Consider the following 56,751-nt stretch of genomic DNA (forward strand, 5'->3'; position numbering starts at 1 on the left):
AGAAGTAGCTGAAGGCGCGCACGACCTGGATCGTCTGGTCGCGCGACAGCGCATCGAGGATGTCCTCGAGCTCGCGCCGGGCCGCAATGTCGTCGTCGCGGCGGAAGCGCACCGAGTTCTGGCGGATGCGCTCGATCAGCTCGAAGGCGGCTGCACCCTGCTGGTCGCGCACGGTGTCACCGAGCAGGCGCCCGAGCAGGCGGATGTCTTCACGCAGCGGGGCGTCCTTGTCCTGGGTCATGTGTCTTGGTCTTCCTGGTTGTCGTCTAGGGGCCCTGCACCTGCCGTTGATCGTCCATGCTCACGTCAGGGCGTCCCGGCGTTGTGCATCGTCCCGGCGTCGCAGAGAGATGTGCTGCGTGCCAGGCAAGGCGGTCGGTGGGGAAAAGAGTGCGATCGGCACGCATGCTAGAATCCCGGCCTGTCCGCGCACCATTGGTGCGAACCCTGATGCTGCAGTGCGGCGAAATCTGGCCGTACCCGGCACCTTCCTACTTGTTACGTGAGTTATCCATCGTGAGCCAAGCGACCCCCGAGCGCATCGTCATCGCTACCCGTGAAAGCCGTCTCGCCCTGTGGCAGGCCGAGCACATCAAGGCCCGGCTCGAGGGATTGTATCCCGGCTGCAATGTCGAGCTTCTGGGCATGACCACGCGCGGTGACCAGATCCTCGACCGCCCGCTCGCGAAGGTTGGCGGCAAGGGCCTGTTCGTGAAGGAGCTGGAAACAGCCCTGCTCGATGGGCGCGCCGACATCGCCGTGCATTCGATGAAGGACGTGCCGATGGTGATGGGCGATGAGTTCGTGCTGCCCTGCATCACGGAGCGCGAGGTTCCGCTCGACGCCTTCGTCTCCAATCGCTACGACAGCCTGGCGGACATGCCCCCTGGGGCTGTGGTGGGGACGTCCTCGCTGCGCCGCGAATCGCAGATCCATGCGCAGTATCCCTTCCTTGCCGTGACCAGCTTGCGCGGCAACCTCGACACCCGTCTGCGCAAGCTCGACGAAGGCCAGTACGACGCAATCATCCTCGCCGCGGCCGGGCTGACCCGGCTCGGACTGGGCGAGCGCATCCGCTCGGTGATGCCGGCCGAGGTGTCGCTGCCGGCCGCCGGACAGGGCGCGCTCGGTATCGAATGCCTGGCGGCGCGGCCCGATGTCATTGCCTGGCTGCAACCCCTGGTCGATGCCGATACTGCCGCCTGCGTGCTCGCCGAGCGTGCAGTCGCACGCGCACTGGCCGGCAGCTGCGAGGTGCCGCTGGGTGCCTACGCGGTGATCCGCGGAGGGCAGTTGTGGCTGCGAGGTTTCGTCGCCCGCCCCGATGGCAGCGAGATCGTCCGTGCCGAACGCGAGGGCGCGCCCGCCGATGCCGACGCGCTTGGCCGCGCACTGGCCGAAGATCTGCGCGCGCAGGGCGCCGAGGCGATCCTGGCCGATATCGGCTGACGGCGAACACAGCTGATGGCGACTGCCCCCGCTCTCCCGTCCGCGCCCGGTCCGGGCGCCGGCCCTCTCGCAGGGCGCTGCCTGGTCGTGATGCGCCCGCAGGAGCAGGCCGACAACCTGTGCCGGCGCATCGAGGCCGCAGGTGGCCGCGCCCTGCGCTTTCCGGTGATTGCGATCGGTGCGGCGCCCGATCCTGCCCAGCTCGAGGCCGTGGTACCCCGCCTCGACGAGTTCCAGCTGGCGTTCTTCGTCAGCCCCAATGCCGCCAACTACGCGATGCAGTACATCCTGCCGCGGCGCGCCTGGCCGGCCGGCCTGCGCGTGTCGACCGTGGGCAAGGGCAGCGAGCGGGTGCTGCGCGACTATGGCTTTGAGGCGGTCATTGCGCCGCAGGTCGGGTTCGACAGCGAGGCTGTGATTGCGCTTCCCGAGTTTGCCGCAGAGGCTGTGGCCGGCTGCAAGGTGCTGATCTTCCGCGGTGACGGCGGTCGCGAGTTGCTTGCCGATACCTTGCGCGAGCGCGGCGCCAGTGTTGAATATGTCACGTGCTATCGGCGCTACTGTCCGGAGCTTGATCCTGCGCTGTTGTTGCAGCCGGTGGGGCGCGGTGAGGTCGACGCACTGCTGCTGACCAGCAGTGAAGGCGTCCGCAACCTGGCGCAGATGCTCGGCGCTGAAGGGCTTGCGGCACTGCGCCAGGTAAAGGTGTTCGCCACTCATCCACGCATCGTCGAGCAGGCCCGCGAGGCCGGTTTCGCTGACGTGATCGAGGCGCCCGCCGGTGATGACGGCCTGATGCAGGCACTTGAGGACCACTTTGGTTACACTGAAGCCATGAAAGAAGAGACTCCCGCCCTCACGCAGCCGCCGGCGAGCGCCCATCCCGATCGTAAGGACGATGCCCTCGACGCGGCGCGCGGCGAGCAGGCCGCTGCAAGCACGAGTGCCGATACGGTGGAGCGCGGCGAAGCCGCCTCGTCGGCCGAGACTTCAACCGATGTGGTCCAGCCTGCGGGCGGAGCCGAGCAGGGGGTGGTGGCCGCGCCGCGCCGCAGCGCTGCCGCGTGGTGGGCACTGTTGCTGGCCTTGGTGGCGATCGGCATTGCCGGCTGGGCAGTGTGGCAGGCACGCGACACGCGGGTCGGCGCGACCGTTCTGCGCGAGGAACTGGCGCAACGCCTGTCCGAGGGCGAGCGGGTGGCGAGCGAGGCGCGCGGCATCGTGCGCCAGCAACAGGAAGTGATCGCCGCGCTTCAGGGCCGCCTGGGTGCGTTGAGCGCCAAGGTCGAGGAGACCGAAGGCCAGGCCGCTGCGCTCGAAGCCCTTTATCAGGAGTTCTCGCGTACGCGTGAAGACGGCGTGATTGCCGAGGTCGAGCAGGCGGTGGTGCTCGCCGCACAGCAGTTGCAGATTGCCGGCAACGTCGAGGCTGCGCTGATTGCGCTGCAGGAGGCCGAATCCCGCCTCGCGCTGCATGATCGGGGGCAGCTTGCCGGGCTGCGGCGTGCGTTGGCAAACGACATCGACGCGCTCAAGTTGCAGCCGGTACTCGACGTCTCGGGCCTGAGCCTGCGCCTTGAGCGCCTGCTCGAGCGCGCCGACGCTCTGCCGCTCGCCTTCGAGGGGCAGTTGCCGGTGGAGGCTGCGGTTGGCCGCGATCTGGCACCGGGCGAAAGCACCGGGCTGGCAGGCTGGATGGCCAGCGCGTGGCGCCTTGGCGAAGCGCTGGCGGCAGACGTCTGGCACGAAGTGCGCACCCTTATCCGGGTCGAGCGTCTCGACCAGGCAGAGCCGGTGTTGCTGGCGCCGGCGCAGAACGCTTTCCTGCGCGAGAACCTCAAGATCCGCCTGCTCACCGCGCGTCTCGCGCTGCTGGCCCGCGATGGCCGCACCTACGAGGCCGACCTGGCGCAGGCTCGCGCCTGGGTGGAGCGTTTCTTCGACCCGCGTGACGCTCGCGTGCAGGCTGCGCTGACTGAACTCAAGACCCTGGAGGCAGTGCGGGTGCGCTATGAGCCACACAACCTGTCCGAGACCTTCAATGCGCTGCGCCTTGCGCAAGCGCGCAGCGGTCGGCCGCAAGTGCCCACTACGCCGGCACAGGACGTCCCTGCGGCCGCACCGGCTGCGCCGACTGCTGCGCCCGCTGCGGGCACGACGGTGGAGGCCGCCGAGGTTGCCGCCGAAGCCCAGGAGGCCGACGCTGGAGAGGGCACGGAAGGTGGCGATTCGGCAGGCGCGGCGCAGGCCGTGAGCGAGTGAGGGCCAGTCGATGCGCGCACTGATCTGGTTGATCGGCATCTTCGCCCTCGCTGTCGGCGTGGCGATGGTTGCCGGTGTGAATGACGGCTATGTCTTGGTTGTGCTGTCGCCCTGGCGGGCGCAGATCTCGCTGAACCTGTTCATCGTCCTGCTCGTCGTCGGCGTGCTGCTCGTCCACCTGCTGCTCAAGGTCATCGGTCGCACGCTGGGTCTGCCTGCCCGGGTTGCCAGCTGGCGTGAGCGCCGACGCCGGCAAAAGGCCGATCGCGCGCTGCATGGCGCGATCAATGCCCTGTTCGAAGGCCGTTTCTCGCAATCGCTCAAGTCGGCCTCGACTGCATACACTGCGAGCGCGGGCTCGTCCATGGCTGCACTGGTGGCTGCGCGCGCGGCGCACGGCCTGCAGGACGAGGCCCGTTACCAGGAGTGGCTGGGGCATGCCGCAGAAGAGAAGGGCAGTGAAGTAGCTCGCCTGATGACCGAGGCCGAGCTCGCCATCGAAAGCCGTCAGTTCGACGTTGCCGCGAGCCGCCTGCAGACCTTGCGCGATGCCGGGCACAAGCACATCGCCATGCTGCGGCTGGAGTCACGTGTGGCGCTGGCATTGGGGCGCTGGGACGAGTTGGTGCATCACGTACGCCAGCTGCGCAAGCACAAGGCCCTCAGCGATGAGCAGGCCGCGCCCAAGCTGAGGCGGGCACACATCGAGCGCATGAAGCAGCTGGCGGGCGACGCTGGGGCGCTTGCGCAGTACTGGAAGGAGATCCCCGAGGACGAGTTGCAGGATCGGGGTCTGGTGGAGCGCGCACTGCCGCTGATGGCGCGCGCCGGCCATGGTGTGACGGTCCGGCGCCAGGTCGAGCGTCTGCTCGACGAACGCTGGGATACGGCGCTGGCGCGCCTGTACGCCTACTGCGCGGCGTCGAACGAGGATGCGCGCAGCTGCCTGCAGAAGGCCGAAGGCTGGCTCGAGGCGCATCCTCAGGACAGCGGCCTGCTGTTTGCCCTTGGCCAGCTGTGCCGGCGCAGTGAACTGTGGGGCAAGGCGCAGAGCTACCTCGAAGCCTCGCTCAAGCAGTCGCCGGCGGTGGATACGCACCTTGCGCTGGCACACCTGTTCGACACGCTCGAGCGTCCGGCAGACGCCCAGCGCCATTACCGTGCCGCGGCGGAGAAGGTGGGCTCGGCCGCAGCGGCCTGAAGGCAGCGCAGCGCAGGGCAGGGCACAGAGGGGGCCGCAGGCGTAGTGTTTGCGGCCCTCTGCGCTTTCTAGGGCCAGGGATGGCAGGTGTGCTTGGAGGAAGAAAATCTCGCGGCTGGCGCCGCGCCTACAGCAAACCCAACGCGCGTCGCCCCCTGTAGGAGCGGCGCGAGCCGCGAGGGGTTGAAGGCGACGGAGGTGGGTGGGCAGCCGATGAAAAGCTCGCGGCTGGCGCCGCGCCTACAGCAAACCCAACGCGCGTCGCCCCCTGTAGGAGCGGCGCGAGCCGCGAGGGGTTGAAGGCCTTTGCGCCTGCGTCGAGCCCAAAGCGCTAGGCTCAGGCCCAGTCCCGCGGCTTGAGAAAGATGTCGTAGAGCTGCGACTCGGGGCTGCCGGGCTCGGGGTGCCAGTCGTAGCGCCACTTCACGATCGGCGGCATCGACATCAGGATCGATTCGGTCCGACCGCCGGACTGCAGGCCGAACAGCGTGCCGCGGTCGAACACCAGGTTGAACTCCACGTAGCGGCCGCGCCGGTAGGCCTGGAAGTCGCGCTCGCGTTCGCCGTAGGCAATGTCCTTGCGGCGCTCGATGATCGGCAGGTAGGCGTCGAGGAAGGCTTCGCCGACCGAGCGTGTCAGCCCGAAGGCGGTATCGAAATCGGTCTGGCCGTCGGCGCCGAGATCGTCGAAGAACAGCCCGCCCACGCCGCGTGGCTCGTTACGGTGCTTGAGAAAGAAGTAACGATCGCACCAGTCCTTGAGGCGGCGGTGTTCCGCCTCGCCGCCCCAGGGCAGCACGGCTGCCTTGCAGGTGGCGTGGAAGTGGCGGACGTCGTCCTCGAAGCCGTAATACGGCGTCAGGTCCATGCCGCCGCCGAACCACCACACCGGGGCCTTGCCCTCGGCCATGGCGATGAAGCAGCGCACGTTCATGTGCACCGTGGGGCACCAGGGGTTGTGCGGGTGCAGCACGAGCGACACGCCCATGGCCTCGAAGCGCCGGCCGGCGAGTTCGGGGCGGTGGGCAGTGGCCGAGGCCGGCATGGCGTCGCCGGTGACGTGGGAAAAGTTGACCCCGCCGCGCTCGAAGAAGTTACCGTCCTCGATCACTCGCGTCAGCCCGCCACCGCCGCCCGGGCGCTCCCAGCCGTCGGCACGGAAGGCGACGCCATCGAAGGCTTCGAGGCGGTCGACGATGCGCGACTGCAGCCCCGTGAACCAGGGCTTTACGATCTCGGCCTGCATCGTCATCAGAGCTTGCGGCCGATGGCGCGGTGGCCGATGTCGCGGCGGTACTGGCGGCCCTCGAATTGGATCATGTCGGCGATCTCGTAGGCGCGCTTCTGCGCCGTGCGCACGTTGTCGCCGAGCGCAGTCACGCACAGCACGCGGCCGCCGGCGGTGACGACTTGGCCGTCCTCGTCGGCGGTGCCGGCATGGAACACATGCACGTCCTCGAGCTCGTTGGCGGGCAGGCCGGTGATGGCGTCGCCCTTGCGCGGGCTGTCCGGGTAGCCGGCGGCAGCCAGCACAACACCCAGCGCAAAGCGGCGATCCCACTCGGCTTCGGTGTGGTCGAGCTTGCCGGCGATGGCCGCTTCGATGAGGTCTGCGAGGTCCGTCTTGAGCCGCATCATGATCGGTTGCGTTTCCGGATCGCCCATGCGGCAGTTGAACTCGACCACGCGCGGACGGCCGTCGCCGTCGATCATCAGCCCGGCATAGAGGAAACCGGTGTAAGGCACGCCGTCGGCCGTCATGCCGGCCAGCGTCGGGTTGATGATCTCGCGCATCACGCGCGCATGCACGTCGGGGGTCACCACCGGAGCGGGCGAATACGCGCCCATGCCGCCGGTATTGGGGCCCTGGTCGCCGTCCTTGAGGCGCTTGTGGTCCTGGCTGGTGGCGAGCGCGAGCGCGTTCCTGCCGTCGGCCATGACGATGAAGCTGGCTTCCTCGCCCTCCATGAATTCCTCGATGACCACGCGCGCGCCGGCATCGCCCATCTTGTTGTCGAGCAGCATCATGTCGATCGCGGCATGGGCCTCGTCTGCCGTCATCGCCACCACGACGCCCTTGCCCGCAGCCAGGCCGTCGGCCTTGATCACGATCGGCGCGCCCTCGGTGTCGATGTAGGCGTGCGCCTCGGCAGCGTCCGAGAAGGTCTGGTACTTCGCGGTCGGGATGTTGTGGCGGACGAGGAACTGCTTGGCGAAGTCCTTCGAGCTCTCGAGCTGCGCAGCCGCCTTGGTGGGGCCGAAGATCGGCAGGCCGGCGGCGCGGAAGGCGTCCACAACGCCGGCCGCGAGCGGGGCTTCGGGGCCGACCACGGTGAAGGCGACCTGCTCGCGCTTGGCGAGTTCGACCAGCACCTTGATATCGGTGACCGGTACGTTCTGCAGCAGCTTCTCGGCAGCGGTGCCGGGGTTGCCCGGCGCCACCAGCACGCGGGTGACCTTGGGCGACTGGGCGAGCTTCCAGGCCAGCGCGTGTTCGCGACCGCCTGAACCGATGACGAGGACTTTCATGAGCTGCTCCGGATCTCTGCGGGGAGGATGTCGTTATTAGTGGCGGAAGTGGCGGAAGCCGGTGAACACCATGGCGATGTTCTGCTCGTTGGCGGCGGCGATGACCTCTTCGTCGCGCATCGAGCCGCCCGGCTGGATCACCGCCGTGGCGCCAGCCTGGGCGAGCACGTCGAGGCCATCACGGAAGGGGAAGAAGGCGTCGGAGGCGACCACGCAGCCGGCGATCTGCAGACCGGCGTTCTCGGCCTTGATCTTGGCAATGCGGGCGGAGTCGACGCGGCTCATCTGGCCGGCGCCGACGCCGATGGTCATGCCGTCCTTGCAGTACACGATGGCGTTGGACTTGACGTACTTGGCCACGCGCCAGGCGAACAGCATGTCGCGCATCTCGGCGTCAGTCGGTGCGCGCTGGGTGACGACCTTGAGGTCGGCGACCTGGATGCGAGCCTCGTCGGCGCTCTGCACGAGCAGGCCGCCACCGACACGCTTGTAGTCGAAGGCGCCTGCGGGCTGGCCGAGCGGGCAGGTGAGCACGCGCACGTTCTTCTTGCCGGCGAGCAGTTCGAGCGCGTCGGCAGTGTAGGACGGCGCAATCAGCACCTCCAGGAACTGCGCCGACACCGCTTCCGCGGCGGCACGGTCAACCTCGCCGTTGAAGGCGATGATGCCGCCGAAGGCAGAGGTCGGGTCGGTGGCGAAGGCTTTCTTGTAGGCTTCGAGCGGGTTGGCGGCGACGGCCACGCCGCAGGGGTTGGCGTGCTTGACGATGACACAGGCGGCGGCCGGGCCGTCGAAGGCCTTGACGCATTCCCAGGCTGCGTCGGCGTCGTCGATGTTGTTGTACGACAGCTCCTTGCCCTGCAGCTGGGTGTAGCCGGCAACGCCACCCTCGGCTGCGCCCGGTTGGCGGTAGAAGGCCGCTGTCTGGTGCGGGTTCTCGCCGTAGCGCAGGTCCTGCACCTTGTCGAAGGCGAGCTGCAGGCGCTCGGGGTAGGTCTGCAGCGACACGTCGCCGGCCTCGTTGGTGACCAGCGCGGTGAGGTAGTTGGAGATCGCCGAGTCGTAGCGCGCAGTGTGGGTGAAGGCCTTCACCGCGAGCGCGAAGCGGGTCTTGTGGCTGAGCTTGCCGGCGTTGGACTTGAGCTCGGCGACGATGCCGGCGTAGTCCTCGGGGTCGGTGACGATGCCGACACCGCCGTCTTCGTTGCCGTGGTTCTTGGCCGCGGCGCGCACCATGGTGGGGCCGCCGATGTCGATGTTCTCGATCGCATCTTCCAGCGAGCAGTCGGGCTTGGCCACGGTCTGCTGGAAGGGGTAGAGGTTCACCACCACGAGGTCGATGCGGCCGATGTCGTGTGCAGCGATCGTGTCCATGTGCTCGGCGAGATCACGACGGGCGAGGATGCCGCCATGCACCTTGGGGTGCAGGGTCTTGACGCGGCCGTCGAGCATCTCCGGGAAGCCGGTGTGCTCGGAAACGTCTGTCACCTCGAGGCCGGCTTCGCGCAACAGGCTGGCGGTGCCGCCGGTCGACAGCAGCTTGACGCCGAGCGCGGAGAGCTCGCGGGCGAATTCGAGCACGCCGCGTTTGTCGGAAACACTGATCAGGGCTTGGGTGACGTTCATCGTGGTGACTGGGCTGAGGATTGAGAAAAACGGAGGGTCGAGGTGCGCGCCGCGCCTTCCGGTTCGAGCCGAAGGGCGCGCGGTGGCGGCTTACAGCAGTTCGTAGTCGGTGAGCTTGCGGCGCAGCGTGTTGCGGTTGATGCCCAGCATCTCGGCGGCGACCGTCTGGTTGCCCTTGGCCTGCTCGAGAACGAACTGCAGCATCGGGCGTTCGACGTTACGGATCACCATGTCATGGATGGCGCCCGGTTTCTCGCCGTCGAGGTCGCGGAAATACTGATCCAGGGTGCGAACGACGGCGTCCGCGATCTCGTTGTTGCGGCTCATGCGGCGAGTTCCTGCAGGTTTTCGTCGGCTTCGTAGCTCAGGCGCGCATCGGCCTCGGCTAGCTGGCCGAAGAAGTCGTCAACGGCGGCGAGCTGGGCGGGAATGTCGGGGATCTGGTTCATCGCCCGGCGGAACGCCGCCGAGCCGACCAGGCCCTTGGTGTACCAGGAGATGTGCTTGCGCGCGATCTTGACGCCGCGCTCGTCGCCGTAGAAGCCGTACAGGTCGGCGAGGTGTTCGCGGCAGACCTGATGGATCTCGCTCACCAGCGGCGGCGGCATCAGCTCGCCGGTGGCGAGGTAGTGCTCGATCTCGCGGAAGATCCACGGCCGGCCCTGTGCGGCGCGCCCGATCATGACGCCATCGGCGCCGGTGTAGTCAAGGACGTGCTTCGCTTTTTGGGGGCTGGTGATGTCGCCGTTGGCGATCACCGGGATGCTCACCAGCGTCTTGACGTGGGCGATGGTGTCGTACTCGGCCTCGCCCATGTACTGGTCGGCGCGGGTGCGGCCGTGGATGGCGATGGCGCGGATGCCGGACGCCTCGGCGATGCGGGCTATCGTCGGCGCGTTCTTGTTGGCACGGTTCCAGCCGGTGCGGAACTTGAGCGTGACCGGGGTATCGGGCACGGCCTTGACCACCGCTTCGAGGATGCGCGCCACCAGCGGTTCGTCCTGCATCAGCGCCGAGCCAGCCATCACGTTGCACACCTTCTTGGCCGGGCAACCCATGTTGATGTCGATGATCTGCGCGCCATTGTCGGCGTTGTACTTTGCGGCCTCGGCCATCATTGCCGGGTCGGCGCCGGCAATCTGCACCGAGATCGGGTCGACCTCGCCGGTGTGATCTGCACGGCGACGGGTCTTTTCGCTGCCATAGAGCAGGGAGTTGGACGTCACCATCTCGGACACGGCCACGCCTGCGCCCAGTTTCTTGCACAACTGGCGGAAAGGACGATCCGTCACCCCGGCCATCGGAGCGACGAAGAGATTGTTGCGCAAGGTGAAGCCGGCGAACTGCATGGGCGGGAGCGAGCGATGAAAGCCCGGCATTTTACCCCATCGTTCAAACCCTTGGCGTGTCGGCTGTCGCAGTGCAGCGTAATGACAACGCTGCATTGGTACATGCGGCAAGCGCTCAGGTGCTCGGTTGCGCGCCGGCGGGGCAGCAAGCCAGTGCCTGCTCCAGATCGGCAACGAGGTCCTCGGTGTCCTCGATGCCCACCGACAGGCGCAGCAGGTCGTCGGGGCAGCGCGTGCCCGGTCCTTCGACCATGGCGCGGTGCTCGATGAGGCTTTCCACCGAGCCGAGCGAGGTTGCGCGCCGGAAGATGCGCACCCGGGCGGCCACCTCGTGCGCCGCCGCGGCGCCACCGCGCACCCGCAGCGACAACATGGCCCCGAAGCCGCCGATCATCTGCCTGCAGGCGATAGCATGGCCGGGGTGGCTGGGGAGGCCGGGGTAGCGCACTTCGAGCACGGCGGGATGGTGTTCGAAGTGCTGTGCGATGTGCAGCGCCGACGCTGCCGCCGTGCGTACGCGCGGAAACAGCGTGCGCAGGCCGCGGTTGAGCAGCCAGGCCTCAAAGGGGCCGAGGACGGCGCCGCCGGCTGCACGTGCGGTCTTTATGCGACTCCAGAAATCGTCGGCGGCGGCGGTGACGAGCACGCCCGCGACGACGTCGGAATGACCGTTGAGGTACTTGGTCGCCGAGTGCATGACGATATCTGCACCGAGCGCCAGCGGGCGGGTGAAGACCGGGGTCGGTACCGTGGAGTCCACCACCAGACGGGCGCCGGCGGCGTGGGCGAGCCTGGCCGCGCGGGCGATATCGATGATGTCCCAGGTCGGGTTGGCGGGGGTCTCGGCCCATACCAGATCGGCCGGCGCCTGCAGCAATCCGGCGAGTTCGTCGATGTCGGCATAGAAATCGAGGTCGATCTGCCAGTTGGCGGAGAAGCCGATCAACCAGTTGCGCAGCGACCAGTACATGTCGTGGGGAGCGACGATGCGTGCGCCCGGCTTGAGTGCCAGCAGCACAGCCGATGCGGCGGCCATGCCGGAGGCGAACAATGCCGCCGCCGCGCCGCCTTCGAGCTCGCACAGCAGGGCTTCGGCAGGGTCGTAGGCCGGGCTGGCGTCGCGGGCGTAGATGCGGCCGCCCGGCAGGCTGCCATCCTCGGCACGCTCGAAGGTGCTCGCCATATGGATCGGCGGCACGATGTCGCGGTGCGGCATCGTGCTCGCGCCGAGGCCCTGGGCGGCGAGGGTGGCGGGGGCGAAGTTGGCGCCAGGCCTGCGGTGGTCGTCGTGCTGCATGGTGTGCGTTCCTTGATGAATGCGGGGGCGCGCAACGGGGCGCACAATAGAGCGGATGCTTGCCAGGGTGGCGGCGAGCCTACAAGTTCGGCGTGGTGGTGTCGAGTCTGAGCTAGGGGTAAGATCGCAGGTTTTTTCCTGCCCGGGCGCTCACCGTGATCCGCATCGAGAACCTGCACAAGACCTATCGCGCTGCCGACGGCCGCGACGTCTCCGCGCTCGCCGACGTCAGCCTGGAGATCGGCGCCGGCGAGGTGTTCGGCATCATCGGCCGTTCGGGCGCAGGCAAGAGTACGCTGATCCGCACCCTCAACCTGCTCGAGCGCCCCTCGGCCGGGCGCGTGCTGATTGACGGCGAAGACATCACCTCGCTCGACAGCGAAGGCCTGTACGCGCTGCGCCGGCGTGTCGGCATGATCTTCCAGCACTTCAATCTGCTCAACGCCAAGACGGTGGCCGATAACATCGACTGGCCGCTGAAGGCGACCGGCCACACCGACGCCACCGCGCGCGCCGCGCGCGTGAAGGAGTTGCTGGCGCTGGTGGGGCTTTCCGAGCATGGCCACAAGTACCCCTCGCAGCTCTCAGGCGGCCAGAAGCAGCGCGTGGGCATCGCACGTGCGCTCGCCAACCGGCCGCAGCTGTTGCTGTGCGACGAGGCGACCTCGGCGCTCGACCCCGAGACCACGCAGTCCATCCTGCGCCTGCTGCTCGACATCAACCGCCAGCTCGGCCTCACCATCGTACTGATCACCCACGAGATGCAGGTCATCCGCACGATCTGCGACCGCGTCGCGGTGATCGACGGTGGGCGCATCGTCGAAGCGGGCAGGGTGGCCGACGTGTTCCTGCATCCGCAGCATCCGGTGACACGCAGCATGGTGGCGCAGAGCGACGCGCTCGCCGCGGCCAGTTACGATCCGGCACATGCTTACATGAGCGACAAGCTGCGCGGCACCCTGGTACGTCTGACCTACATCGGCGACGTCACCTACCAGCCCATCCTCAGTCGCATCATGGCCGGCGCCAAGGTGCAAATCACGATCCTGCAGGGGGAGGTGTCGAGCATCAAGGACGTACCTTTCGGTCAGCTGCTGCTCGAACTCGAGGGTAGCGAGGATGATATCGGTGCCGTGTTCGCCGAGCTCGACCGCCACCAGATCCACCACGAGGTGCTGCAGTAATGGACCTGTCCGTCATCGACTGGAGCGACATCGGCGTCGCCACCTGGGAGACCCTGGTGATGACCGGCGTGTCGCTGTTCTTCACCATCCTGCTCGGCCTGCCGCTGGGCATCCTGCTGTTCGTCACCGCCAGGCGGCAGCTGCTGGAGCAGGGCTTCGTCTATGCAGTGCTGTCCTTCGTGGTCAATGTGCTGCGCTCGGTGCCCTTCCTGATCCTGCTGATCGTGATGATCCCGGTGACGGTGATCCTGATCGGCACCTCGCTCGGCGTCGAAGGCGCGATCCCGCCGCTGGTGGTGGGCACGGCGCCTTTCTTTGCCCGCCTGGTCGAGAACGTGCTGCGCGAAGTCGATCGCGGCGTCATCGAGGCCTGCCAGGCGATGGGTATCCGCACCTGGCGCATCATCTTCGGCGCCCTGTTGCCCGAGGCCCTGCCGGGCCTGATCGCCGCAGTGACGGTAACCGCGATCACGCTGATGTCCTATGCCGCAATGTCGGGCGTGATCGGCGGCGGCGGCCTCGGCGACCTCGCCATCCGTTTCGGCTATCAGCGCTTCCAGACCGAGGTGATGGTGATCACCGTCGCTCTGCTGGTGGTGCTGGTGCAGATCATCCAGTACTCGGGCGACCGCCTGGTGCTGTATTTCACCCGCAAGTGATCCTCACAAAGGAGCTGTCCATGTCGCATACCCTGCGCAAACTCTTCATCGCCAGTCTTGGCGCCCTTACCCTGGGCGCCGCTGCCAACGCGTCCGCAGCCGACCGCCTGGTCATCGCCGCCACCCCGGTGCCGCATGCCGAGATCCTCGAATTCGTCAAGCCGTTGCTGGCCAAGGACGGCGTGGAACTGGAGGTGAAGGTATTCACCGACTACGTCCAGCCCTCGATGCAGACCAACGAGAAGCGCGTCGACGGCAACTTCTTCCTGCATCAACCCTATCTGGACGCCTTCAAGCAGAAGCAGAAGAACGACATCCAGGTCGTGGTGACCAAGGTGCACGTCGAGCCGCTCGGTGCCTATTCCGCCAAGCACAAGGCCGCAACCGATATCCCGGACGGCGCCACCGTGGCGATTCCCAACGACCCCTCAAACTCCGGCCGCGCACTGCTGCTGATGGCCAAGAACGGCCTGATCACGCTGAAGGACATCAACAGTGTGTCGGCGACGCAGAAGGACATCGCGGCCAATCCCAAGAAGCTGCGCATCCGCGAGCTTGAGGCGGCGACCCTGCCGCGCATCCTCAACCAGGTCGACCTGGCGGTGATCAACACCAACTACGCGATCGAGGCCAGGCTGAATCCGCTGCAGGACTCGCTGTTCATCGAGGACGCCAGCTCGCCGTACGCCAACCTGCTGGTGGCGCGCGAGGACAACGCCGACAGCGCGGCGATGAAGAAGCTGGCTGCGGCGCTCAACTCTGAAGAAGTGCGGCAGTTCATCGCCGACAAGTACCAGGGCGCGGTGGTGCCGGCTTTCTGACCCGCGCGGCGCCCGATCTCGGGCGCCGTTCATGAGCGCTCGCGGCGTGTGCCGTGGAGCAAGTGCGGCCGGGAACCCCCTGTAGGAGCGGCGCCAGCCGCGAGGGTTTGATGGGTGCCCGCCCCGGTCAGGGCCAGGCGCGGGCGCCGAACATCATGCGGCGGGCGACGAAATGGCGTAGTGGCGGCAGCAGGTCGAGCGCGACCAGCGCTGCGCCGCGAGCGTGGCGCAGCGGCGCGAAGTCGTTGCTGAACACCCGCACCAGGGTGTCGGTGAAGCGGATCGTGCCCAGGCGGTCCAGGCCGCGCGCGCGCGCATAGGCCGCGAGGACTTCGGCACGGCCGATATCCTCGCGGACGCACGTTTTTTCGCCGTGCGCGCCAAGCGCGTGCGAATCCACCTTACGCAGCAGTGTCTCGGCGAGTGCCCAGACGTCGCGCAGCGCCAGGTTGAAACCCTGGCCGGCGACCGGGTGCAGGGTCTGCGCGGCATTGCCGAGCCACACCGTGCGCTCGGCAATCGTCGAGCGCCGGTAGCGCAGTACCAACGGGTAGCGCAGGCGTGGGCCGACGCTGGTGAGGCGGGCGCGGCCACCGATGTGGGTCTGCAGGCGGGCGAGGTAGGCGGCATCGTCGAGCGCGAGCAGTTCGTCGGCGGTCTCGGGGCGGGCGACATGCACCAGCGCGTAGCCTTCGCCCTTGGGCAGCAGCGCCACCGGGCCTTGCGAGGTGAAGCGCTCGAATGCGGTGGCGCGGTGACCGCCGGCGACCTGCACGTCGGCGATGAGCGCGTGCTGGCCGTAGTCGTGCTCGATCACGTTGCCGTCGTCGGCGCGCAGGCCTCCCTCGGCGCAGGCCGCGAGCCGCGAGCGCAGGGTTGCGGCGGGCCTGCCCGGACCAGAGAGGCTGGCGATGACGTCGTCGGCGCCGGGGGCGAGCTGGCTCACTTCGGTTTCGTCAAACACCGGGATGCCTGCGGCGTCCACCCGGGCACGCAGGGCTGCGGCGAGGGCGCCCGCCGGGACGACGTAGCCGAGCGCGGGCAGGTCGTGCTCGCTGGCATCGATCAGAGTGCGGCCGAGGCCGCCCTGGTGCGAGATGTGGATGTGTGCGATCGCGGTCTTGGGAAGTGCATCCCAGACACCGAGGCCTTGCAACGTGAGCCCGGTGCCGTGCGCAAGCGCCAGGTCGCGCGGGTCTCGGGTGACGGCCTCGCGTGGGCGGGTGTCGGCGAGCACGATATCGAGACCGGCGTCCTTGAGCGTCAGTGCAAGCGCCAGGCCGACCGGCCCGGCGCCGACGATGAGCAGGTCATGCACGTGGCTGGCCGCCGTTTCAGCCATGGCGCGCCTCGCGCATCAGCGCCTCGATCTCGGCGACCGCCTTGGGCACGCCTTCGGTGATCAGCTCGCAGCCGTCAGCGGTGACGATGGCGTCGTCCTCGATGCGGATGCCGATGTTCCAGAAGGCCTCCGGCACGTCGTCGGCCGGGCGGATGTACATGCCCGGCTCGATGGTCAGCACCATGCCCTCGACCAGCGCTCGCCACTCGCCGCCGAGCTTGTACTCGCCGGCATCGTGCACGTCCATGCCCAGCCAGTGGCCGGTGCGGTGCATGTAGAAGCGACGGTAGTCGCCGTTTTCGAGCACGGTGTCGAGGCTGCCCTTGAGCAGGCCGAGGTCGAGCATGCCCTGGGCGAGCACCTTCACCGCGGCGTCGTGCGGCTCGTTCCAGTGCGCGCCCGGGCGGGTGGCGTCGCGCGCTGCCGCCTGGGCCGCGAGCACGATTTCGTAGGTATCACGCTGGGGGGCGGAGAAGCGCCCATTGATCGGAAAGGTCCGGGTGATGTCCGAGGCGTAGCCGTCGAGCTCGCAGCCGGCGTCGATCAGCAGCAGTGCGCCGTCGGCCAGGGGCTGGTCGTTGTCGACGTAGTGCAGCACGCAGGCGTTGGCGCCGCCGGCCACGATCGAGGTATAGGCCGGCGCCTGGCTGCCGGCGGCGCGGAAGGCGTGCAGCAGCTCGGCCTCGATCTCGTATTCGAAGCGCCCCGGGCGGGTGGCGCGCATCGCGCGGCAGTGCGCGGCGGCGGAGATCTGCGCCGCGCGGCGCATGGTGGCGAGCTCGGCAGCGTCCTTGACCAGGCGCATCTCATCGAGTTCGGCGCGCAGGTCGCGCACCGAGTGCGGTGGGGTGAGGCCGCTGCGGGCCTTGTCGCGCACGGCGTTGAGCGCGCCCAGTACCTTGGCGTCCCAGTCGTTGTCGTAGCCGAGGCTGGTCCACAGCAGGGGCTGGTCAGCGAGGTAGTCGGGCAGGCGCTTCTCGAGGTCGCCGATGGTCCACGCCTCGTCGAAGCCGAAGGCCTCGCGTGCGGCGTCCGGGCCCCAGCGGTAGCCGTCCCAGATCTCGCGCTCCTCGTTCTTCTCGCGGCAGAACAGGATCTGCTTGGTGTCCTTGCCGGCCACCAGCACGACCACCGCCTCGGGTTCTCGAAAGGCGGTGAGGTAGTAGAAGTAGCTGTCGTGGCGGTAGGCGTAGTGGGCGTCGCGGGTGCGCACGCGCTCGGGGGCGGTGGGCAGGATGGCGACGCCGCCGCCCGCGGCCTGCATGCGCGCGAGCAGGCGAGCGCGGCGGGCGCGGAAGGGGGTGGGGTCCAGGGATGCGGCGAGGCTGGGGGTAGTGAGGGCGTTCATGGCCGGGATTATGGCACCGCGTTCGGAGCGGCGGGAGCTGGTTGGGGGGCGACGTGTCTTGGTGGGATACCGAGAAAGGCTCGCGGCTTGCGCCGCTCCCACAGCATCCTGCTGCGGACGATCACCCCCCCAGTGGGAGCGGCGCCAGCCGCGAGGGGTTGGAGGCGATAGTGCTTGTCGCAAGCTCCAGAAGTTCGCGGCTGGCACCGCTCCGGGGGGGGGGTCAAGCGTGGCGCTGTCCAGTGGTGAGGAGCTCGCGATCCAGTTCTGCCAGCCGCTCAGGGGTGCCGACGTCGATCCAGCGTCCGCGGTGGTGCTCGCCGCGGACGCGCCCGATGTGCATGGCGCTGCGCAGGAGCGGCCCGAGCTTGGCTGGTGCGGGGTCGGGCAGGCCGTCGAACAGCGCGGGGTGGTAGGCGCCCAGGCCGGCGAAGGTCAGGCATGGTGCGCAGTCGTCATGGATAAGGCCGTTACCATCAAGATGGAAGTCGCCGTCCGGGTGGTGTGCCGGGTTGTCGACGAGCAGCAGGTGGGCGAGCGCACCGTCGCCATCCAGGCGCCGGGCGGCCGCGCGCAGGGCGGCGAGGTCGGCGTCGCAGAAGACGTCGCCATTGACCACGACGAAGGGCGCATCGCCCAGTAGCGGCAGCGCATGGCGGATTCCACCGGCGGTTTCGAGCGCAGCGGCTTCCGGCGACCAGGCGATGCGCACGCCGAAGGCCGCGCCGTCGCCCAGCGCGTCCTCGAGGCGGAAGCCCAGATGGGCGTGGTTGATCACCAGTTCGGTGAAACCGGCGGCGCGCAAACGCTCGATGTGCCAGACGATCAGCGGTTTGCCACCCACCGCCAGCAGCGGCTTGGGCGTGTGATCGGTGAGTGGGCGCATGCGCTCGCCGCGGCCGGCGGCGAGGATCATGGCTCGGGTGCTTGCCATCAGAAGGTGTAGCCGATCTGGACGTCTTCGGGCTCGAGGCGGTCGAGCAGCTTGAGCAGCGGGCCGAGGTCGCGCCAGCGCTTGCAGGCGCGGCGCAGGTAGTCCATCACCAGCGGCATGTCGGCGAGGTAGCCGTCCTTGCCGTCACGGTGGTAGAGGCGGGCGAAGATGCCGAGGACCTTGATGTGGCGCTGCACGCCCATCCATTCGAAGTCGCGGTGGAAGTCGGCGAACTCGGCGCGTACGGGCAGGCCGAGTTTTTTCGCTGCTTCCCAGTAGCGGATCAGCATGTCGAGGATGAACTCTTCGTCCCAGCGTATGTAGGCGTCCTTGAACAAGGACACCAGGTCGTAGCTGATCGGGCCGTACACCGCGTCCTGGAAGTCGATGACGCCCGGGTTGGCGCCGAGGCCGGCGGTGGGCTCGAGCAGCATCAGGTTGCGCGAGTGAAAGTCGCGATGCACGAACACCTGGGGCTCGGCGAGGTTGACCGCGAGGATCTTCTCGAAGGTCTCGTCGAGCATGGCGGCCTCGGCCTCGCTCAGGCTGATGCCCTTGTGGCGAGCCACATACCAATCGGGGAAGAGCTGCATCTCGCGCAGGAGCAGGCTGCGGTCGTATACCGGCAGCACGCCGGGGCGGCTGGCGCACTGGATCGCTGCAAGGGCACCGAGCGCGTCGGCGTAGAGATGGGCTGCGCGCGGGCAGTCCGGCGCCTCGCCCGCCGAGCGCTGCAGCGCGGCCAGGTAGGTGGTGGAGCCGAGGTCGGATAGGAGGAGGAAGCCGCGCTCGAGATCCTGGGCGAGCACCTCGGGCACATGGGCGCCCGCGCTGCGGAACAACTCGGCAACGTGCAGCCAGGGGCGCACGTCTTCCTGGGCGGGCGGGGCGTCCATGACGATGCGCGTGGGCCCGCCGTCGGCAAAGCGGGCGCGGAAGTAGCGGCGGAAGCTGGCGTCGGCCGAGGCGGGCTCGAGTTCGAAGTCACGTCCGGGCTGGGCGTCGGCAAGCCAGGTCCTTAGCTGTTCTAGACGTTGCAAGCGGGTTCTCCGTGGGGGTTCGTGTACAATCCATGAGTTTATCAATACGCTGGTTCGGGTGGGCTGCCGCACATTGCGAACGACGGGAAGGCTTGGGCTTGATGGCTCCGAATACGCGCATTCGTCTGATTCCACTGTTGTTGCTCGGCATGTCCGGAGCAACCTTCGCCCAAGGGCTACCGCCGCTTCTGGTCTCGCCCGACCTTCTGCGTCCAGCGCCCGCTCGTGTGGTGGCGCCCGTACCTGCTACGGATACGCAGCGGCCTGCTCCGGTCGAGGCTCGCCCACAGGCTCCGAGTCCGGCTGCAGGCCAGGCAAGTGCAACGGTGCCGCAGGTGACGGTGGAAGAACGTAGCCTGCCTGCCGCCGTGCCGCAGACGCAAGCCGTCGCGCCCGAGCAGGCCGAGACCCCGCGCGCGCGCCAGGCTCAGCCCGCGGATGCACCCGCCGCTGCCACGGTGCCGCTGGGCGCGGTGGCGAAGCTGCCTGCCGGAACGACCGCGGTCAGCGCGCTGCGCATCCTGGGAGCGCGTGGCATCGAACTGGTCGCCGAGGGCGAGGCCGAACTGCAGCGCGACGATGTGTTGCTCACGGCAGATCGTGTCACGTACCGCGAGCCGACCGACGAGGTGCTGGCCGAGGGTAACGTGGTGATGCTGCGTGGTCAGGATCGTATCGAGGGGCCCCGTGCGACCCTGGTCGTCGGCGACCAGGTGGGCAGTTTCGAATCGCCGCGTTACGTGCTGTCGCGCGAGCAGGGGCCGCGTGAGGCGGGTGGCGAGGCGCGCCCGGTGGCCGGCAGTGGTGCCGCCGACCTGCTGCGTCTGGAGGGCGAGAACCAGTACAGGCTCGAGAACGCCACGTGGACGACCTGCCGCGCCAATGACCCCGACTGGTACATCAAGGCGCGCGACCTGCAGCTCGACTATGACCGCGAGGTGGGCACTGCTCGTGGTGGATCGGTGGTGTTCATGGACGTGCCCTTGTTCTGGATGCCGTGGGCCGAGTTTCCGCTCAATGGCCAACGCCAGTCCGGCCTGCTGCCGCCGACCTTCGGGTCGTCCAACAAGACCGGTGTCGACTTCACGCAGCCCTACTATTTCAACTTGGCGCCCAACTACGACGCCACGCTCGCGCCCCGCATCATGAGCCGGCGCGGCCTGCAGCTGGGCGGCGAGTTCCGCTACCTGGGCGAGGACTACCAGGGTACGAGCCGGGTCGAGTGGATGCCCAAGGATAACGTCACCGGCGAGGAGCGCCGTCTGGGTGCGCTGCAGCACCAGCACCGCATTGCGCCCAACCTGTATGGCACGGTGGACCTCAATGCGGTATCCGACGACAGTTATTTCGAGGATCTGTCCTCCCGCATCGGTGTTGCGTCCCGGGTCAACCTGCTGCGCGAGGGGCGTCTGATCTATACCGGCGGCTGGTGGACGGCATCGGCGCTGGCGCAGAGCTACCAGACGCTCAGCCCCGATCCTGAATCGAGGAACAGGTCGCCGTATCGCCGCCTGCCGCAACTGCGCCTCGATGCCGCACGCGCAGACCTTCCCGGCGGCGTGAGCGCGGTACTCAATACCGAGTACGTGCATTTCGCGCACGAGGATGCACGGCGTGACCGCGACGAGGCGAGGCGCTTCACCGCCTATCCCCAGGTCTCGCTGCCCATGACGGGAGCCGCCTGGTTCGTGACGCCAAAGGCTGGCCTGCACTACACCAGCTACGACATCGACCGCTCGCCAGCGGATGCTGGCATGAAGACCTCGGTGACCCGCTCGCTGCCCATCGTTTCGGTCGATTCCGGCCTCTTCTTCGAGCGTGACACGAACCTGTTCGGCGGTGATTACCTGCAGACGCTCGAGCCACGGCTCTATTACCTGCGCGTGCCCAGCCGCAAGCAGGACGAGATCCCGCTGTTCGACACCAGCCGCTTCGACGTCGGCTTCGCGCAGCTGTTCTCCGAGAACCGCTTCTCCGGCAGCGACCGCATCGGCGACGCCAACGACCTGACCGCCGCGGTAAGCACGCGCCTGATCGAGTCCGATACCGGCATCGAGCGCCTGCGGGCGGTGGTCGGCCAGCGCTACTACTTCTCCGATCAGAAGGTGTCGCTGAACTCGGGCGACACCCTGCGTCCCTCGGGGCAGGGGGCCGAACTGCTTGCGGGCATCGGCGGGCGTGTCACGCGCACGGGCTCGGGCGATTCCTATGTGCAGTACAACACCGACAGCGGGCGCAGCGAACGCATCAATGCCAGCGTCCGTTACCAGCCGGATTTCGCCAAGGTGCTCAACCTGAGCTACCGCTATGCGCCCAGCCTGCGCATTGCCGACAGCATCGTCGGCCTCGAGGACGTCGACGTCTCCGGCCAGTGGCCGCTTGGGCGGGGCTGGTATGGCGTGGGCCGGGTGACGCATTCGCTCAAGGACAACCGCGTGACCGAAGCCATCGGCGGGCTGGAATACAACGGCGGCTGCTGGGCATTCCGGATTGCGATGCACCGCTTCGCGATCGACGAGAGCGACGTGACCAAGGCCGTCTTCCTGCAGCTCGAGCTCAACGACCTTGCCAGCATCGGCTCGAATCCGGTCAGCCTGATCAAGCGCAGCGTGCCCGGCTATGGCAAGATCAACGACTCTTCGGCGGACCGCGTCTTCGGCGTCGATTGAGCGCCGCAGCCCCTGCCAGTACATGCGAACCCCATTGCAAATGACCATGAATCGCCTAATTTCCCGCACCCGTAGCGCCCTCGTCGTCACCCTCGCCGCGGCTGGCCTGGCCTTGCCGGCCCATGCGCAGACGCGTGCGGTCGAGGTCGATCGCATCATCGCGGTCGTCAACAACGAGGTCATCACCGCCTTGCAGTTACGCGCCCGCGTGGAACAGGCCGAGCGCCAGCTGCGCCGCCAGGGCGTCGAGCTGCCGCCCATGGAAGTCCTCGAGCGCCAGCTGCTCGAGCGCCTGATCGTCGAGCGTGCGCAGGTGCAGCTGGCCGAAGAGACCGCGCTGCGGGTGGACGACACCACGCTCGAACGCGCGATCGAGCGCATCGCCGGCAACAACAACATGTCGATGGAACAGTTGCGTGCGGCGCTCGACGCCGACGGCGTCGCCTGGGGCCGTTTCCGCGACGAGATCCGCACCGAGATCCTGCTCACCCGCCTGCGCGAACGCGAGGTCGATAGCCGCATCGTGGTCACCGACGCCGAGATCGACAATTTCATCGCCAACAACCCGGACGCCTTCTCGGGTCAGGAGTTCGCCGTCGCCCACATTCTGCTGCGTACGCCGGAAGGCGCCTCGCCACAGCAGGTGGAGGTGGTGCGTGCCCGTGCCGAGCAGGCGCTTGTACGCCTGCGCTCGGGCGAGGATTTCGGCCGTGTGGCGGCCGAGATGTCGGACTCGCCCGATGGCCTGTCGGGGGGCGAGCTCGGCTGGCGCCCGCTGGACCGCCTGCCGGCGCTGTTCGCCGATGCGGTTCGCGGCATGAGCCCGGGCGAGACCTCGCCAGTGCTGCGCAGCGCGGCGGGGCTTCACATCGTCCGCCTGGTCGATCGGCGCGGCGGTGGCATCGATACCGCACAACAGCTTGAACAGACGCGCGCACGCCATATCCTGGTGCGCACCTCCGAGGTGCTCGATGACGCCGAGGCCGAGGCTCGCCTGCTCGCGTTGCGCGAGCGCGTGGTCAATGGTGCCGACTTCGGTGATCTGGCCAAGGCCAACTCGGCCGATCTTTCCGCCGCCAGCGGTGGCGACCTGGGCTGGCTGAACCCGGGCGACACCGTGCCCGAGTTCGAGCGTGCGATGAATGCGCTGCAGCCGGGCGAGGTGAGCGCACCGGTGCGCTCGCCCTTCGGCTGGCACTTGATCCAGGTCGTGGAGCGCCGCGTGCAGGACGTCACCGACGAGCGCAAGCGCAATGCAGCACGCATGGCCTTGCGCGAGCGCAAGGCCGAGGAAGGCTACGAGGACTGGCTGCGCCAGTTGCGCGACAGTACCTACGTCGAGCTTCGCCTGGAGCGCGAGTGACACTGGCACACTCCGCGCCCCTGATCGCCGTCACCAGCGGCGAGCCGGCCGGCGTCGGGCCCGAGCTGTGCGCACGACTGGCCGAGCGGCCGTGGTCGGCGCGCCTCGTGGTGCTTGGCGACATCGAACTCATCCGTGAGCGGGCCGCGATGGCAGGGGTTCGGGTCGTGCTGCGCCCCTTCCGTGCCGACGAGGCGGCAGTGGCCGGTACGCTCGATGTACTGCACCTGCCGCTTGCCCGTCCCGCGCGCGCCGGCGCCCTCGACCCGGCCAATGCGGCTCATGTGCTGGCGCTGCTCGACCGCGCGATTGCCGGCTGCGTGCAGGGCGAGTTCGCCGCCATGGTCACCGCCCCGGTGCATAAAGGCGTGATCTGCGAGGGGCTGGGTGCGCACGACTCCCTGCCGTTCAGTGGCCACACCGAATACCTCGCCGAGCATACCGGCACGCCGCGTGTGGTGATGATGCTGGTCGGTGGTGGCCTGCGCGTCGCGCTCGCAACCACCCACCTGCCGCTGGCCGCGGTGCCGGCGGCGATTACCCCCGACCTGCTCGAGCAGACGCTGCGCATCGTGCACAGCGACCTCGTCCGTCACTTTGGCATCGCCAGCCCGCGCGTCCTGGTTGCTGGGCTCAACCCGCACGCGGGTGAGGGGGGGCACATGGGGCGCGAAGAGATCGAGGTCATCGAGCCGGTGCTGGCCCGCCTGCGCGGCGAGGGCATGCACCTGGTCGGCCCCTTGCCGGCAGACACCTTGTTCGTGCCGCACACGCTCGAGCGTGGCGATGCGGTGCTGGCGATGTACCACGACCAAGGCCTGCCTGTGCTCAAGCACGCCAGCTTCGGCGGCGGCGTCAATGTGACCCTGGGACTGCCGATCATCCGCACTTCGGTGGACCATGGCACTGCACTCGACCTGGCCGGCAGTGGCCGCGCCGACGCGGGCAGCCTTTTTGCCGCCGTTGAACTCGCGACTGCCATGGTGGCGGCGCGCGCGGCTGCCTGACCCGCGCCACGCGCCGGGCCGCAAGAGAAGAGACATGCACGACCACGAGACCGACGGCCACCGTGCCCGCAAGCGCTTCGGCCAGAATTTCCTGTCCGACCCCAACATCATCCGCAAGATCATCGACGGCATCCGCCCGCAGGCCGGCGACCTGATGGTCGAGATCGGCCCCGGACTGGGCGCGATGACTGCACCGCTGATCGAGCGTCTGGGCCATCTGCACGTGGTCGAGATCGACCGCGACCTCATCGCCCGCCTGCATGAGCGCTACACACCTGCGCAGATCACGGTGCACGAGGGTGATGCGCTCAAGTTCGACTTCGGTAGCCTGTGTGCCGGGCTTGCCGCAGATGCGGGGCCCGCGCTGCGCATCGTCGGTAACCTGCCGTACAACATTTCGACGCCTATCCTGTTCCACCTCGCTGGCTTTGCCGATCGCGTCAGGGATATGACCTTCATGCTGCAGAAGGAGGTGGTGATGCGCATGGTGGCCGAGCCGGGCACCGAGGAGTACGGCCGGCTTTCGGTAATGCTGCAGTACCGCTTCCGCATGGGACGCTTGTTCGACGTGCCGCCAGGCGCGTTCCGGCCGGCGCCGAAGGTGATGTCGAGCATCGTGCGCATGGCGCCGCTGCCTGTCGATCAGCTCGGTGCTCAGGACGAGGCGCTGCTCGGCCGCATCGTCACTGCGGCCTTCGGTCAGCGCCGCAAGACGCTCAAGAACACGCTGCGCGACTTCGTAGGCGACGCCGACTTCGAGGCCCTGGGCATCGATGGCAGCCTGCGCGGGGAGCGGCTGTCGGTGGCGCAGTTCGTCGCCATCGCCAATCACTGCAGCGCGAGGGGCTGAGACCGCAGCGCCGCCGCGCTGCGCCTGCGCAATGAAAAAAGCCGGGTTACCCCGGCTTTCTGATGTGTTGCGAAGTCGATTACTTCTTGCTGAGCGGGCAGGTGTTGAGGCCGATCAGCGTGTAGGCCGGGCACCAGCCCATCAGGCCGGTAGCCAGCGGCAGGATACCGATCCAGGCCCACACCGGCCCGCCGAACAGGGCCCAGGCGATCAGCGCGATGCCGACCAGGATGCGCAGGATCTTGTCGATGCCGCCAACGTTCGTCTTCATGAGGTTCTCCTTGCTGCAGATGGGTGAGTGGCGCCATTGGACCACGGGCGCATGACCCCGGTCTGTAACCGAGGTTACATAGCGCCCACTTCCATGCGACAGATCCACGTGGCCAAGGTGCCCGTATCCAGTCCGCATCACCCCGGCTTGGCGGAGCCGTCCGCTGCCAGCCTGCGCAGTCCCGTCGCGTCGAGTATCTCGATCTGCTCGCGCCCCAGGCGTACCAGGCCCTGTTCGGCGAATCCCTTCAGCAAGCGGCTCACGATCTCGCGCACGCTGCCAAGTTCGTCGGCGAGGTGCTGATGCGTGGTGTGGATCGTGCGGCCCTTGCCGAGCAGCAGGGCGGCCAGGCGCTGGTCGAGCTTGCGGAAGGCGACCTCCTCGATCAGCTGCATGAGGTCGGCGATGCGCTCGGCGAAGAGGTGGAAGACGAAGTCGCGGAAGGCGCGCTCACCCAGCATGGCGTCGAACACCGGCTTGGGCAGCAGCATCAGCTCGGTGTCGGCCTCGGTGACACCGCGCGCGTTGTAGTCCTCGTGGCCGAGCAGGCAGGACGACGAGATGATGCAGGTCTCGCCCGGGCCAACGCGATAGAGCGGAAGCTCGCGCCCGTTGGGTGCGCACTTGCTTACCCGCACCGAGCCCTCGACCACGAAGGGGAAGCCCTCGCAGGCCTGGCGGTCGTCGAACAGCATCGCCCCTGCAGGCACGCGCATCCATTGCGCGCTCCGCAGCAATTGCGCGCGCGCGGGCGCAGAGAGCTCGGCCAGGACCGGGTAGCGTGCGTCGAGCTGGGCGGCTGTGGTCGGGGATGGGCTGGTGCTCATCGGTTCAGGCCAGCTCCAGCACCACCGGCGCATGGTCCGAAGGCCGCTCCAGCCGGCGCGGCTCCTTGTCCACCGCGCAACTGCGGCAGGCCTCCCGCAGCGCGGGCGACACCAGCAGGTGGTCGATACGGAGGCCGAAATTGCGGCGGAAGGCCATCATCCGGTAGTCCCACCACGAGAATGCGCGCTCGGGCTGCTCGAAGAGGCGGAAGGCGTCGATCAGGCCCAGGTCCTGCAGCGCGTGGAAGGCGGCGCGCTCGGGCTCCGAGACATGGATCTCGTCCTTCCACTCCGGATGGGCGTCGCGGTCCTCGGGGGCGATGTTGAAGTCGCCCGCCAGCACCAGGCGCTCGTGCGTTTTCAGCTCCTCGCGCAACCACTCGGTCAGCGCGGCGAGCCAGCGCAGCTTGTACTCGAACTTGTCCGAACCCACTGCCTGGCCGTTGGGAAAGTAGCCGCACACCACGCGCACGCCGTTGATGGTGGCGGCGATGATGCGCTTCTGCTCGTCCTCGAAGCCGGGGATGTTGCGCACCACCGTCGTCTCTTCGATCGGCTGCGGGCTGAGGATGGCGACGCCGTTGTAGGTCTTCTGGCCGATGAATGCGGCGTGGTAGCCGGCGGCCTCCAGCTCAGCGACCGGGAAGGCCTTGTCTTCGAGCTTGAGTTCCTGCAGGCACAGCGCGTCGGGCTTGTTGGCCGCCAGCCAGTCGAGGACATGCGGCAGGCGGACCTTCAGCGAATTGACGTTCCAGGTGGCGATCTTCATGCCTGCGCCACCATCCCGCTGTGGCGCAGCAGCGCGTCGACCCTGGGCTCGCGACCGCGGAAGGCCTTGAAGGAGTCGAGCGCCGGTCGGCTGCCGCCCACCGCCAGGATCTCGCGCCAGAAGCGTTCGCCGGTCTCGGGGTCGAGCAGGCTGCCCTTGCCCGCGCCGGCTTCCTCGAAGGCCTCGAAGGCGTCGGCCGACAGTACCTCGGCCCACTTGTAGCTGTAGTAGCCGGCCGCGTAGCCGCCGGCGAAGATGTGCGAGAAGCTGTGCGGGAAGCGGTGCCAGGCGGGCGGGATCATCACCGCCACTTCGCGGCGCACTTCGTCGAGCAGGGCCATGACGCGCTCGATCGGGACGGGACCCGAGGAGGCATCCACCTCGCCGTGCAGGCGCAGGTCGAACATCGAAAACTCGAGCTGGCGCACGGTCTGCATGCCGCTCTGGAAGTTCTTGGCGGCGATCATCTTGTCGTAGAGTGCGCGCGGCAGCGGCGCGCCGGTGTCGACGTGGGCGGTCATGCCCTGCAGTACGTCCCATTCCCAGCAGAAGTTCTCCATGAACTGGCTGGGCAGTTCGACCGCGTCCCATTCCACGCCGTGGATACCGGATACCGCCAGTTCGTCCACCTGGGTGAGCAGGTGGTGCAGGCCGTGGCCGCACTCGTGGAACAGGGTGAGCACGTCGTCGTGGGTGAAGGTGGCCGGTTTGCCGCCGACCGGGCCGGGGAAGTTGCACACCAGGTAGGCCACCGGCGTGTCGCTGCCCCAGGTGTTGCGGTGGCGGCTGCGCGCCGAGTCCATCCACGCGCCGCCGCGCTTGGTGCTGCGCGCGTGCAGGTCGAGGTAGAAGTGGCCGACGAGTTCCGGTCCGTCTGCACCGTCCTTCTCGATGCGGAAGAAGCGTACGTCCGGGTCCCAGGTGGGCGCTTCGTCGGGCAGGATGTCGACGCGGTAGAGCGCGCGGATCACGCCGAACAGGCCGTCGAGCACCTTGGGCTCGGGGAAGTATTGCTTCACCTCCTGGTCGGAATAGGCGTAGCGCGCCTGGCGGAGTTTCTCGGAGGCGTAGGCCACGTCCCAGGGTTCGAGCGTATCGAGGCCGAGCTCGGCCCTGGCGAAGGCCTTGAGCTCTTCCAGGTCCTTCTCGGCAAAGGGCTTGGCCTTGGCGGCGAGGTCGCGCAGGAAGCCGAGCACCTGTTCCGGCGTGTCGGCCATCTTGGGAACCAGCGACACCTCGGCGAAGTTGCGATAGCCGAGCATGCGGGCTTCTTCATCGCGCAGCGCAAGGATGCGTCCGATCAGCGGGCCGTTGTCGAGCTCGGGCTTACCCAGCTCGGAAGCGCGGGTGGCGTAGGCGCGGTACATGCGCGCACGCAGTTCGCGGTCGTCGGCGTACTGCAGCACCGGCAGATAGGAGGGCATCTGCAGGGTGAACTTCCAGCCCGGCTTGCCCTCGGCCTCGGCTGCGGCGCGGGCGGCCTGGCGGACATCGTCCGGGATCCCGGCAAGGCCTGCCTCATCGCTGACCCACTCGGCGTGGGCGTTGGTGGCGTCGAGCAGGTTCTCGGAGAACTTGGCTGCGAGCTGGGACTGCTCTTCCTGGATTTCCTGGAAGCGGGGCTTCTGGTCATCGGGCAGTTCGGCGCCGGAGAGGCGGAAGTCGCGCAGCCCGTGCCCGAGGATGCGCTGGCGCACCGGCGACAGGGTGGCGAACTCGGGGCTGTCGTGCAGTGCCTTGTACTTCTCGAACAGCGCCAGGTTCTGACCGACCTCGGCGTAGAAGCGCGAGATCTCGGGCAACATCGCGTTATAGGCCTCGCGCCACTCGGGCACGTCGAACACGCTGTGCAGGTGGCCGACCACGCCCCAGGCGCGGCCGAGGCGCTCGCCGGCCTCGTCCATCGGGCTGACGAAGCCGTCCCAGGTGGGGGTGCCCGGCTCGGCGGTGAGGCGCTCGATCAGCGCGCGGTTCTCGTCGATCAGACTGCGGATGGCAGGCTCGACATGTTCGGGCTTGATGTCCTCGAAGCGCGGCATCGCGGAGAAATCGAGGAGAGGATTGGCTGCGGTGCTGTCGTTCTGCATGGGAATCGTGGGCAATCCAGGGTTGGTTGATGCGGACTATTGTGCCGTAAAAATTGCTGCGGGCGCCGCTATGGGCGCCCGCAGCAATCTCAATTGAACTGCTGTTGGTTGTCGTACTTACTTCTCGATCAGGTCGCGATACGCATGCCAGCTCGCGTGGCCCAGGAGCGGCAGCAGGATGACCATGCCGATCATCATGGTTGCAAAGCCCACCAGGACGAGCGCGACGATGATCGCTGCCCATAGCGCCATCGTGTCGAAGTTCACCTGAACTGCCCGCAGGCTGGTCATGGCTGCGGTTACGCTGTCGACGTCACGATCCATCAGCATCGGAATGGCGACGGCGGACAGCGCGAACACCACGGCCGCCAGCGTGCCGCCGATCACCATGTAGGCGAATACGAAGTACAGGTTCTCGCCCGACATGAAGACGCTGCTGAGAAAGCCTGAGACTTCGGCGAGGTCGCCCCGGAAGAACAGTGCGAAAAGTATCGCCGACAGGCGCTCCCAGGCGATGAGCGCGAGCGCGAGGAAGACCCCGAAGTAGGCGATGCTGTCAGCGTGTCCGCGCAGGCCCCTCATCGAGTCCATGAAGGAGGCCCGTTCGCCGCGCTCGTGCCGGCGTGAGACCTCGTAGAGACCTGCCGCCGCGATCGGACCGACCAGGAAGAAGCCTGAAATGGCCGCTGTGAACAGATAGGGCATGTCGGCGGCGAAGGAGAGTATCAAGTACCCCATCGCAGCGAGCACGACCCCGTAGGGCAGGCTTGCGCCGAGGTTGTCGCGCATATCTTCCCAGCCCAGCTTCAACCACTGCAGGGGGCGCGAACGGTCGATATGGCGAACGTGTGGCAGGTGGAAATGCTGCTCCAGCGAGTTTGACGAGTGGTCCATGGCTGTCTCCCTGTGGTGTGCTGCGAGGGGTGCGCTGTCGCTCCGGCGTCCACGAGGGCGTCTCGGGCGGCAGGCTGACTCTTAGAGTAGGACAGAATCGTCGAGTTCGCGAATACGAGTTGTTCCTGTTCCATCCCGGCAGCCGCCGTTCATAAGCGTGGGGCCCGTCCGCACACGCTTGCGGACGGGCCCCACGGGGCTGCTGCAATCGGGCTGGAACAGAGCGACCCGGCCCGCTGCGCTCAGGCCAGGGCGCAGCCGGTCAGGCGCTCGTAGGCCTCGCGGTACTTGCCTGCGGTGTGCTCAATGACCTCGGCCGGCAACCGGGGGCCGGGCGCGGTCTTGTTCCAGTCGAGCGTTTCGAGGTAGTCGCGCACGTACTGCTTGTCGAAGGACGGTGGGCTGATGCCTTCGCGGTAGCTGTCGGCGGGCCAGAACCGCGACGAGTCTGGGGTGAGCGCTTCGTCGATCAGGTGCAGCGTGCCGGCGGCATCGATGCCGAACTCGAACTTGGTGTCAGCAATGATGATGCCGCGACCTGCAGCGTAGTCTGCTGCTTCGGAGTACAGCGCAATCGCTGCTGTGCGCGCTTCCTCGGCAAGTTGCGCACCGGTCTTGCCAGTGCCGGCGAGCGCGTCCTTCAGCATGGCGTCGCAGCGCGCCTGCGCCTGCTCGAAGGAGATGTTCTCGTCGTGCTCGCCCATGTCCGCCTTGGACGAGGGTGTGAAGATCGGTGCCGGCAGCTTCGCCGCCTGTTGCAGACCCGCCGGTAGCGCGATGCCGCAGATGGCGCCGCTGGCCTGGTAGTCTTTCCAGCCCGAGCCGATCACGTAGCCCCGCACCACCGCCTCGATCGGCAAGGGCTTGAGGCGCTTGACCACCAGTGCGCGTCCGCGCACCTGGTCGCGCTCGTCCGCCGCCACCACCGTCTCGGGGTCGATGCCGGTGAGCTGGTTGGGCAGGATGTGGCCGAGCCTGTCGAACCAGAAGTTGGCCAGCGCCACCAGCACGCGGCCCTTGTCCGGGATCGGGTCGGGAAGGATCACGTCGAAAGCAGACAGGCGGTCGCTGGTCACGATCAGCAGCTTGTCGGCATCGACGGCGTAGATGTCGCGCACCTTGCCGCGGCCGAGTAGCGGCAGGCTCTTGATGGAAGTCTCGAAAATGGGCGTCGCCACGGTGGGGCCTCGGGTTGCTGGCAAAGCCGGGATTATAGGGGAGGGGCGCTCACTTTCGTGATTGTGGAAGGCACAGTCATCGATGGGTTCCAGGCAGTGAGCAATGCTCTGTGCTGGAGTCGTTTGAGAATAGGAAATGTGGCGTGTCCTTGAGTATCGCCGACTGAATTCTAAGGGCCGCAGTGCTTGTTCCGCGGGTGGGCAAGGGGCGAGCCTTGAAGGTAAGCATCGTGACGGGCACAGCCTTGGCGTTCGGTGTGTGTTACCTGCTTGTCCCCGGCATCGGAGTGAATGAGCCAGGGGCACTCCTTGCCATTGGGCTTGCCTTGGCATTGTTCATGGCCAGCTTCGATATCGTTCTGGCCAGGACGCTTCTCAAACGGCCATGGGCCAGGGTGTTCAGAGACTTCGATCCACGAACAGGAAACTACCTGTCATTTGGTCTGTTGCTTCTGGTCGTCATTCCGTATGCTGTAATGGCGTTGCGTTGAGGCCGCGGTCACATGTGCTGTGACCGTGCCAGGCGCGCAGGTGGCCGAGTGTTCCGCTGCAACAGTCTCTGGAGGGTAGGCGCATGAAAGGTCGTTGTCTTTGTGGCGCAGTGAACCTCATCTCGCCCGACGTGAAGGAAATTGGTGCCTGCCATTGCGGGTTCTGTCGGCGATGGGGTGGTGGGCCACTCCTGGCCGTTCATTGTGGGCCAGACGTGCAGTTTGAGGGGGCTCAGCATATCTCGGTGTTTTCGTCATCCGAGTGGGCAGAGCGAGGCTTCTGCAGTAGATGTGGAACACACCTCTATTACAAGCTCTTGTCCACTGGCGCCTACTTCGTCCCTGCTGGCGTGTTCGATTCCACCGATTTCGAGATCGTCACGCAGGTCTATATCGACAGGAAGCCGGGCTACTATGCGCTCGCGAACCAGACGCCCACATTGACCGAACGGCAGGTCATCGAGCGGTACAGCTCTCCCGATAGCCACTGAGGCGGGGGCTCCGGACCGGGGCGGTGCGCGCTGTTTGCAGCCGATACGGGTGCTTGACCCTTACTTGATGAAACTGCCATGAATATCAATCCTTCCGTGTTACCCCCCGAGTTGCCGTGTCCCGTCGATGATGGGGCGGCTGCGCATCTTGAAGGCGCATCTGCGCCAGATCTGGTGCTCGCCGCCACCGATGGTTCGACGGTCAATCTGAGCACCCTGCATGGTTCATGCGTCATCTACGTATATCCCCGGACCGGGCAGCCAGGTGTGCCTTTGCCGGATGGCTGGGATGCAATTCCTGGTGCGCGCGGCTGTACGCCGCAGTCCTGCAGCTTCCGTGACCACCATGGCGAGCTCGCCGCGCTTGGGGCGCGTGTTTTCGGCCTGAGTGCCCAGAGCTCGGATTACCAGCGCGAAGCCCGCGACCGGCTGCGTCTGCCTTTTGAACTGCTGAGCGATAGTGCGCTTGCCTTGAAGACGGCGCTGCACCTGCCGACCTTCAACGCCGCAGGCATGGAGCTATACAAGCGCTTGACGCTGGTCGTCGAGGAGGGCGTCATCCGCAAGGTGTTCTATCCCGTGTTTCCGCCGGACAGGAGTGCTGAGGATGTTCTTGAGTGGTTGCGCATGCACAGAGGACAAGGCTGACAGGATTGACGGGGACGTTCAGGGCACCGGTGCTCTTCATCGAAGTGCCTTCTTGACGCGGATCGAGGGATATCATGCAGTTGCTTCGTGGCGTGCTTGTATTGTCGGCGGCCGGTATTGGCCTGTACTTGGTGTTGATGAAGTCGGGTGCCGACCCTCATGGCGCAGCAGTGGTCAGAGACCATGCCGCCGTGTTTGCAACGGCGATCGACACCGAGCTCGAACGCCTGGCTCCGGCTTGCATCACCATACCCGGCGCATTCCCGCGCTCGCCGATGTGGAACCATATCCCGTGCGACGCATGCAAGGGGCTGGAGCAGGCCGGGCTGCTGGCGTTCTCGGACGGGAAGTACCATCTGCTCGAGGCCGGCGAGCCTTACTACAGCCGTCGTGAGTCGAGGTTCTGCTTTGGCGAGGTCAAGGTCCGCGAGATCGCCGAATCCCTGCCGGTTCATGCCATGGACGGCACCCGTTTCGTTTCCTTGAAGTATGTGCCGGAGATTCACTCGCCCGCGCCCTTCCTGTTCACCCCGGAAGCGCGCGCACTCGGGTTGCCCGAACCGCTGCCCGCCAAGGGCGGGGGGGCACCGTGGCTGGGTGCTGAACAGATCATCACGTTCGCGTTCTCTGACGATGGCGGCGTGATTTCCGTGTCGCCGTGGTCGGGTTACCGTTACGGCAAGTACGCGCGCGAGCGCGAGGCTGGCGCCTGGCACTGATCCGGGGGCAGACTGCCGCCTGCCGAATGCTTGCTATGCGTTCGGAATTGACGGGGGTATAATTCGGTGCTCGATCAGACGCTGTCCTGCAGTTGCAGGCTGGGTCCCCCGTGTTGAAACAATGCGTTGCCAGACGCGCTCCGAGTGCCCACCGCTGAATCATGAAGGCCTTTCTGTGCAGACTCATCGGTTTTGCGACGGACACGACGCCTGCTGTCAGGTCGCGAGAGAAGACGCCGGTGATCTACAAGTTCAAGCGCGACGTACTGTCGATCGTGGCCAAGTTGAACAATGGCGTCAGGGACCCCGATTGCGCCACGATCAAGCGCCAGACAATGTTCGTGCAGTCGCAGCTCTTCCACAGCATCTATCATGATCCGGCCGTACCCGAGGCAACGAAGAAGCTGTTGATGGAGTACCACCTCAAGAGTGTGCGGGCAACGATTGGCGACATGCGTGGGGGGCGTGTCCGTGAAGAGTTGCAGGAGTCGGGCAGTAGCAGGGTGCAGGGCGCTGCCTAGGCCGGACGGCGCGGGTGCGCCAGGGGGGCAGCCCGTCAGCCGACTGTGTGACGCATTGCCGCGTAGGGGCGCGATTTGTCGTGGCCGTCCTTGAGAATGCGTGCGACCGTGATGCTTGATGGCGCTATTTTGCGCTGCAGCATCTAGAATCCGGTCCGTGCATTCATACTGGCGCTGGCAGTGCGCCCCGATATCGTGTCTCTTTCCGATCAAGCTCGAGTCATTCCGCGGCTTCACCTCGTCGGTACCCTGGTTGTTGTTGTCGTCCTGACGCTGGCCCTGGGCAGCATCTTTTCCTGGCAGCACATCGATGCGCATCGGGCCTCGATCGCGCGTCTGGAGCAGGTTGTTACCGCCAAGCTGGAAGCGCGCCTGGACGCCGAGATGGCCTCTGCGCTCGACTATCTGGAGTTCACCCGCTCGCGCACCGAAGAGACGCTGCGCAACGCCGTCATCGAGCCTGTGGAAGCGGCGCTCCAGATCGCAACCGCCATACATGCGCGTGAAGTGGGACGGCGACCCGATGACGATATTCAGCGTTTGATTGTCGAGGCGCTCAGGCCTGTGCGTTTCTTCGATGGGCGAGGATATTTCTTCATCGACGACATGAGCGGTCGCTTCATCCTGCTGCCCACCGCCCCGCAGTTCGAAGGGCGGCTGATGCCGGATAACCAGGACGACACTGGCCGCTACATCATGCGGGGCCTCATCGATGCAGCACGCCTGCCACCGGGACAGGGGTTCTTCCGCTACCGCTGGTACCGTCCTGATGACCCTCAGCGCATGGCCGACAAGCTTGCCTATGTCCGCCACTTCGAGCCTTACGACTGGCTGATCGGCACAGGCGATTACACCTACGAGTGGGAAATCCATCTGCAGAATGAGGCGCTGGCCCGACTGCGCGGCTTCCGCTTTGGTGAAAGTGGCTATGTCGGCCTGATCGATGCCGAAGGCCGCTCCCTGCTTTCGCCCTCCGAGCCCGAACTCGAAGGCAAGCATTTCAGCGAGCTTCCTGCCGAGCAGGGCGAGGCTTTGCGCACTCTGTATGCCAAGGCGCGCGAGGGTGGAGGGTTGGTGCGCTACTTGTGGCGCAATCCGGCGACCGGCGTGCTTGCGCCCAAGCTGGCCAGAGTGGAGACTGCCCAGCCTTGGGGCTGGATTCTCGTCGTTGCCGTGTTCGAGGACGAACTGCATGGCGCCCTGCTTGCCGAGCGCGAGTCGTTCGAACGCATGAGCGGTCCGCGAGGGCGCGGCCTGATGATCGCGCTGGGGCTTGCGCTGGGCGTCGCCCTGGTTGCGTCCTGGCTGTTCTCGCGCTGGTCCGGACGTCTCTTCATGCGCTATCACGACGAGAACCGTGCCCAGCGTGCGGCCCTGAGGGCGCAGGCGGAGCGCTTGCGTGAGAGTGAGGACAAGCTCGCGACGATCCTCGACAGTGTCGAGGCCTACATCTATATCAAGGGCGCGGACTATCGCTACAGCTATGCGAACCGCCTGGTATGCGACTTGTTCGATTGTCGTCAGGCAGACCTGGTCGGCAAGACCGACGCGGATTTCTTCGATGCGGCCACCGCTGCGAATCTGGCGCGCAATGACAGAAGAGTGATCGAGCACGGCGAGCGCGTGGCGGTCGAAGAGATCAACACCACCCGCGGCGGCACGGCCGAGCGCACCTTCATGTCAGTCAAGTTGCCGCTGCGCCGGGAGGATGGTTCGATCTACGCGTTGTGCGGCATATCCACGGACATCACCCAGCGCAAGGCCATGGAGGAGGAGATCCGCCATCTGGCCTTCTACGATGCGCTCACCGACCTTCCCAACCGCAGATTGCTGGTCGATCGCCTGCAGCAGCTGCTCGCGCAGGGCAGCCGCAACGCCCAGCATGGGGCGCTGCTGTTCATCGACCTTGACAACTTCAAGGCGCTCAACGACACCTTGGGGCATGACCAGGGCGATGTGCTGCTCGTGGAAGTGGCATGCCGGCTGCGGTCCTGCGTGCGCGAGGAGGACACCGTCGCCCGCATCGGCGGCGACGAGTTCGTGGTGATGCTGGGCGGGTTGGGCGTGCGCGAGGACGAGGCGGTTGCACATGCCCGAGCCGTCGGCGAGAAGATCCTGGACTGCCTCGGGAAACATTATGTGTTGCAGGGGCACGTCCATGTCAGCACGCCAAGCATCGGCATCAGAGTCTTTGCGGGCAAGGGATTGCAGGTGGACGAGCTGATCAGGCAGGCCGACCTCGCCATGTACGAGGCCAAGGCTGCCGGCCGCAACACGCTGCGCTTCTTCGCCCCCGAGCTGCCCCAACGCCCGCACTAGGCCGTGGGACGGAGCAGGGCCGTGGCGGGCAGCTCAGGGATGGCCGCTGCGCTCTTCCCGCGCCAGCAACTTGCGCATTCGCCGCAAGCCCATGTACACCAGCCCGGCGATGACCGGAATCGACGCCGCGGTGAGCACTTCCGGCGTGGCTGGCGCGATGAAGTCCTTGGCGCCCTTGGCGACGTAGTTGACCAGTTGCGAAGCGTAGTAGGTGATGGCCACCACCGACAGGCCTTCCACCGTCTCCTGCAGATGGAGCTGGATCTTGGCGCGGCGGTTCATCTGCGCGAGCAACTCCTGGTTCTGGCGTTCGAGCTCGATGTCGACCCGCGTACGCAGCAGTTGCGAGTTGCGTGCGACGCGGCCGGACAGATCCTCCTGGCGGCGGGCGATCGTCGCGCAGGTGGCGATGGCCGGGGCCAGCCGGCGTTCCATGAACTCGCGCATGGTGGGGAAGCCGTTCAGCCGTGACTCGCGCAGTTCGTCGATGCGTTGTTGCACCAGGCGGTAGTAGGCCGCTGCGGCGCCGAAGCGGAAGGTGGTGCGGGCCACCGAGCGTTCGACCTCTGCCGCCAGGCGGGTGAGGCGGCCTAGCATGATGCGGTCGTCGTCGGTGCTGCGGGCCTGGCCGAGGCCGTCCATGAGGTCTGCGAGCTCATCCTCTGCTCGAGAAAGCAGACGGCCAACCTCCTTGGCGACCGGAAAGGCGAGCAGGGCCATCACGCGATAGGTTTCGATCTCGACCAGGCGTTGCACCATGCGGCCGGCCTGGCGCGGGGTGAGGCCGTCGTCGAGCAGCACGAAGCGCGAAAAGCCGTCGTGGATGTGGAAGTCGGTGAACACCCAGCCGGCACAATCCGCCACGCGTGAGGCGACCAGGGTTTCGCCGCGCGGCGAGGCCTGCTCGAGCAGGCTGTCGGGGAGGACGTCGTCCGTGCTGCGGACCTCGATATGGGTGGCGGCGATGATCTGCCCCGGGATGTCCCGCCGCCACGCTGCAGGTACGGCCAGCAGTGCGTGCTCCTCGCTGCTGTCACCGGCCAGGATGGGGCGGAAGAAGGTGTAGCTGGAGAACTCGTTGTGTCGTTCCCACTTGAGGCGAAAACCGTCCATCTCGAGCAGGACGTGGCCGCTGTCGGTAACCGGGGAGTCGAGGCCGAACTGCTCGGCCAGCGCCGAGAGATGGGCTGCCTCGCGACTGGCGCTGCCTTCATGGTGAAGGACTGCCAGGTAGCTCACGTACTCGGGCGCGTCGAGCGGAACGGGCGGGCGGGCGTGTACCTCGTCGTTGAGCGGGCGGCGCAGGGGGTGCTGTTCGGGCAGGGACATGGAGGGGGAGGAGGCCGAGTGGGGATGGGAATGCGGATCTGTCGGCATTCTTGCCCACCGCTGCAGGCGATGACAAGCCGCTGCGGAGGGCGGCCCGCCCACCGCAGCCAGTGGGTGCCCGCTCAGCTGAGCTCCGGCTCATGCTCGAACTGCGGGACCGGTCCGATGCGACGGCTCGCCGTGCGGGCGCGGGTGCGCAATGCGGCGACGGCCGGCAGTTCGCTGCCTTCGAGAAACGCCAGGAAGGCGCCGCCACCGGTGGAGATGTAGTCGATCTGCTCGCCGACGTCGAAGCGTGCTATGGCCGCCAGCGTGTCGCCGCCGCCTGCGATGCTGTAGGCCGGGCTGGCGGCGATGGCTGAGGCGAGTGCCCGCGTGCCGGCCGCGAACGCGTCCATCTCGAACACGCCAACCGGGCCGTTCCATACGATGGTGCCGGCGCGGGCGAGCACGCCAGCGAGCGAATCCCGGCTCTGCGGCCCGATGTCGAGGATCATGGTGCCTGGTGGTACGTGCTCGGTGTCATGGTTACGGGCGTCGGCGTCGGGGGCGAAGCGGTCGGCGACCACCACGTCCTCGGGCAGCCAAACCACGCCGCCGTGTTCAGCCAGCCGGCGCTCGATGCGGCGGGCGGCGTCGAGCAGGTCGGGTTCGTGCAGGGAGGCGCCGACCTCGCAGCCGCGCGCGGCGAGGAAGGTGTTGGCGATGCCGCCGCCCAGTACGAGCACGTCCACCTTGGCAGCCAGACTCTCGAGGATGGTGAGCTTGGTCGACACCTTCGAGCCGGCGACGATCGCCGCGAGCGGGCGCGCGGGGTGGGCCAGCGCACGTCCCAGCGCATCGAGTTCGGCCGTCATCAACGGCCCGGCGCAGGCCACCGGCGCGGCGAGTGCCAGTGCGTGGAGGGTGCATTCCTTGCGGTGTGCGGTGCCGAAGGCGTCGTTGACGTAGACGTCGATGAAGCGGGCGATGCGGGCGGCGAGCCGTGGGTCATCGGCCTTCTCGCCGACATTGCCCCGGCAGTTCTCGAGCAGCACCAGCTCGCTCGCACGCACGCCGAAGCCGCCGTCGGTCCAGTCCTTGACCAGCGGCACGGGGTGTCCGAGCAGTGAGGATAATGCGCCAGCGACGGGTGCCAGCGAGTCGGCGGCTGCGAGCGCTCCTTCGACCGGGCGTCCGAGGTGCGAGGTGATCATGACCGCTGCACCGGCGTCCAGGCAGTGGCGGATGGCGGGCAGTGTGGCGCGGATGCGCGTGTCGTCCGCGAGGCTGCCGTCTGCATTGAAGGGAACATTCAAGTCGGCGCGGATGAAGACCCGCTTGCCGGCAAGGTCGAGGTCGGACAGACGCAGAAAGTTCATCGGAGGACTCCTTTCGATGGTGCGCGGGCACGCAGGCTGCGGATGCGAGCAGGGGCGTGAGCGGTGCGTTGTGGCCGGTGTTTCGTCGTCATTGCGCCAGCGCCTTGCGACGGCGGTCCATCAGGCGCCAGATGAAGGGGGTGAAGATCAGCTGCATGGCCAGCTCCATCTTTCCGCCCGGCACCACGATGGTGTTGGCACGGCTCATGAAGCTGTCGTTGATCATGTTGAGCAGGTAGGGAAAGTCGATGCCCTTGGGGTTGGCGAAGCGGATCACCACCATTGATTCGTCGGCGGTCGGGATCGAGCGCGCGATGAAGGGGTTGGAGGTATCCACCATCGGCACGCGCTGGAAGTTCACATGGGTGCGGGCGAACTGCGGGCAGATGTAATGAACGTAGTCGTGCATGCGGCGCAGGATGGTATCGGTGACGGCCTCGGTGGAGTAGCCGCGGGTGCTCTTGTCGCGGTGCAGCTTCTGGATCCACTCCAGGTTCACCACCGGCACCACGCCGATCAGCAGGTCGACGAAGCGGGCCACGTCCACCTGCTCGTGCTGGACGGCGCCGTGCAGGCCCTCGTAGAACAGCAGGTCGGTGCCGGTGGGCAGCTCTTCCCAAGGGGTGAACGTGCCCGGCGGCTGCTGGTAGTGCTCGGCCTCTTCCAGGCTGTGAAGGTACTTGCGGCGCCTGCCGCCGCCGGATTCGGCGTAGCTGCGAAAGAGGTTCTCGAGTTCGCCGAAGAGGTTGGCCTCGGGGCCGAAGTGGCTGAGCTGGCAGCCCGTGCTGCCCTCGCGGGCGGCGAGCTTCTCGCGCATCGTCTTGCGGTCGTAGGCGTGGAAGCTGTCGCCTTCGATGACGGCGGCGGCGACGCCTTCGCGGCGGAACACCTCCTCGAAGGTGCGCTGCACGGTGCTGGTGCCGGCACCGGAGGAGCCAGTGATGGCGACGATCGGGTGGCGTTCGGACATGATGTCTCCCCTCGGCCCCTATTGGGCGAATTCGGTGTCACGGAACAGGGAGCGGGCGTGGAACAGTGGCAGCTCGTCCTGCACGCTGCCGATCACCGGTTCGTGGTGGTAGCGCTCGATGCGCTCGACTTCTTCCCGCGACCCGAAGACGAAGCCGATGCGCTGGTGCAGGCTTTCGGGCCGGACCTCTAGCGTCGGGCGCACGCCGGTGCTGGCGCGGCCGCCGGCCTGCTCGATGAGGAAGCCGATCGGGTTGCATTCGTAGAGCAGGCGCAGCCGGCCGGGCCTGGCCGGGTCCTTGCGGTCGCGCGGGTAGAGGAAGACGCCGCCGCGCATCAGGATGCGGTGGGTCTCGGCCACCAGCGAGGCGATCCAGCGCATGTTGAAGTCGACGCCGCGCGGGCCGCTGCGCCCGGCCAGGCACTCGTCGACGTAGCGCCTTACCGGCGGCTCCCAGAAGCGCGCGTTGGACGCATTGATGGCGAACTCGCGCGTGGTCTGGGGTACGCGGATGCCGGGGTGGGTGAGATAGAACTCGCCGATGATCGGGTCGAGGGTAAAGCCCGCGACCCCGTTGCCGACGCTGAGCACCAGCATCGTCGAGGGGCCGTAGATGGCGTAGCCGGCGGCGACCTGGCGGCGGCCGGGCTGCAGGAAGTCCGCGGCCGTGGCGTCCTCGCCGGGGGTGGGGGCGCGCAGGATCGAGAAGATGGAGCCGACGGCAACGTTGACGTCGATGTTGCTTGATCCGTCGAGCGGATCGAAGGCAAGCAGGTACTTGCCGCGCTGGTCGCTGGCGGGCAGCGGGATGGGGGCCTCGTTCTCTTCCGACACCATGCCGGCGAGGTCGCCGCCCCAGTGCGTGGCGCGCAGGAAGATCTCGTCGGCGAGCACGTCGAGCTTCTTCTGCTCCTCGCCCTGCACGTTGGCACTGCCGTGGCTGCCGAGTACGTCGGCGAGTGCGCCGTGGGCGACTGCGCGCGAGATGGCCTTGCATGCCTGGGCGATCTGCAGGATCAGAGCGTTGAATTCGCCGGTGGCCTCGGGGGTGCGGCGGCGGTGTTCGATCAGGTATTCGGTGAGCGTGCTGCGGTCGAGGTTGAACATGGTCTGTCTCCCCCGGCGTGGTGCCGGAACGGTGCTTGTCGTTATGGGTGCGGCTCGCGTTCAGCCGGCCTCGGCCTGCTGGAAGTGACGGCTGGCGCGGACATCGGATTCGGTGATGGTGGTGAGCGCCTCAGCATCGACCGTGGCGCCGGATTCGAACAGGCGAAGGGCCTGGCGCAGGCGCATGCGGTCGAGTGCGTTGCGGATGCTGCGGGCGTTGGCAAAGTGCGACTGGCGGCGACGCAGGGCGATGTATTGGTCGAAGGCGCTGAAGGCGGCCTCGTCGAAGCGGTAGTTCCAGCCGGCGAGCATGCGCTGGGCGATCTCGCCGAGTTCGCTGTCGCTGTAGTCCGGGAAGTCGATGTGGTGGGCGATGCGCGATTTCATGCCTGGGTTCGATTCGAAGAAGCGCTCCATGCGGTCGGCGTAGCCGGCGAGGATCACCACCAGGTCGTCACGCTGGTTCTCCATCACCTGCAGCAGGATCTCGATTGCCTCCTGGCCGTAGTCCTTTTCGTTCTCCGGGCGGTAGAGGTAGTAGGCTTCGTCGATGAAGAGGACGCCGCCCATGGCGCGCTTCAACAACTCCTTGGTTTTTGGTGCGGTGTGGCCGATGTACTGGCCGACGAGGTCGTCGCGCGTCACCGCCACGACGTGGCCGCGGCGGCAGTAGCCGAGGCGATGCAGGATCTCGGCCATGCGCATGGCGACGGTGGTCTTGCCGGTGCCGGGGTTCCCGGTGAAGCTCATGTGCAGCGAGGGCTGTTCGGTGGCCAGCCCCAGGCGTTGGCGCACGCGGTCGACGAGCAGCAGGGCGGCGATCTCGCGCACGCGGCGCTTGACCGGGGCGAGGCCGACCAGGTCGCGCTCGAGGGACTCGAGCACCTCGCCGATACCGGCGTCCCGGAACTCGGCACCGAGGTCGATGCGGGCGGGGGCGGGGGCCTTCTCGGGGGCGTTCATGGACTCGTCTCCTGCTGTCGTCTGGGGTCAGGCGCTGTAGCGCGCGCCTTCCGGGTTGCGGCCGACGGCGTAACTCTCCATCGTGTAGCGCAGCTTGCGGCCCTGCGTTTCCTGGCGGATCACGCGGAAGCCGGGCTCGGCGGTGGGGCGCTGGACGATGAAGGACATGCGTACCGTCTCCCAGCCCTTGGTCGAGTCGAAGGCGTTGATGCGGATGTAGGTCTCGGGCTTGGCCTCGCGGCAGGCCTTGAGTTCGCCCATTACGCCGGCGGGGTCGCGCAGGTCGAACATCGGCAGGCCCCACATGTTCCAGTAGGTGTTGCGCGGGTGGGGGTCGTCGGTGAACTCGATCGCGACCGCCCAGTTCTGGTCGAGGCAGTAGTTGATCTGGGCCGCGATCTGGGTGTCGGTGAGGTCGGGCAGGAAGGAAAAGCAGCCTTGGGCGATGCGCATGATGGGTCTCCTCGGTTCCGGGATGGGGCTGAGCTTCAGGCTACGCTGGCGGTCGGCACGAAGTCCGACGTGTCGGTGCTGGTGTAGTTGAAGGTGATGTCACCCCAGGTATCGAGGGCGGCGCGCAGCGGCTGGCACCACCTGGCGGCGTCAGCGAGGATCTGTGGGCCTTCGTTGGCGATGTCGCGGCCTTCGTTGCGGGCGAGCACCATGGCCTCGAGCGCGACGCGGTTGGCGGTGGCGCCGGCCTGGATGCCCATCGGGTGGCCGATGGTGCCGCCGCCGAACTGCAGCACGACCTCGTCGCCAAACAGGTCGAGCAGCTGGTGCATCTGGCCGGCGTGGATGCCGCCCGAGGCCACCGGCATCACGCGCTTGATGCTGGCCCAGTCCTGGTCGAAGAACAGGCCGCGCGGCAGATCCTGCTTGGTCACCATGTCGCGGCAGACGTTGTAGAAGCCTTGCACCGTCATCGGGTCGCCTTCGAGCTTGCCGACCGCGGTGCCGGCGTGCATGTGATCGACGCCGGCCAGGCGCAGCCACTTGGCGATGACGCGGAAGGACACGCCGTGGTTCTTCTGCCTGGTGTAGGTGCCGTGGCCGGCGCGGTGCAGGTGCAGGATCATGTCGTTGTCGCGGCACCAGTTGCTCATCGACTGGATCGCGGTCCAGCCGACGATGAGGTCGATCATGACGATGCAGGAGCCGAGGTCGCGGGCGAACTCCGCGCGCTTGTACATCTCCTCCATGGTGCCCGCGGTGATGTTGAGGTAGTGGCCCTTGGATTCGCCGGTCTGCGCCGCGGCCTGATTGACGCCTTCCATGCAGTACAGGAAGCGGTCGCGCCAGTGCATGAAGGGCTGCGAGTTGATGTTCTCGTCGTCCTTGGTGAAGTCCAGGCCACCGCGCAGGGCCTCATACACCACGCGGCCGTAGTTCTTGCCGGACAGGCCGAGCTTGGGCTTCATCGTCGCGCCCAGCAGCGGGCGGCCGTACTTCTCCAGGCGCTCGCGCTCGACCACGATGCCGGTGGGCGGGCCGCGGAAGGTCTTCACGTAGGCCACCGGCAGGCGCATGTCTTCCAGGCGTGCGGCCTTGAGCGGCTTGAAGCTGAACACGTTGCCGATGATCGACGCGGTGAGGTTGGCGATCGAGCCTTCCTCGAACAGGTCGAGATCGTAGGCGACCCAGCAGAAGTACTGGCCCTCCTGGCCGGGCACCAGCTCGATGCGGTAGGCCTTGGCGCGGTACTTGTCGCAGGCGGTGAGGCGGTCGGTCCACACCACGGTCCAGGTTGCGGTGGAGGATTCGCCGGCGACCGCAGCGGCCGCTTCGATTGGATCGACGCCTTCCTGCGGGGTGATGCGGAAGACCGCGAGCACGTCGGTGTCCTTGGGCTCGTAGTCCGGGTTCCAGTAACCCATCTGCGCATACTTCAGCACGCCGGCCTGGTAGCGCTTCTTGGGGTCGAGGATCTGTTGCGGGTTTTCTGCGGCGCCCATGTCGTGTCTCCTTCCGTTTGTGTGCTGCCAGGGGCTGTGAAGCGGTGACTTGCAAGCGGTGGTGACTGGACAATAGGGCGGTGCTTTAATAAGCTCAAATGAGGTTTTCTGGCTTATTGAGATAAGGTTTTCTGATGAAGCTCGCCCAGCGCCTTACCCTCAGGCAGCTCCGCGCCCTGGTGGCGGTGGCCGACAGCGCCAGCTTCACCCAGGCCGCACGCCTGCTGCACCTGACCCAGCCGGCGATCTCGATGCAGATCCGCGACGCGGAGGCGATCGTGGGCCAGGTGCTGGTCGATGGCCGGCGCGAGATCCACCTCACCCCGGCGGGCGAGATCGTGGCGCGGGCGGCGCGCCAGGCACTGCAGGCGCTAGAACTGGCCGAGGTCGAGCTGAAGGCGCGCATGGGCGTGGCGGCCGGCACGCTGGACGTGGTGGCGATCACGACTGCGGAGTACTTCGTGCCGCACCTGCTGGCCGAGTTCGGTCGTCGCCACCCGGACATCACCTTCCGCCTGGCGGTGGAGAACCGCGAGCGGGTGCGCACGCTGCTGCAGGAACAGCGCTGTGACGTGGCGATCATGGGACAGCCGCCGCGCGGCATCGACCTGCGCCGGATTCCCTTCGCTCCGCACCGGCTGTCCTTCGTGGCGCGCCCGGACCACCGCCTGGCCGGACGCAAGCGCATCCCGCCCGCGGCGCTGACCGACGAGCGCCTGCTGCTGCGCGAGCAGGGCTCGGGCACGCGCGACAACCTCGAGCGCTTCCTGCGCGCGCACGGCGTCAAGCCGCTGGCGGCGGACGAGCTCGGCAGCAACGAGACTCTGAAGCAGGCGGTGATGGCCGGCATGGGCATCGCCTTCCTGTCGCATCACACCTTTGCAATGGAGGTGGAAAGCGGGCGCCTGGTGCGGTTGGATGTAGCCGACACGCCGGTCATCCGCGAGTGGAACGTGGTCTCGCGCACCGACCGGCCAATGACGCCCGCGCTCGACGCGTTGCTGGAGTTCCTGCAGACCGAGGGGGCGGCGCGGATGCGGGCGATGGAGCGCTGAGGCCAGCGCAAAAAAGAAAACGCGCCACGTGGGCGCGTTTCGATCTGACTGGAAAGCCGCGTCGGCTCAGCGCACGATCTGCGTCAGCTCGCCTGCCTTGTAGCGCGCAGCCATCTTGTCGAGCGAGATCGCCTTGATCTTGCTGGCCATGCCGGCGCAGCCGAAGGCTTCGAAGCGGGCCTTGCACACCAGCTTGGCGGCTTCACGCGCGGGCTTGTTGAACTCGCGCGGGTCGAACTTGGAGGGATTCTCGACCAGGAACTTGCGCACTGCACCGGTCATCGCCAGGCGGATGTCAGTGTCGATGTTGATCTTGCGCACGCCGTACTTGATGCCCTGCACGATCTCCTCGACCGGCACGCCGTAGGTTTCCTTCATGTCGCCGCCGTACTGGCGGATGATCTCGAGCAGCTCCTGGGGCACCGAGCTCGAGCCGTGCATCACCAGGTGGGTGTTGGGAATGCGGGCATGGATGGCCTTGACGCGCTCGATGGCGAGGATGTCGCCGGTGGGCTTGCGGCTGAACTTGTAGGCGCCGTGGCTGGTGCCGATGGCGATGGCAAGTGCGTCGCAGTCGGTCTGCTTGACGAAGTCGGCGGCCTGGTCGGGGTCGGTCAGCATCTGGCTGTGGTCGAGCGTGCCCTCGGCGCCGACACCGTCTTCCTCGCCGGCCTGGCCGGTCTCGAGCGAGCCGAGGCAGCCGAGCTCGCCTTCGACGCTGACGCCGATGGCGTGCGAGAACTTCACCACTTCGCGGGTGACGGCGACGTTGTAGTCGTAGGAGGAAGGCGTCTTGCCGTCTTCCAGCAGCGAGCCGTCCATCATCACGCTGGAGAAGCCGGAGCGGATCGCGCCCATGCAGATCGCCGGCGACTGGCCGTGGTCCTGGTGCATGACGATGGGGATGTTCGGATAAGCCTCGACGGCGGCGTCGATGAGGTGGCGAAGGAAGGCTTCGCCGGCGTATTTACGCGCGCCGGCCGAGGCCTGCATGATCACCGGACTGTCGCATTCGGCCGCCGCTTCCATGATGGCCTGGACCTGTTCGAGGTTGTTCACGTTGAAGGCGGGCAGGCCGTAACTGTGTTCGGCCGCGTGGTCGAGCAGCTGGCGCATGGAAACGAGGGGCATGGGTTTCTCCGGGAGGGGGCGCCGGTGACCGGCGGTTCGATGTTCGAAAGTCGTTATTTTATCCTGTCGCGCGGTGCATGCGTCATGCCGGCGCGACAGGTATGGGGCAGGCGGCCGGGCTTCAGAGGCGGTCGTCCAGGGTGCCCGGGCGGTGGTGTTCGCCCACGCGCACGATCTTGAGCGTGTTGGTGCCGCCCGAGGCACCGATCGGCTCGCCGATGGTGAGCACGATGAGGTCGCCGTAGTCGACTACGCCCTGCTCGAGCAGGACCTGTTCGGCCTCCCACAGCAGTACGTCGCGGTCCTGGTGGGTCTGGCTCATCAGCAACGGGTGCACCTCGCGGTACAGCGTCATCAGATTGCGCGCCGTCACCTCCGGGGTGAGGGCATAGATCGGCACGCCGGCATTGAGCCGGCTCATCCACAGTGCGGTCGACCCGGTCTGGGTGAGCGAGGCGATGGCCTTGACCTTGAGGTGGTAGGCGGTCCAGATTGCCGCCATCGCGATCGACTGGTCGATGCGGGAGAACACGCGGTTGAGCATCTCGCGGTCCAGTCCGATCTCGGACGACTTCTCGGCCTCCAGGCAGACCCGGCTCATCGCCTCGATGACTTCCACCGGGTACTTGCCGGCGGCGGTCTCGGCCGACAGCATCACCGCGTCGGTGCCGTCGAGCACCGCGTTGGCGACATCGGACACCTCGGCGCGCGTCGGCACCGGGCTGGTGATCATCGATTCCATCATCTGCGTGGCGGTGATGGTGAGCTTGTTGCGGTCTCGCGCGGCGCGGATCATCTTCTTCTGCAGGGCAGGCACGGCGGCGTCGCCGACCTCGACTGCGAGGTCGCCGCGCGCCACCATGATGCCGTCGGAGGCGCCTAGGATCTCCTCCAGGTTGGCGACGGCCTCGGTGCGCTCGATCTTGGCGATCAGCACCGCGCTGCTGCCGGCGGCGCGCAGCAGCTGGCGGGCCATGTACATGTCGGCCGCGCTCTTGGGGAAGGACACGGCGACAAAGTCCACGCCGATCTGCGCTGCGGTGCGGATGTCATCCATGTCCTTGGCGGTGAGCGCGGGGGCGGTGAGCCCGCCGCCCTGACGGTTGATGCCCTTGTTGTTCGACAGCTCGCCGCCCACCTTCACCGTGGTGTGGATCTCGTGGCCGAGCACGCGCTGCACGGTGAGCTTGAGGCGGCCGTCGTCGAGCAGCAGCACGTCGCCCGGCTTGACGTCCTTGGGCAGGTCCTTGTAGTCGAGTCCGACACGCTCGCCGCTGCCGAGCTCGCAGCGCGCGTCGAGAATGAAGGGTTGGTCCTTGGTGAGTGTGATCCGGCCGTCTGCGAACTTGCCGACGCGGATCTTGGGACCTTGCAGGTCGGCGAGGATGCCGACCGGGCGACCGGCGAGTGCCGAGGCCTCGCGGATTGCCTCGGCGCGCGCGACGTGGTCCTCGGCCTTGCCGTGGGAAAAGTTCATGCGCACCACATCGACGCCGGCCTGGACCATGCGTTGCAGGACGTGGGGGTCTGATGAGGCGGGGCCGAGGGTGGCGACGATCTTGGTGTGGCGGGACATGTAGGACTCCAGCGAGGCGGGGTACGTGATGGCTGGGGGGCGGCAGGCCTGAAAGCGCTTGTCAGCCGGCATTCTAGCGCCGCACGAGAAAAAGGCCGTCGCGTGGGACGGCCTTTCGATGGCGCAGGCTGTGGCCTGGGTCAGGCTGCGAAGCGTTCTTCCAGCGCCGCGATCGCGGGCAGCGTCTTGCCCTCGAGGAATTCGAGGAAGGCGCCGCCGCCGGTGGAGATGTAGCCGACGTCCTGGGCGATGTCGAACTTGGCGATGGCCGCCAGGGTGTCGCCGCCGCCGGCGATCGAGAAGGCTTCGGAGTGGGCGATGGCCGAGGCCATCATCTTGGTGCCGCCGGCGAACTGCGGGTGCTCGAAGACGCCGACCGGGCCGTTCCAGACGATGGTGCCGGCGTGGGCGATGATGTCCGCCAGGCGCGCCGAACTCTTCGGGCCGAAGTCGAGGATGCGGTCGTGGGGGCCGACTTCGTCCACCGAAATGCGGTTGGCACGGGCGAGCGCCGAGACCTCGTCGGCCACGACCACGTCCACAGGCAGCGGCACTTCGGCGCCGCGTGCCTTCATGATGTCCATCACCTGCTGCGCCTCGCGCACCATCTCGGGTTCGGCGAGCGACTCGCCGATGCGCTTGCCGGCGGCGAGCAGGAAGGTGTTGGCGATACCGCCACCGACGATGAGCTGGTCGACCTTGTCGGCCAGCGTGCGCAGGATGGTGAGCTTGGTCGACACCTTGGCTCCGCCGACGATCGCCACCAGCGGGCGGGCCGGGTTGTGCAGCGCCTTGGACAGCGCGTCGATCTCGGCGCCCATCAGGATGCCCGCGCAGGCGACCGGGGCGAAGCGGGCGATGCCGTGGGTGGTGGCTTCGGCGCGGTGAGCGGTGCCAAAGGCGTCATTGACGTAGATGTCGCACAGCGCGGCCATCTTCCTGGCGAGCTCTTCGTTGTCCTTCTTCTCGCCCTTGTTGCAGCGGCAGTTCTCGAGCAGCACGACCTCGCCCGGCTTGACTTCGAAGCCGCCGTCGACCCAGCCCTGGATCAGCCGTACCGGCTTGTCGAGGAGCTGGCCCAGGCGTACGGCGACCGGCATCAGTGAGTCTTCGGCGCGCAGTTCGCCTTCGGTGGGGCGGCCGAGGTGGGAGGTGACCATCACTGCAGCGCCGTGCTCGAGGCAGTAGCGAATGGAGGGAATGGAGGCGCGGATGCGGGTGTCCTCGGTGATGTTGCCGGCTTCGTCCTGCGGCACGTTGAGGTCGGCACGGATGAACACCTTCTTGCCGCTGACGTCGAGTTCGGTGAGTTTCTTGACTTGCATGGTCGTATCAGGCTCGTGAAAACGCCCTGCAGGGCAGGGCGTTGGGGTTGTGCTATCGGTGGCCGGCTTACTTGGCGTTGTAGAAGGCGCGCGCGGCGTCGAGCATGCGGCAGGAGTAGCCCCACTCGTTGTCGTACCAGGCCAGCACCTTGACCAGCACCGAGCCGTCCTCGCCCTTGATGACGCGGGTCTGGGTGGCATCGAAGGTGGACGAGACGGTGGTGTGGTTGAAGTCCGACGATACCAGCGGCTCGTTGTTCACCGCCAGGATGCCCTTGAGCGGGCCGTTGGCGGCGGTGGTCATCAGTGCGTTGATCTCTTCCTTGGTGGTGGCGCGCTCGGCGGTGAAGGTGAGGTCGACCAGCGACACGTTGATGGTGGGCACGCGCAGCGCGAAGCCATCGACCTTGCCGACGAGCTGCGGCAGCACCAGGCCAACGGCCTTGGCGGCACCGGTCTTGGTCGGGATGATGTTGGCGGCGGCGGCGCGGGCGCGGCGCAGGTCCTTGTGGCGCACGTCCACGGTGACCTGGTCGTTGGTGTAGGCGTGGATGGTGGTCATCAGGCCCTGCTTGATGCCGACGCTGTCGGCCAGGATCTTGGCAACCGGGGCCAGGCAGTTGGTGGTGCACGAGGCGTTGGAGACGACCGTCATGTCGCCGCGCAGCACTTCTTCGTTCACGCCCATGACGATGGTGGTGTCCACGTCATCGCCGCCCGGGGCGGAAATCAGCACGCGCTTGGCACCCATGTCGAGCAGGGCCTGGGCCTTGGCCTTGGTGGTGTAGGCGCCGGTGCATTCGAGCAGCACGTCAACGCCGTGGCTGCCCCAGTTGACGCCCTTCGGGTCCTTGGTGGAGTAGAAGGGGATCTTCTTGCCATCGATGATGATGCAGTTCTCGCCTTCGGTCTCGACCGAGGTGGCGAAGCGGCCATGCGTGGTGTCGTACTTGAGCAGGTGGGCGTTGGTGGCCAGATCGCCTGAGGCGTTGATGGCGACCACTTCGAATTCGTTCTGCAGGCCCTGCTCGTAGATGGCGCGCAGCGTGCAGCGACCGATACGACCGAAACCGTTGATGGCGACCTTGATGCTCATCGATGCTTCTCCCTGGAATGAAGGTAAGAGTGGAAAACCGGGTGTATGTCCTTGTTGATGCGCTGCCGGCCCGCGCCGGTCCGTGCCTTGATGTGCAGCGGGAGCGGTCCGTTTCCGGAGCCGCTCCCGCGCCAGGCCTTCTTCAGAGCACCGCTTTCACTGCCTGCACGACCGCATCCGCGGTGATGCCGAAATACTTGAACAGCTCGCCGGCGGGTGCCGATTCGCCGAAGCGGTCGATACCGATGACACGACCTTCGAGGCCGACGTACTTGTACCAGCCGTCGGTGCTGCCGGCCTCGACCGCGACGCGCGGCAGGCCGGCGGGCAGCACGCTGGCCTTGTAGGCGGCATCCTGACGGTCGAAGACGTTGGTCGAGGGCATGGACACCACGCGCACCGCGACGCCTTGTTCGGCCAGGGCCTGCTGCGCAGCGATGGCGAGGGCGACTTCGGAGCCGGTGGCGAGGATCACCGCCTGCGGCTTGCCACCCTCAGCTTCCGACAGGACGTAGCCGCCCTTGCGGATTGCGGCGACCTGTTCCGCCGTACGCGCCTGGAAGGGCAGGTTCTGGCGCGAGAAGCACATGCTGGTCGGGCCATCCTTGCGTTCGATCGCGCTCGCCCAGGCCACTGCCGATTCGGTGGTGTCGCAGGGGCGCCATACGTCCATGTTGGGGATCAGGCGCAGGGTGGCGGTCTGCTCCACCGGCTGGTGAGTGGGGCCGTCCTCGCCGAGGCCGATCGAGTCGTGGGTGAACACGAAGATCTGGCGCACCTTCATCAGCGCGGCCATGCGCAAGGCGTTGCGCGCGTACTCGCTGAACATCAGGAAGGTGGCGGTGTAGGGGATCAGGCCGCCGTGCAGCGCGACGCCGTTGGCGATTGCCGCCATGCCGAACTCACGCACGCCGTAATACACGTAGTTGCCGCCGCTGGCCCTGCTGACACCCTTGGCGCCAGACCACAGCGTGAGGTTGGAGCCAGCGAGGTCGGCCGAGCCGCCGAGCAGTTCGGGCAGCTTGGGGGCGTAGGCTTCGATGCTGTTCTGGCTGGCCTTGCGGGTGGCGATGGTCTCGGCCTTGTCGACAACCTTGGCGAGCACCGCTGCGACGTGGCTGTCCCAGTCGGCGGGCAGCTCGCCGGCCATGCGGCGCTCGAACTCGGCGGCGAGTTCGGGGTGGGCTGCACGGTAGGCGGCAAAGCTGGCATTCCACTGCGCTTCGAGCGAGGCGCCCTTGGTGCGCGCGTCCCAGGCAGCGTAGACGTCGGCCGGGATGTGGAAGGGGGGATGGTTCCAGCCGATGTGGGCACGCGCGGCCTCGATCTCGGCGGCGCCGAGCGGGGCGCCGTGCACATCATGGCTGTCCTGCTTGTTGGGAGCGCCGGCGCCGATGATGGTCTTGCAACAGATCAGCGTGGGCTGGGCAGTGTTGGCCTTGGCCTGCTGGATGGCGGCTTCGATGGCGACCGGGTCGTGGCCCTGAACGTCGCGGATGACCTGCCAGCCGTAGGCTTCGAAGCGCTTCGGGGTATCGTCGGTGAACCAGCCCTCGACGTGGCCGTCGATGGAGATGTTGTTGTCGTCGTAGAAGGCGATGAGCTTGCCCAGGCCCCAGGTGCCGGCGAGCGAGCAGGCCTCGTGCGAAATGCCTTCCATCAGGCAGCCGTCGCCCAGGAATACATAGGTGTTGTGATTGACGACCTCATGGCCAGGCCGATTGAACTCGGCGGCGAGGATCTTCTCGGCGAGTGCCATGCCGACGGCGTTGGTGATGCCCTGGCCGAGCGGGCCGGTGGTGGTCTCGACGCCGGGGGCGTAGCCGTATTCCGGGTGGCCCGGGGTCTTGCTGTGCAGCTGGCGGAAGCGCTTGAGCTCCTCGATCGGCAGATCGTAGCCGGTGAGGTGGAGCAGCGCGTAGATCAGCATCGAACCGTGGCCGTTCGACAGCACGAAGCGGTCGCGGTCGGCCCACTTGGGGTTGGCCGGGTTGTGGCGCAGATGGTGGCGCCACAGCACCTCGGCGATCTCGGCCATGCCCATCGGCGCGCCCGGATGGCCGGAGTTGGCCTGTTGCACGGCATCCATCGCCAGCGCGCGGATGGCGCCGGTAAGCGGGTTGAAAACCGGGGGCTTGACGTTTCTGGACTGCGACATGGTTGCCTCGACGCCGCCGGGGCGGCTGGAAAAAACCAGAATTATCGCTGAAACCTCGGCATTTTTGGAAATTCAGGAACCACGGCCCCGCAATTGTGCGCGCTGGCGCCAACTGCGGGGGGATATGTCGAAGGAATGCTAGAGACGGAAGCGCCCCACCAGCTTGCCGAGGCGTTCGGCAGTCTGTCCGAGTTCGTCGATGGTGTTCGAGGCGTCCTGAATGGCTTCATCGGTGGTTTGCACCATGAGCGAGGCCTCCTCGATCGACTGTGCCAGCTGTGTGGCGGCGGCGCTTTGCTCCTGGGTGGCTTCGGCGATCTCCCTGACACGCCCTGCCGCCTGGTCCATCTGTGTCTCGATCGATCCGATCTCGCCGGCGACTTCGTGCGCTTTGACCATCCCCAGGTCGACGGCCTTGCGAGCCTGCTTCATGCCGTCGACCGCCGCCTGTGTTTCGTTGCGGATGGACTCGATGGTGGCACGAATCTCCAGCGTGGCTGAGCCGGTGCGTTCGGCCAGCTTGCGCACCTCGTCGGCGACCACGGCGAAGCCACGACCCTGTTCGCCTGCCCGGGCGGCCTCGATGGCCGCATTGAGCGCCAGCAGATTGGTCTGGTCGGCGATGTCGCGGATGACCTGGGCGACCCCGGCAATCTGCTCCGAGCGCTGCTCCAGCCCGCTGAGCGAGGCGGCAAGTCCTTCCATTGTGGAGCCAATGCCTTGCATCTGCTGTTCCATGGCGCCCACCGCCGCTGCGCTGCGACGCGACACTGCGCTTGTATGGAGCATGGTTTCGTCCGCTTCGCGGGCGTGTTCGGCGATATGTCCGATGGAGACGGTGACTTGCTCGACGGTGGCAGCGTTGCTGCTGGAGGTGCCTGCCAGGGTGCGCGAGCTGCTCGCGACCTGCTGGGTTGCCTGGGTGACTGTGCGCAGGCCGTGCTCCAGGGTCGTGCTCTGGTCGCGAACCTCGACGAACATGCGCTGCAGCGTGCTCAGGAAGGCGTTGACGCTGCCAGCGACACGCCCGAGTTCGTCGTTGCTGCGAATGTCCAGGCGACGGGTGAGGTCGCCCTCGCCACCTGCGAGCTCTTCCATCGCCCCTGCGAGTTGGTTGAGCGGGCGCGTCAGTGCGGTCAACAGGGTAAAGATGACGCCGGCAGTCAGCGCCAGGCTGAGCAGGCCGAGCATGATTGCGGTGCGCAGCAGTTGATCCGCCGATGCGGTGATGACCTGTTGGGGTACCGATACGATCGCTCCCCATGCGCGCTCGGCGCCCTTGATGTCGATGCGTTCGAGGAAGTGGCTGATGCCGGCGTCGTCCAGCCAACGGTACTCTTCCCCACGGGCCAGGGCATTGAGCGCCGCAGCCGGCAGCGTGCTTGCCATCTTGCCGACCGCACTGCGGTCGGGGCCATAGACTATGGTCCCCGACTGGCTGAGGACGGTGACATGGCCTACGCCGAAAGGCTTGATGCCGCCAAGCCATTGACCCATCGCATCGAGTGCGATGTCCGCGCCGGCGATGCCGTGGAAGCGGCCCCCGACCATGATGGGGTGCACCAGCGAGGCGATGAGCATCTTGCGACCCCCCACCTCGTATTCGTACGGGTCGGATACAAACGCTTGGCCGGTGCGCTTGGGGGTCTGGTAATAGTCACCGGCGCCTGCCTGGTCGTAGTCGACCAGCGGCTCCACTGCGAGGCTGCCGTCGCCCCGGTTCCAGTAAGGCACCAGACGGCCGCTGGCATCGTGACCGGGGGTGTTGGCGAACTGTTCGTCATCACCGTCAAAGGCATCGGGTTCCCAGCCGGTGAACAGGCCAAGCAGGGCAGGATTGCCATCGAGCAGGCGGCGCAGGATGGCATTGACCGCATCGCGGTCGGTCGCGCCGTGGCTGCGCAGGCCTTCGAGCACATGGCGCAGGCCGAGTGCGGTGGTCATCGAATGGTCGAGGTGCTGCGATACGGTTTTGGCTGCGAGCTCGGCGGTGCGCTTGGCGCGAATGTCACCTTGCTCGAGCACGGCGTTGTAGCTCTGGTAGGACATCACGCCGATGGTGACGGTGAAACCTGTAGCCACCACTGCAAGCGTGGCGGTCAGCAGCTTTGCACGAAGGCTGGACAACATTCCGGGCATGGCTGGTCGATCCTTGTGAGTCGGGGTGGGGCAGCAGTCCCGCGGACGGCGCCGTTCATGCTGCTAACGGCGCGTCGGGGGCTGACTTGAGCGCTTTCATACCCACTGCCGGCGTCGTTCCATGAGCTTCCAGATCAGCGGCGTGAGGATCAGTTGCATGGCCAGGTCGAGCTTGCCGCCCGGAATCACGATGGTGTTGGCCCGGCTCATGAAGGCGTCGTGGATCATGCGCAGCAGGTAGGGGAAGTCGACGCCGCGCGGATCCTTGAAGCGGATCACCACCATGGATTCGTCCTGGGTCGGCACGTCGCGGGCGATGAAGGGGTTGGAGGTGTCGACGACCGGCACGCGCTGGAAGTTGATGTGGGTGCGGGCGAACTGCGGCACGATGTAATGCACGTAGTCGTGCATGCGGCGCAGGATGGTGTCCTGCACGGCCTCGGCGGTGTAGCCGCGCAGCTTGGTGTCGCGGTGCAGCTTCTGGATCCACTCCAGGTTGATCGTGGGCACGACGCCGATCAACAGGTCGACATGGCGCGCCACATCGGAACTGTCGGTGACGACTGCCCCATGCAGGCCCTCGTAGAACAGGCAGTCGGTGCCGACCGGCAGGTCTTCCCATTCGGTGAAGGTACCCATCGGCAGGTTCCAGCGCATCGACTGCGCCTCGTTGTGTATGTAGTAGCGGCGGCGACCGGTGGCGGCATCGCCGTATGAGCGGAACAGGCTCTCGAGGTCGGCAAGCAGGTTGGCTTCCGGGCCGAAGTGGCTGATGCCGCGCTGGCCTGCGCGTTCGGCGTCCTCGATGAGGGCTTTCATCTCGGCACGGGTGTAGCGGTGGAAGCTGTCGCCCTCGACGATTGCGGGGTTCACGTTCTCGCGATGGAAGATCGCCTCGAAGGTGTGCTTGACCGTGGTGGTGCCCGCGCCCGAAGAGCCGGTGACCGCGATGATGGGGTGCTTCATGGACATGGGGGGTCTCCGCCTACGGCCGACGGCTGTGGGGTGTTGCGGGCTTGGATGTATTCGCGGGTGCGTGCAGAGGAGCGGGGGCGCTCAGGAGCGTCCCTTCACCCACGCCGACCACTCGGTGAATAGCGAGGGCGTGACCGCTGCGATCACGCCGCGCTTGATGGCTGGACCGGCCATGAGCTCACCGCCGTCGAGCGCTTCGGCCTGGCCGCCGGCCTCGGCGAGGATGAGACGGCCAGCGGCGTAGTCCCACAGCATCTGTCCGCCGTGCAGATAGACATCGAGCCGGCCGGCGGCGACAAAGCACCATTCGAGTGCGCTGGAGCCGAAGTTGCGCTGCGAGTAGTAGGGCGGGCGCACCGCGAGTTCGTCGCCCAGGTGGTGGCTGATGCGCTTGAAGTCCACGCCGGCGACGGCGTCGCGCAGGCTGACGGCGCCGCTGCGCAGCGGCAGCTCGGCGCCGTTGAGGAAGGCGCCCGCACCGCGGGCGGCGTAGAAGGATTCGTCGGTGATCGGGTTGTACACGACACCGATCACCGGCTGGTGGTCGATCAGGTAGGCGATCGACACTGCGAACAGCGGGATGCCGTTGGCGAAGTTGGTGGTGCCGTCGATCGGGTCGATGCACCACAGGCCGCGAGCGCCCTCGTTCCACAGGTGGGCCTGCTCGGCCGCGGTCATTTCCTCACCGAGCACCGCGCCGGGCAGCAGCTTCGGCAGCTCCTCGCTGAAGCGGCGCTGGGACTCGACGTCGGCCTCGGTGAAGAGCGAGCCGTCCTCCTTGCGGTTGCGCGCGGACTTGAGATAACGGGGCAGGATTTCCTCGCGTGCCACCTCGCGCACCATCGATTCGAGGGCGCGGGCGCGGGACAGGCGTATGGCTGCAGTGGGCATGCGGAACTCCTTGCGCTCGGGGGAGCGATGCTCGGGCCTATAATTTTACGATGATTTCACGATTCCACTTTGATGGTCGCCTCCCGGACGGTGGCGAGGTCGCCCTGCCGGAGGCGCTGGCACACCACGCGGTGCGTGTTCTGCGGCTGCCGGACGGGGCTGGTCTGGTGCTTTTCGACGGCCATGGCGGCGAGGTCGAGGCCGAGCTGGTGGTGCGCGGCAAGGCCGCGTTCGCGCGTCTCGGGGCGCGGCGCGACATCGAGCGCGAGTCGCCGCTGCAGGTGGTGCTGGTGCAGGCCCTGGCCACGGGCGACAAGATGGACTGGGTGGTGCAGAAGGCGGTCGAGCTTGGCGTCGCCGCTGTCCAGCCGGTGCAGGCTGAGCGCTCGGTGTTGCGCCTGGCCGGCGAGCGCGCGGACAAGCGGCTGGTGCATTGGCAGCAGGTCGCGGTGTCGGCCTGCGAGCAGTGCGGTCGCAACCGCATTCCCCAGTTGCGGCCGATGCAGCCGGTGCTGCAATGGCTCGCCGCGAACAGGGCGGCGACCAACTTCGTGCTGGCCCCGGGTGGGCGGGTG

50 protein-coding genes (1 of these 50 only partly in view) are annotated in these 56,751 nt (G+C 67.0%); 18 read left to right on the plus strand and 32 right to left on the minus strand.

Annotation, left to right across the window (positions count from 1 at the left end; translation table 11 throughout):
* Positions 1-241, minus strand: a 241-nt coding sequence (locus P7F68_RS16900; RefSeq protein ID WP_277834882.1) for a phosphoenolpyruvate carboxylase, incomplete at its 3' end; no start/stop codon positions are given.
* A gap of 275 nt (positions 242-516) precedes the next feature.
* Between P7F68_RS16900 and hemC the strand changes: the two genes are divergently transcribed.
* The 3 genes from hemC (at position 517) to P7F68_RS16915 (ending at position 4,912) form a co-directional block, all read left to right on the plus strand.
* Positions 517-1,449, plus strand: a complete 933-nt coding sequence (gene hemC / locus P7F68_RS16905) for a hydroxymethylbilane synthase (RefSeq protein WP_004248895.1) — start codon at positions 517-519, stop codon at positions 1,447-1,449.
* Between the two features lie 90 nt (positions 1,450-1,539).
* The gene (hemDX, locus tag P7F68_RS16910) at positions 1,540-3,711 is read left to right on the plus strand and encodes a fused uroporphyrinogen-III synthase HemD/membrane protein HemX (RefSeq protein ID WP_004248897.1); all 2,172 of its coding nucleotides are present in this window, start codon (positions 1,540-1,542) and stop codon (positions 3,709-3,711) included.
* A 10-nt stretch (positions 3,712-3,721) separates the two neighbouring features.
* Entirely contained in the window at positions 3,722-4,912 is a 1,191-nt protein-coding gene (locus tag P7F68_RS16915) for a heme biosynthesis HemY N-terminal domain-containing protein (RefSeq protein ID WP_004248898.1), read from the plus strand.
* A gap of 337 nt (positions 4,913-5,249) precedes the next feature.
* Here P7F68_RS16915 and hemF read toward each other — a convergent pair whose 3' ends face one another.
* From hemF to P7F68_RS16945, 6 genes are all read right to left on the minus strand, one after another.
* The gene (gene hemF / locus P7F68_RS16920; protein ID WP_277834997.1) at positions 5,250-6,158 is read right to left on the minus strand and encodes an oxygen-dependent coproporphyrinogen oxidase; all 909 of its coding nucleotides are present in this window, start codon (positions 6,156-6,158) and stop codon (positions 5,250-5,252) included.
* Between the two features lie 5 nt (positions 6,159-6,163).
* Positions 6,164-7,441: a phosphoribosylamine--glycine ligase gene (gene purD / locus P7F68_RS16925; protein ID WP_277834885.1), complete on the minus strand. Its 1,278-nt coding sequence runs from the start codon at positions 7,439-7,441 to the stop codon at positions 6,164-6,166.
* 36 nt (positions 7,442-7,477) lie between these two features.
* Entirely contained in the window at positions 7,478-9,067 is a 1,590-nt protein-coding gene (purH, locus tag P7F68_RS16930; protein WP_277834887.1) for a bifunctional phosphoribosylaminoimidazolecarboxamide formyltransferase/IMP cyclohydrolase, read from the minus strand.
* A gap of 90 nt (positions 9,068-9,157) precedes the next feature.
* The gene (locus P7F68_RS16935) at positions 9,158-9,394 is read right to left on the minus strand and encodes a helix-turn-helix domain-containing protein (protein WP_002933202.1); all 237 of its coding nucleotides are present in this window, start codon (positions 9,392-9,394) and stop codon (positions 9,158-9,160) included.
* Positions 9,391-10,416, minus strand: a complete 1,026-nt coding sequence (gene dusB / locus P7F68_RS16940; protein WP_037983335.1) for a tRNA dihydrouridine synthase DusB — start codon at positions 10,414-10,416, stop codon at positions 9,391-9,393. The genes P7F68_RS16935 and dusB overlap by 4 nt, the downstream gene beginning before the upstream one ends.
* Positions 10,417-10,531: 115 nt before the next feature.
* On the minus strand, positions 10,532-11,713 hold the full coding sequence (locus tag P7F68_RS16945) for a trans-sulfuration enzyme family protein (protein ID WP_277834890.1): 1,182 nt from the start codon (positions 11,711-11,713) through the stop codon (positions 10,532-10,534).
* A 155-nt stretch (positions 11,714-11,868) separates the two neighbouring features.
* Between P7F68_RS16945 and P7F68_RS16950 the strand changes: the two genes are divergently transcribed.
* The 3 genes from P7F68_RS16950 to P7F68_RS16960 are packed head-to-tail and all read left to right on the plus strand — an operon-like array spanning position 11,869 to position 14,377.
* Positions 11,869-12,897: a methionine ABC transporter ATP-binding protein gene (locus tag P7F68_RS16950; protein WP_002933212.1), complete on the plus strand. Its 1,029-nt coding sequence runs from the start codon at positions 11,869-11,871 to the stop codon at positions 12,895-12,897.
* Entirely contained in the window at positions 12,897-13,556 is a 660-nt protein-coding gene (locus tag P7F68_RS16955; RefSeq protein ID WP_002933214.1) for a methionine ABC transporter permease, read from the plus strand. The genes P7F68_RS16950 and P7F68_RS16955 overlap by 1 nt, the downstream gene beginning before the upstream one ends.
* 20 nt (positions 13,557-13,576) lie before the next feature.
* Positions 13,577-14,377, plus strand: a complete 801-nt coding sequence (locus P7F68_RS16960; protein ID WP_002945735.1) for a MetQ/NlpA family ABC transporter substrate-binding protein — start codon at positions 13,577-13,579, stop codon at positions 14,375-14,377.
* Between the two features lie 127 nt (positions 14,378-14,504).
* Here P7F68_RS16960 and P7F68_RS16965 read toward each other — a convergent pair whose 3' ends face one another.
* From P7F68_RS16965 to P7F68_RS16980, 4 genes are all read right to left on the minus strand, one after another.
* On the minus strand, positions 14,505-15,719 hold the full coding sequence (locus P7F68_RS16965) for an FAD-dependent monooxygenase (RefSeq protein WP_277834893.1): 1,215 nt from the start codon (positions 15,717-15,719) through the stop codon (positions 14,505-14,507).
* The gene (locus tag P7F68_RS16970) at positions 15,712-17,067 is read right to left on the minus strand and encodes an aminopeptidase P N-terminal domain-containing protein (protein WP_277834894.1); all 1,356 of its coding nucleotides are present in this window, start codon (positions 17,065-17,067) and stop codon (positions 15,712-15,714) included. Before P7F68_RS16970 ends, P7F68_RS16965 begins: the two co-directional genes overlap by 8 nt.
* 223 nt (positions 17,068-17,290) lie before the next feature.
* Positions 17,291-17,983, minus strand: coding sequence for an N-acetylmuramate alpha-1-phosphate uridylyltransferase MurU (gene murU / locus P7F68_RS16975; RefSeq protein ID WP_277835001.1), 693 nt, complete (start codon positions 17,981-17,983; stop codon positions 17,291-17,293).
* A gap of 17 nt (positions 17,984-18,000) precedes the next feature.
* Complete coding sequence (locus P7F68_RS16980) at positions 18,001-19,041, minus strand: aminoglycoside phosphotransferase family protein (protein WP_002929492.1); 1,041 nt, start codon at positions 19,039-19,041, stop codon at positions 18,001-18,003.
* A gap of 326 nt (positions 19,042-19,367) precedes the next feature.
* Here P7F68_RS16980 and P7F68_RS16985 point away from each other — a divergent pair, with 326 nt between their 5' ends.
* From P7F68_RS16985 to rsmA, 4 genes are read left to right on the plus strand one after another with little or no spacing between them, the layout of a single operon-like run.
* The gene (locus P7F68_RS16985) at positions 19,368-21,710 is read left to right on the plus strand and encodes an LPS-assembly protein LptD (protein WP_277835002.1); all 2,343 of its coding nucleotides are present in this window, start codon (positions 19,368-19,370) and stop codon (positions 21,708-21,710) included.
* 46 nt (positions 21,711-21,756) lie between these two features.
* Entirely contained in the window at positions 21,757-23,073 is a 1,317-nt protein-coding gene (locus tag P7F68_RS16990; protein WP_002938988.1) for a peptidylprolyl isomerase, read from the plus strand.
* Positions 23,070-24,080: a 4-hydroxythreonine-4-phosphate dehydrogenase PdxA gene (gene pdxA / locus P7F68_RS16995; protein ID WP_277834896.1), complete on the plus strand. Its 1,011-nt coding sequence runs from the start codon at positions 23,070-23,072 to the stop codon at positions 24,078-24,080. Before P7F68_RS16990 ends, pdxA begins: the two co-directional genes overlap by 4 nt.
* A gap of 34 nt (positions 24,081-24,114) precedes the next feature.
* Positions 24,115-24,930 (plus strand): 16S rRNA (adenine(1518)-N(6)/adenine(1519)-N(6))-dimethyltransferase RsmA, encoded by an 816-nt coding sequence (gene rsmA / locus P7F68_RS17000; protein WP_002938985.1) that lies wholly within the window; start codon positions 24,115-24,117, stop codon positions 24,928-24,930.
* A 79-nt stretch (positions 24,931-25,009) separates the two neighbouring features.
* On the opposite strand, the gene P7F68_RS17005 is transcribed toward rsmA, so the two are convergent.
* The 6 genes from P7F68_RS17005 to P7F68_RS17030 all read right to left on the minus strand — a co-directional run bounded on the left by P7F68_RS17005 (position 25,010) and on the right by P7F68_RS17030 (position 30,956).
* On the minus strand, positions 25,010-25,201 hold the full coding sequence (locus P7F68_RS17005; protein WP_002929486.1) for a YgaP family membrane protein: 192 nt from the start codon (positions 25,199-25,201) through the stop codon (positions 25,010-25,012).
* A 137-nt stretch (positions 25,202-25,338) separates the two neighbouring features.
* Positions 25,339-26,028, minus strand: coding sequence for a Crp/Fnr family transcriptional regulator (locus P7F68_RS17010; protein ID WP_277834899.1), 690 nt, complete (start codon positions 26,026-26,028; stop codon positions 25,339-25,341).
* 4 nt (positions 26,029-26,032) lie between these two features.
* Complete coding sequence (gene xth / locus P7F68_RS17015; RefSeq protein WP_277834901.1) at positions 26,033-26,797, minus strand: exodeoxyribonuclease III; 765 nt, start codon at positions 26,795-26,797, stop codon at positions 26,033-26,035.
* Entirely contained in the window at positions 26,794-28,884 is a 2,091-nt protein-coding gene (locus P7F68_RS17020) for a M3 family metallopeptidase (protein WP_277834903.1), read from the minus strand. The genes xth and P7F68_RS17020 overlap by 4 nt, the downstream gene beginning before the upstream one ends.
* Before the next feature lie 117 nt (positions 28,885-29,001).
* Positions 29,002-29,778 (minus strand): DUF2189 domain-containing protein, encoded by a 777-nt coding sequence (locus P7F68_RS17025; protein WP_002938979.1) that lies wholly within the window; start codon positions 29,776-29,778, stop codon positions 29,002-29,004.
* A 242-nt stretch (positions 29,779-30,020) separates the two neighbouring features.
* Positions 30,021-30,956 carry a phosphoribosylaminoimidazolesuccinocarboxamide synthase gene (locus P7F68_RS17030; protein WP_277834906.1) on the minus strand — a complete coding sequence of 312 codons (936 nt, stop codon included), beginning with the start codon at positions 30,954-30,956 and terminating at the stop codon, positions 30,021-30,023.
* A gap of 215 nt (positions 30,957-31,171) precedes the next feature.
* On the opposite strand from P7F68_RS17030, the gene P7F68_RS17035 reads away from it, so the two are divergent.
* From P7F68_RS17035 to P7F68_RS17060, 6 genes are all read left to right on the plus strand, one after another.
* On the plus strand, positions 31,172-31,447 hold the full coding sequence (locus tag P7F68_RS17035; protein ID WP_002929469.1) for a hypothetical protein: 276 nt from the start codon (positions 31,172-31,174) through the stop codon (positions 31,445-31,447).
* Between the two features lie 83 nt (positions 31,448-31,530).
* A complete protein-coding gene (locus tag P7F68_RS17040) occupies positions 31,531-31,938 on the plus strand; it encodes a GFA family protein (protein ID WP_277834908.1) in 408 nt (135 codons plus the stop codon).
* A 78-nt stretch (positions 31,939-32,016) separates the two neighbouring features.
* Entirely contained in the window at positions 32,017-32,586 is a 570-nt protein-coding gene (locus P7F68_RS17045; protein ID WP_277834910.1) for a peroxiredoxin, read from the plus strand.
* 74 nt (positions 32,587-32,660) lie between these two features.
* Entirely contained in the window at positions 32,661-33,305 is a 645-nt protein-coding gene (locus P7F68_RS17050) for a hypothetical protein (RefSeq protein ID WP_277834912.1), read from the plus strand.
* A 239-nt stretch (positions 33,306-33,544) separates the two neighbouring features.
* Complete coding sequence (locus P7F68_RS17055; protein WP_277834914.1) at positions 33,545-33,826, plus strand: hypothetical protein; 282 nt, start codon at positions 33,545-33,547, stop codon at positions 33,824-33,826.
* 195 nt (positions 33,827-34,021) lie between these two features.
* Complete coding sequence (locus P7F68_RS17060; protein ID WP_277834916.1) at positions 34,022-36,145, plus strand: sensor domain-containing diguanylate cyclase; 2,124 nt, start codon at positions 34,022-34,024, stop codon at positions 36,143-36,145.
* 33 nt (positions 36,146-36,178) lie between these two features.
* Here P7F68_RS17060 and P7F68_RS17065 read toward each other — a convergent pair whose 3' ends face one another.
* The 7 genes from P7F68_RS17065 to P7F68_RS17095 all read right to left on the minus strand — a co-directional run bounded on the left by P7F68_RS17065 (position 36,179) and on the right by P7F68_RS17095 (position 43,830).
* On the minus strand, positions 36,179-37,474 hold the full coding sequence (locus P7F68_RS17065) for a DUF3422 family protein (protein ID WP_277834918.1): 1,296 nt from the start codon (positions 37,472-37,474) through the stop codon (positions 36,179-36,181).
* 122 nt (positions 37,475-37,596) lie between these two features.
* On the minus strand, positions 37,597-38,835 hold the full coding sequence (locus P7F68_RS17070) for a phosphoglycerate kinase (RefSeq protein WP_277834920.1): 1,239 nt from the start codon (positions 38,833-38,835) through the stop codon (positions 37,597-37,599).
* A gap of 88 nt (positions 38,836-38,923) precedes the next feature.
* Positions 38,924-39,805, minus strand: a complete 882-nt coding sequence (locus P7F68_RS17075) for a phosphoribulokinase (RefSeq protein WP_002938964.1) — start codon at positions 39,803-39,805, stop codon at positions 38,924-38,926.
* Positions 39,806-39,823: 18 nt separating this feature from the next.
* A complete protein-coding gene (locus P7F68_RS17080) occupies positions 39,824-40,912 on the minus strand; it encodes a class 1 fructose-bisphosphatase (RefSeq protein WP_277834923.1) in 1,089 nt (362 codons plus the stop codon).
* 60 nt (positions 40,913-40,972) lie between these two features.
* Positions 40,973-41,875, minus strand: coding sequence for a CbbX protein (gene cbbX / locus P7F68_RS17085; RefSeq protein ID WP_277834925.1), 903 nt, complete (start codon positions 41,873-41,875; stop codon positions 40,973-40,975).
* Between the two features lie 27 nt (positions 41,876-41,902).
* Positions 41,903-42,328, minus strand: coding sequence for a ribulose bisphosphate carboxylase small subunit (locus P7F68_RS17090; protein ID WP_002938958.1), 426 nt, complete (start codon positions 42,326-42,328; stop codon positions 41,903-41,905).
* A 35-nt stretch (positions 42,329-42,363) separates the two neighbouring features.
* Complete coding sequence (locus P7F68_RS17095) at positions 42,364-43,830, minus strand: form I ribulose bisphosphate carboxylase large subunit (protein WP_277834929.1); 1,467 nt, start codon at positions 43,828-43,830, stop codon at positions 42,364-42,366.
* Between the two features lie 134 nt (positions 43,831-43,964).
* Between P7F68_RS17095 and P7F68_RS17100 the strand changes: the two genes are divergently transcribed.
* Positions 43,965-44,885: a LysR family transcriptional regulator gene (locus P7F68_RS17100; RefSeq protein WP_002938955.1), complete on the plus strand. Its 921-nt coding sequence runs from the start codon at positions 43,965-43,967 to the stop codon at positions 44,883-44,885.
* A gap of 66 nt (positions 44,886-44,951) precedes the next feature.
* Here P7F68_RS17100 and fba read toward each other — a convergent pair whose 3' ends face one another.
* The 8 genes from fba to P7F68_RS17140 all read right to left on the minus strand — a co-directional run bounded on the left by fba (position 44,952) and on the right by P7F68_RS17140 (position 56,176).
* Positions 44,952-46,016: a class II fructose-bisphosphate aldolase gene (fba, locus tag P7F68_RS17105; protein WP_002929444.1), complete on the minus strand. Its 1,065-nt coding sequence runs from the start codon at positions 46,014-46,016 to the stop codon at positions 44,952-44,954.
* Between the two features lie 121 nt (positions 46,017-46,137).
* A complete protein-coding gene (gene pyk / locus P7F68_RS17110; protein WP_002938954.1) occupies positions 46,138-47,592 on the minus strand; it encodes a pyruvate kinase in 1,455 nt (484 codons plus the stop codon).
* Between the two features lie 140 nt (positions 47,593-47,732).
* Positions 47,733-48,917 carry a phosphoglycerate kinase gene (locus P7F68_RS17115; protein WP_002929434.1) on the minus strand — a complete coding sequence of 395 codons (1,185 nt, stop codon included), beginning with the start codon at positions 48,915-48,917 and terminating at the stop codon, positions 47,733-47,735.
* A 67-nt stretch (positions 48,918-48,984) separates the two neighbouring features.
* Complete coding sequence (gene gap, locus P7F68_RS17120; RefSeq protein WP_002938953.1) at positions 48,985-50,013, minus strand: type I glyceraldehyde-3-phosphate dehydrogenase; 1,029 nt, start codon at positions 50,011-50,013, stop codon at positions 48,985-48,987.
* 142 nt (positions 50,014-50,155) lie between these two features.
* Positions 50,156-52,171, minus strand: a complete 2,016-nt coding sequence (tkt, locus tag P7F68_RS17125; protein ID WP_277834935.1) for a transketolase — start codon at positions 52,169-52,171, stop codon at positions 50,156-50,158.
* Positions 52,172-52,309: 138 nt separating this feature from the next.
* Complete coding sequence (locus tag P7F68_RS17130) at positions 52,310-54,310, minus strand: methyl-accepting chemotaxis protein (RefSeq protein WP_277834937.1); 2,001 nt, start codon at positions 54,308-54,310, stop codon at positions 52,310-52,312.
* A 96-nt stretch (positions 54,311-54,406) separates the two neighbouring features.
* A complete protein-coding gene (locus P7F68_RS17135; RefSeq protein ID WP_277834939.1) occupies positions 54,407-55,282 on the minus strand; it encodes a phosphoribulokinase in 876 nt (291 codons plus the stop codon).
* A gap of 84 nt (positions 55,283-55,366) precedes the next feature.
* Positions 55,367-56,176, minus strand: a complete 810-nt coding sequence (locus P7F68_RS17140; protein ID WP_002938948.1) for an inositol monophosphatase family protein — start codon at positions 56,174-56,176, stop codon at positions 55,367-55,369.
* A gap of 50 nt (positions 56,177-56,226) precedes the next feature.
* Here P7F68_RS17140 and P7F68_RS17145 point away from each other — a divergent pair, with 50 nt between their 5' ends.
* A protein-coding gene (locus tag P7F68_RS17145; RefSeq protein ID WP_277834941.1) for a 16S rRNA (uracil(1498)-N(3))-methyltransferase crosses the window boundary here: on the plus strand, positions 56,227-56,751 show its 5' portion. It continues 198 nt past the right edge of the window; 525 of the gene's 723 nt are visible here — the first part of the coding sequence; it begins with the start codon at positions 56,227-56,229; its stop codon lies beyond the right edge, outside the window.

The organism is Thauera mechernichensis (genome assembly GCF_029588855.1).
Classification (GTDB): Bacteria; Pseudomonadota; Gammaproteobacteria; order Burkholderiales; family Rhodocyclaceae; genus Thauera; species Thauera mechernichensis.

What these genes read in the sequence shown, in the direction of transcription:
- hemDX (WP_004248897.1), top strand. Translation starts at nt 1,540, where the DNA reads ATGCGCCCGCAGGAGCAGGCCGACAACCTGTGCCGGCGCATCGAGGCC.
- P7F68_RS16915 (WP_004248898.1), top strand. Translation starts at nt 3,722, where the DNA reads ATGCGCGCACTGATCTGGTTGATCGGCATCTTCGCCCTCGCTGTCGGC.
- hemF (WP_277834997.1), bottom strand. Translation starts at nt 6,158, where the DNA reads ATGCAGGCCGAGATCGTAAAGCCCTGGTTCACGGGGCTGCAGTCGCGC.
- purD (WP_277834885.1), bottom strand. Translation starts at nt 7,441, where the DNA reads ATGAAAGTCCTCGTCATCGGTTCAGGCGGTCGCGAACACGCGCTGGCC.
- purH (WP_277834887.1), bottom strand. Translation starts at nt 9,067, where the DNA reads ATGAACGTCACCCAAGCCCTGATCAGTGTTTCCGACAAACGCGGCGTG.
- P7F68_RS16935 (WP_002933202.1), bottom strand. Translation starts at nt 9,394, where the DNA reads ATGAGCCGCAACAACGAGATCGCGGACGCCGTCGTTCGCACCCTGGAT.
- dusB (WP_037983335.1), bottom strand. Translation starts at nt 10,416, where the DNA reads ATGCAGTTCGCCGGCTTCACCTTGCGCAACAATCTCTTCGTCGCTCCG.
- P7F68_RS16945 (WP_277834890.1), bottom strand. Translation starts at nt 11,713, where the DNA reads ATGCAGCACGACGACCACCGCAGGCCTGGCGCCAACTTCGCCCCCGCC.
- P7F68_RS16955 (WP_002933214.1), top strand. Translation starts at nt 12,897, where the DNA reads ATGGACCTGTCCGTCATCGACTGGAGCGACATCGGCGTCGCCACCTGG.
- P7F68_RS16960 (WP_002945735.1), top strand. Translation starts at nt 13,577, where the DNA reads ATGTCGCATACCCTGCGCAAACTCTTCATCGCCAGTCTTGGCGCCCTT.
- P7F68_RS16965 (WP_277834893.1), bottom strand. Translation starts at nt 15,719, where the DNA reads ATGGCTGAAACGGCGGCCAGCCACGTGCATGACCTGCTCATCGTCGGC.
- P7F68_RS16970 (WP_277834894.1), bottom strand. Translation starts at nt 17,067, where the DNA reads ATGAACGCCCTCACTACCCCCAGCCTCGCCGCATCCCTGGACCCCACC.
- murU (WP_277835001.1), bottom strand. Translation starts at nt 17,983, where the DNA reads ATGATCCTCGCCGCCGGCCGCGGCGAGCGCATGCGCCCACTCACCGAT.
- P7F68_RS16990 (WP_002938988.1), top strand. Translation starts at nt 21,757, where the DNA reads ATGAATCGCCTAATTTCCCGCACCCGTAGCGCCCTCGTCGTCACCCTC.
- rsmA (WP_002938985.1), top strand. Translation starts at nt 24,115, where the DNA reads ATGCACGACCACGAGACCGACGGCCACCGTGCCCGCAAGCGCTTCGGC.
- P7F68_RS17005 (WP_002929486.1), bottom strand. Translation starts at nt 25,201, where the DNA reads ATGAAGACGAACGTTGGCGGCATCGACAAGATCCTGCGCATCCTGGTC.
- P7F68_RS17010 (WP_277834899.1), bottom strand. Translation starts at nt 26,028, where the DNA reads ATGAGCACCAGCCCATCCCCGACCACAGCCGCCCAGCTCGACGCACGC.
- xth (WP_277834901.1), bottom strand. Translation starts at nt 26,797, where the DNA reads ATGAAGATCGCCACCTGGAACGTCAATTCGCTGAAGGTCCGCCTGCCG.
- P7F68_RS17020 (WP_277834903.1), bottom strand. Translation starts at nt 28,884, where the DNA reads ATGCAGAACGACAGCACCGCAGCCAATCCTCTCCTCGATTTCTCCGCG.
- P7F68_RS17025 (WP_002938979.1), bottom strand. Translation starts at nt 29,778, where the DNA reads ATGGACCACTCGTCAAACTCGCTGGAGCAGCATTTCCACCTGCCACAC.
- P7F68_RS17040 (WP_277834908.1), top strand. Translation starts at nt 31,531, where the DNA reads ATGAAAGGTCGTTGTCTTTGTGGCGCAGTGAACCTCATCTCGCCCGAC.
- P7F68_RS17045 (WP_277834910.1), top strand. Translation starts at nt 32,017, where the DNA reads ATGAATATCAATCCTTCCGTGTTACCCCCCGAGTTGCCGTGTCCCGTC.
- P7F68_RS17050 (WP_277834912.1), top strand. Translation starts at nt 32,661, where the DNA reads ATGCAGTTGCTTCGTGGCGTGCTTGTATTGTCGGCGGCCGGTATTGGC.
- P7F68_RS17065 (WP_277834918.1), bottom strand. Translation starts at nt 37,474, where the DNA reads ATGTCCCTGCCCGAACAGCACCCCCTGCGCCGCCCGCTCAACGACGAG.
- P7F68_RS17070 (WP_277834920.1), bottom strand. Translation starts at nt 38,835, where the DNA reads ATGAACTTTCTGCGTCTGTCCGACCTCGACCTTGCCGGCAAGCGGGTC.
- P7F68_RS17075 (WP_002938964.1), bottom strand. Translation starts at nt 39,805, where the DNA reads ATGTCCGAACGCCACCCGATCGTCGCCATCACTGGCTCCTCCGGTGCC.
- P7F68_RS17080 (WP_277834923.1), bottom strand. Translation starts at nt 40,912, where the DNA reads ATGTTCAACCTCGACCGCAGCACGCTCACCGAATACCTGATCGAACAC.
- cbbX (WP_277834925.1), bottom strand. Translation starts at nt 41,875, where the DNA reads ATGAACGCCCCCGAGAAGGCCCCCGCCCCCGCCCGCATCGACCTCGGT.
- P7F68_RS17090 (WP_002938958.1), bottom strand. Translation starts at nt 42,328, where the DNA reads ATGCGCATCGCCCAAGGCTGCTTTTCCTTCCTGCCCGACCTCACCGAC.
- P7F68_RS17095 (WP_277834929.1), bottom strand. Translation starts at nt 43,830, where the DNA reads ATGGGCGCCGCAGAAAACCCGCAACAGATCCTCGACCCCAAGAAGCGC.
- P7F68_RS17100 (WP_002938955.1), top strand. Translation starts at nt 43,965, where the DNA reads ATGAAGCTCGCCCAGCGCCTTACCCTCAGGCAGCTCCGCGCCCTGGTG.
- fba (WP_002929444.1), bottom strand. Translation starts at nt 46,016, where the DNA reads ATGCCCCTCGTTTCCATGCGCCAGCTGCTCGACCACGCGGCCGAACAC.
- pyk (WP_002938954.1), bottom strand. Translation starts at nt 47,592, where the DNA reads ATGTCCCGCCACACCAAGATCGTCGCCACCCTCGGCCCCGCCTCATCA.
- P7F68_RS17115 (WP_002929434.1), bottom strand. Translation starts at nt 48,917, where the DNA reads ATGCAAGTCAAGAAACTCACCGAACTCGACGTCAGCGGCAAGAAGGTG.
- gap (WP_002938953.1), bottom strand. Translation starts at nt 50,013, where the DNA reads ATGAGCATCAAGGTCGCCATCAACGGTTTCGGTCGTATCGGTCGCTGC.
- tkt (WP_277834935.1), bottom strand. Translation starts at nt 52,171, where the DNA reads ATGTCGCAGTCCAGAAACGTCAAGCCCCCGGTTTTCAACCCGCTTACC.
- P7F68_RS17130 (WP_277834937.1), bottom strand. Translation starts at nt 54,310, where the DNA reads ATGCCCGGAATGTTGTCCAGCCTTCGTGCAAAGCTGCTGACCGCCACG.
- P7F68_RS17135 (WP_277834939.1), bottom strand. Translation starts at nt 55,282, where the DNA reads ATGTCCATGAAGCACCCCATCATCGCGGTCACCGGCTCTTCGGGCGCG.
- P7F68_RS17140 (WP_002938948.1), bottom strand. Translation starts at nt 56,176, where the DNA reads ATGCCCACTGCAGCCATACGCCTGTCCCGCGCCCGCGCCCTCGAATCG.